41 protein-coding genes and 1 pseudogene are annotated in these 52,985 nt (G+C 63.1%); 18 read left to right on the forward strand and 24 right to left on the reverse strand.

Annotated elements, in window-relative coordinates; all coding sequences use genetic code 11:
* Together GXB81_RS14080 and GXB81_RS14085 are read left to right on the forward strand one after the other, a co-directional pair.
* Window positions 1-570: pseudogene (locus tag GXB81_RS14080) on the forward strand (glycosyl transferase); the annotation flags it as partial.
* Between the two features lie 11 nt (window positions 571-581).
* Entirely contained in the window at window positions 582-2,462 is a 1,881-nt protein-coding gene (locus GXB81_RS14085) for a nucleoside-diphosphate sugar epimerase/dehydratase (RefSeq protein WP_167036376.1), read from the forward strand.
* A 163-nt stretch (window positions 2,463-2,625) separates the two neighbouring features.
* Here GXB81_RS14085 and GXB81_RS14090 read toward each other — a convergent pair whose 3' ends face one another.
* Window positions 2,626-3,726 carry a glycosyltransferase gene (locus GXB81_RS14090; RefSeq protein WP_167036379.1) on the reverse strand — a complete coding sequence of 367 codons (1,101 nt, stop codon included), beginning with the start codon at window positions 3,724-3,726 and terminating at the stop codon, window positions 2,626-2,628.
* 344 nt (window positions 3,727-4,070) lie between these two features.
* Between GXB81_RS14090 and GXB81_RS14095 the strand changes: the two genes are divergently transcribed.
* The 6 genes from GXB81_RS14095 (at window position 4,071) to gmhB (ending at window position 10,901) form a co-directional block, all read left to right on the forward strand.
* Window positions 4,071-5,651, forward strand: coding sequence for a methyl-accepting chemotaxis protein (locus tag GXB81_RS14095; protein WP_205989458.1), 1,581 nt, complete (start codon window positions 4,071-4,073; stop codon window positions 5,649-5,651).
* A 798-nt stretch (window positions 5,652-6,449) separates the two neighbouring features.
* The gene (locus GXB81_RS14100) at window positions 6,450-7,586 is read left to right on the forward strand and encodes a DegT/DnrJ/EryC1/StrS family aminotransferase (protein ID WP_205299212.1); all 1,137 of its coding nucleotides are present in this window, start codon (window positions 6,450-6,452) and stop codon (window positions 7,584-7,586) included.
* A gap of 343 nt (window positions 7,587-7,929) precedes the next feature.
* Entirely contained in the window at window positions 7,930-8,964 is a 1,035-nt protein-coding gene (locus GXB81_RS14105; protein ID WP_167036936.1) for a dehydrogenase, read from the forward strand.
* Entirely contained in the window at window positions 8,961-9,548 is a 588-nt protein-coding gene (locus GXB81_RS14110; protein WP_167036385.1) for an SIS domain-containing protein, read from the forward strand. The genes GXB81_RS14105 and GXB81_RS14110 overlap by 4 nt, the downstream gene beginning before the upstream one ends.
* Entirely contained in the window at window positions 9,545-10,282 is a 738-nt protein-coding gene (locus tag GXB81_RS14115) for a nucleotidyltransferase family protein (protein WP_167036388.1), read from the forward strand. Before GXB81_RS14110 ends, GXB81_RS14115 begins: the two co-directional genes overlap by 4 nt.
* On the forward strand, window positions 10,272-10,901 hold the full coding sequence (gmhB, locus tag GXB81_RS14120) for a D-glycero-beta-D-manno-heptose 1,7-bisphosphate 7-phosphatase (protein WP_205989459.1): 630 nt from the start codon (window positions 10,272-10,274) through the stop codon (window positions 10,899-10,901). Before GXB81_RS14115 ends, gmhB begins: the two co-directional genes overlap by 11 nt.
* Here the strand turns inward: gmhB and GXB81_RS14125 are convergent.
* Window positions 10,879-12,183, reverse strand: coding sequence for a hypothetical protein (locus GXB81_RS14125; RefSeq protein WP_205989460.1), 1,305 nt, complete (start codon window positions 12,181-12,183; stop codon window positions 10,879-10,881). The genes gmhB and GXB81_RS14125 overlap by 23 nt on opposite strands.
* Before the next feature lie 176 nt (window positions 12,184-12,359).
* On the opposite strand from GXB81_RS14125, the gene GXB81_RS14130 reads away from it, so the two are divergent.
* The 5 genes from GXB81_RS14130 to GXB81_RS14150 all read left to right on the forward strand — a co-directional run bounded on the left by GXB81_RS14130 (window position 12,360) and on the right by GXB81_RS14150 (window position 20,124).
* Complete coding sequence (locus GXB81_RS14130; RefSeq protein ID WP_205989461.1) at window positions 12,360-14,567, forward strand: polysaccharide biosynthesis tyrosine autokinase; 2,208 nt, start codon at window positions 12,360-12,362, stop codon at window positions 14,565-14,567.
* A gap of 93 nt (window positions 14,568-14,660) precedes the next feature.
* Complete coding sequence (locus tag GXB81_RS14135) at window positions 14,661-16,097, forward strand: DUF6418 domain-containing protein (RefSeq protein WP_240158617.1); 1,437 nt, start codon at window positions 14,661-14,663, stop codon at window positions 16,095-16,097.
* Window positions 16,094-17,329: a hypothetical protein gene (locus GXB81_RS14140; RefSeq protein ID WP_167036401.1), complete on the forward strand. Its 1,236-nt coding sequence runs from the start codon at window positions 16,094-16,096 to the stop codon at window positions 17,327-17,329. Before GXB81_RS14135 ends, GXB81_RS14140 begins: the two co-directional genes overlap by 4 nt.
* A complete protein-coding gene (locus GXB81_RS14145) occupies window positions 17,326-18,567 on the forward strand; it encodes a glycosyltransferase (protein WP_167282111.1) in 1,242 nt (413 codons plus the stop codon). The genes GXB81_RS14140 and GXB81_RS14145 overlap by 4 nt, the downstream gene beginning before the upstream one ends.
* A 276-nt stretch (window positions 18,568-18,843) precedes the next feature.
* Window positions 18,844-20,124 carry a glycosyltransferase gene (locus GXB81_RS14150; protein WP_205989462.1) on the forward strand — a complete coding sequence of 427 codons (1,281 nt, stop codon included), beginning with the start codon at window positions 18,844-18,846 and terminating at the stop codon, window positions 20,122-20,124.
* Window positions 20,125-20,274: 150 nt separating this feature from the next.
* Here GXB81_RS14150 and GXB81_RS14155 read toward each other — a convergent pair whose 3' ends face one another.
* The 8 genes from GXB81_RS14155 to GXB81_RS14190 all read right to left on the reverse strand — a co-directional run bounded on the left by GXB81_RS14155 (window position 20,275) and on the right by GXB81_RS14190 (window position 33,121).
* Window positions 20,275-21,204: a phytanoyl-CoA dioxygenase family protein gene (locus GXB81_RS14155; RefSeq protein WP_205989463.1), complete on the reverse strand. Its 930-nt coding sequence runs from the start codon at window positions 21,202-21,204 to the stop codon at window positions 20,275-20,277.
* 616 nt (window positions 21,205-21,820) lie between these two features.
* Entirely contained in the window at window positions 21,821-23,029 is a 1,209-nt protein-coding gene (locus tag GXB81_RS14160; protein WP_205989464.1) for a glycosyltransferase, read from the reverse strand.
* Window positions 23,030-23,708: 679 nt separating this feature from the next.
* Complete coding sequence (locus GXB81_RS14165; RefSeq protein ID WP_167036416.1) at window positions 23,709-25,091, reverse strand: hypothetical protein; 1,383 nt, start codon at window positions 25,089-25,091, stop codon at window positions 23,709-23,711.
* A 634-nt stretch (window positions 25,092-25,725) separates the two neighbouring features.
* Window positions 25,726-26,916: a hypothetical protein gene (locus tag GXB81_RS14170; RefSeq protein ID WP_167036419.1), complete on the reverse strand. Its 1,191-nt coding sequence runs from the start codon at window positions 26,914-26,916 to the stop codon at window positions 25,726-25,728.
* Between the two features lie 1,844 nt (window positions 26,917-28,760).
* Window positions 28,761-29,783: a UDP-glucose 4-epimerase GalE gene (galE, locus tag GXB81_RS14175; RefSeq protein WP_205989465.1), complete on the reverse strand. Its 1,023-nt coding sequence runs from the start codon at window positions 29,781-29,783 to the stop codon at window positions 28,761-28,763.
* Window positions 29,784-29,795: 12 nt separating this feature from the next.
* Window positions 29,796-30,944, reverse strand: coding sequence for a glycosyltransferase family 4 protein (locus tag GXB81_RS14180; protein ID WP_205989467.1), 1,149 nt, complete (start codon window positions 30,942-30,944; stop codon window positions 29,796-29,798).
* An 87-nt stretch (window positions 30,945-31,031) separates the two neighbouring features.
* Window positions 31,032-31,862: a glycosyltransferase gene (locus GXB81_RS14185; protein ID WP_167036428.1), complete on the reverse strand. Its 831-nt coding sequence runs from the start codon at window positions 31,860-31,862 to the stop codon at window positions 31,032-31,034.
* Entirely contained in the window at window positions 31,859-33,121 is a 1,263-nt protein-coding gene (locus GXB81_RS14190) for a hypothetical protein (protein WP_205989469.1), read from the reverse strand. The genes GXB81_RS14185 and GXB81_RS14190 overlap by 4 nt, the downstream gene beginning before the upstream one ends.
* A gap of 293 nt (window positions 33,122-33,414) precedes the next feature.
* On the opposite strand from GXB81_RS14190, the gene GXB81_RS14195 reads away from it, so the two are divergent.
* The 5 genes from GXB81_RS14195 (at window position 33,415) to GXB81_RS14215 (ending at window position 38,964) form a co-directional block, all read left to right on the forward strand.
* A complete protein-coding gene (locus tag GXB81_RS14195) occupies window positions 33,415-34,809 on the forward strand; it encodes a phosphomannomutase/phosphoglucomutase (protein WP_167036434.1) in 1,395 nt (464 codons plus the stop codon).
* Window positions 34,810-35,075: 266 nt separating this feature from the next.
* Entirely contained in the window at window positions 35,076-36,077 is a 1,002-nt protein-coding gene (gene waaC, locus GXB81_RS14200; RefSeq protein ID WP_167036437.1) for a lipopolysaccharide heptosyltransferase I, read from the forward strand.
* A gap of 88 nt (window positions 36,078-36,165) precedes the next feature.
* A complete protein-coding gene (locus tag GXB81_RS14205) occupies window positions 36,166-37,050 on the forward strand; it encodes a Kdo hydroxylase family protein (protein WP_167036439.1) in 885 nt (294 codons plus the stop codon).
* 232 nt (window positions 37,051-37,282) lie between these two features.
* Window positions 37,283-38,596 (forward strand): lipid IV(A) 3-deoxy-D-manno-octulosonic acid transferase, encoded by a 1,314-nt coding sequence (waaA, locus tag GXB81_RS14210; RefSeq protein ID WP_205989471.1) that lies wholly within the window; start codon window positions 37,283-37,285, stop codon window positions 38,594-38,596.
* Window positions 38,593-38,964 (forward strand): hypothetical protein, encoded by a 372-nt coding sequence (locus GXB81_RS14215; protein ID WP_167036444.1) that lies wholly within the window; start codon window positions 38,593-38,595, stop codon window positions 38,962-38,964. Before waaA ends, GXB81_RS14215 begins: the two co-directional genes overlap by 4 nt.
* Window positions 38,965-38,966: 2 nt before the next feature.
* Here GXB81_RS14215 and ureG read toward each other — a convergent pair whose 3' ends face one another.
* From ureG to GXB81_RS14285, 14 genes are all read right to left on the reverse strand, one after another.
* A complete protein-coding gene (gene ureG, locus GXB81_RS14220) occupies window positions 38,967-39,623 on the reverse strand; it encodes an urease accessory protein UreG (protein ID WP_167036447.1) in 657 nt (218 codons plus the stop codon).
* Between the two features lie 19 nt (window positions 39,624-39,642).
* Complete coding sequence (locus tag GXB81_RS14225) at window positions 39,643-40,323, reverse strand: urease accessory UreF family protein (RefSeq protein ID WP_205989472.1); 681 nt, start codon at window positions 40,321-40,323, stop codon at window positions 39,643-39,645.
* Window positions 40,310-41,035, reverse strand: a complete 726-nt coding sequence (gene ureE, locus GXB81_RS14230; protein WP_205989474.1) for an urease accessory protein UreE — start codon at window positions 41,033-41,035, stop codon at window positions 40,310-40,312. The genes GXB81_RS14225 and ureE overlap by 14 nt, the downstream gene beginning before the upstream one ends.
* 2 nt (window positions 41,036-41,037) lie before the next feature.
* Window positions 41,038-42,744 carry an urease subunit alpha gene (gene ureC, locus GXB81_RS14235; RefSeq protein WP_167036455.1) on the reverse strand — a complete coding sequence of 569 codons (1,707 nt, stop codon included), beginning with the start codon at window positions 42,742-42,744 and terminating at the stop codon, window positions 41,038-41,040.
* Window positions 42,745-42,895: 151 nt separating this feature from the next.
* Complete coding sequence (locus GXB81_RS14240) at window positions 42,896-43,201, reverse strand: urease subunit beta (protein WP_167036942.1); 306 nt, start codon at window positions 43,199-43,201, stop codon at window positions 42,896-42,898.
* A gap of 37 nt (window positions 43,202-43,238) precedes the next feature.
* Window positions 43,239-43,541: an urease subunit gamma gene (locus GXB81_RS14245; RefSeq protein WP_205989476.1), complete on the reverse strand. Its 303-nt coding sequence runs from the start codon at window positions 43,539-43,541 to the stop codon at window positions 43,239-43,241.
* A 387-nt stretch (window positions 43,542-43,928) separates the two neighbouring features.
* The gene (locus GXB81_RS14250) at window positions 43,929-44,846 is read right to left on the reverse strand and encodes an urease accessory protein UreD (RefSeq protein WP_205989477.1); all 918 of its coding nucleotides are present in this window, start codon (window positions 44,844-44,846) and stop codon (window positions 43,929-43,931) included.
* A gap of 55 nt (window positions 44,847-44,901) precedes the next feature.
* Window positions 44,902-45,594: an urea ABC transporter ATP-binding subunit UrtE gene (gene urtE, locus GXB81_RS14255; protein ID WP_205989479.1), complete on the reverse strand. Its 693-nt coding sequence runs from the start codon at window positions 45,592-45,594 to the stop codon at window positions 44,902-44,904.
* 27 nt (window positions 45,595-45,621) lie between these two features.
* Window positions 45,622-46,485 (reverse strand): urea ABC transporter ATP-binding protein UrtD, encoded by an 864-nt coding sequence (urtD, locus tag GXB81_RS14260; RefSeq protein WP_167036946.1) that lies wholly within the window; start codon window positions 46,483-46,485, stop codon window positions 45,622-45,624.
* Window positions 46,485-47,765 carry an urea ABC transporter permease subunit UrtC gene (gene urtC, locus GXB81_RS14265; protein ID WP_167282098.1) on the reverse strand — a complete coding sequence of 427 codons (1,281 nt, stop codon included), beginning with the start codon at window positions 47,763-47,765 and terminating at the stop codon, window positions 46,485-46,487. The genes urtD and urtC overlap by 1 nt, the downstream gene beginning before the upstream one ends.
* Window position 47,766: 1 nt before the next feature.
* Window positions 47,767-49,446, reverse strand: a complete 1,680-nt coding sequence (gene urtB / locus GXB81_RS14270; RefSeq protein WP_205989482.1) for an urea ABC transporter permease subunit UrtB — start codon at window positions 49,444-49,446, stop codon at window positions 47,767-47,769.
* 147 nt (window positions 49,447-49,593) lie between these two features.
* Entirely contained in the window at window positions 49,594-50,892 is a 1,299-nt protein-coding gene (gene urtA, locus GXB81_RS14275) for an urea ABC transporter substrate-binding protein (RefSeq protein ID WP_205989480.1), read from the reverse strand.
* A 606-nt stretch (window positions 50,893-51,498) separates the two neighbouring features.
* A complete protein-coding gene (locus GXB81_RS14280; protein ID WP_205989484.1) occupies window positions 51,499-51,822 on the reverse strand; it encodes a rhodanese-like domain-containing protein in 324 nt (107 codons plus the stop codon).
* A 75-nt stretch (window positions 51,823-51,897) separates the two neighbouring features.
* Window positions 51,898-52,551: a protein-L-isoaspartate O-methyltransferase gene (locus GXB81_RS14285; protein ID WP_167036472.1), complete on the reverse strand. Its 654-nt coding sequence runs from the start codon at window positions 52,549-52,551 to the stop codon at window positions 51,898-51,900.
* Between the last annotated feature and the right edge of the window lie 434 nt (window positions 52,552-52,985).

Raw genomic sequence — 52,985 nt, forward strand, 5'->3', positions numbered from 1 at the left:
GGCCTCGCGGGCGGCATGGCGCTGTTCGGCTTCGGCGGCTATGCGGTGGCGGCGTCGCTGGCGGCGCATCCGGACGCCGCGCTCGCGGCGGCGAGCGTGATCGTGGCGGGCGCGGCGCTGGGCTTTCTGCTGTTCAACTTCCACCCGGCGCGCATCTTTCTCGGCGATGCCGGCTCGATCCCGCTCGGCTTTCTGGCCGGCGCATTCGGCTACTGGGGCTGGCGCGAGGGCGCGTGGCCTGTGTGGTTTCCGGCGCTGTGCTTCGCGCCGTTTATCGGCGATGCCTCGGTCACGCTCCTTAAGCGTTTGCTGCGTGGCGAAAAATTTTGGCAGGCGCACCGCGAACACTACTATCAAAGACTGGTGCAGTCGGGTTTAGGCCACGCGTCGACCGCCTGGATTTGGTATTTGTTTATGGCGGCGGGCATAATGCTTGCTGTTTGGACGCTACAGTTCGATCTGCTGCATCAATGGCTGGTTGTCGTCGCATGGGCTGCCGTGCTCGTCGTCGCGGGGCTGTGGATTGATTGCCGCTGGCGGCGCCATGTGTCCGGTTCCGGGCAAATCTGAGGTTCTGCGCAATGAAAACATTCAAAGCCCGATGGCTTTCGTTCAGTGCGTTTGCGTTCGACCTGTGCGCGGTGGCCATGGCCTGGCTGCTCGCTTATGTGATCCGCTTCAACGGTCCGGTGCCCGCGCCGTTCTGGTCGAGCGGGCTGCATGCGCTCGTGTGGGTGCTGCTGATCTACGCGGTGATGTTTCGCAGCTACGGGCTCTATCGCGGCATGTGGGTGTTCGCGAGCCTGCCCGATCTCGTGCGGATCGCCAAGGCGATCGGCGTCGGCGCGCTCGTCGTGATGATCGGCTCGGCGCTGCTGCAGCCGGTGCCGATCGTGCCGCGCTCGGTGCTGGTCGTCTCGCCGATGCTGCTGTTCCTGACGATGGGCGGCTCGCGCGCGCTCTATCGCGCGGCCAAGGAGTTCTACCGCTACGGCGGCCTCGTCGGCCAGGGCAAGCCGGTGCTCGTGCTCGGCGCCGGCAATGCCGGCGCGAACCTCGTGCGCGAGCTGAAGCGCTCGGGCGAATGGCGCCTCGTCGGCCTGCTCGACGACGATCCGGTCAAGCAGGGCCGTGAAATCTACGGCTACCGCGTGCTCGGCACGATGAGCGATCTGCAGAAAATCAGCGCCGACCTGAAGGTCGAGCACGTCATCATCGCGGTGCCGTCGGCCTCGGTGGAAGCGCACCGGCGCATCGCGACGCTGTGCGTGCGCGCCGGCGTGCGGGCCATGACGCTGCCCGCGCTGACCTCGCTCACGCAAGGCCAGGCCTTCCTCTCGCGGGTGCGCCAGATCGATCTCGAAGACCTGCTCGGCCGCGATCCGGTGATGATCGACACCGAGCACGTCGAAGCGCTGCTGAAGAACCGCGTCGTCATGGTGACGGGCGCGGGCGGCTCGATCGGCTCGGAACTGTGCCGGCAGATCCTGCGTTTCGGCCCGGTGCAGCTGGTCGCGTTCGACATCTCCGAGTTCTCGATCTATCGCCTGAACGAGGAGCTGCGCGACAAGTATCCGGAAGTCTCGGTGGTGCCGCTCATCGGCGACGTGAAGGACTCGCTGCTGCTCGACCAGGTGATGGGGCGCTACTGCCCGCACATCGTGTTCCATGCGGCCGCCTACAAACACGTGCCGCTGATGGAAGAGGTCAACACCTGGCAGGCCGTGCGCAACAACGTGCTCGGCACGTATCGCGTGGCGCGCGCGGCGATCCGCCACGACGTCGCGCATTTCGTGCTGATTTCGACCGACAAGGCCGTCAACCCGACCAATGTGATGGGCGCGAGCAAGCGGCTCGCCGAGATGGCGTGCTCGGCGCTGCAGCACCAGGGCGCGCGGCGCACGCAATTCGAAACCGTGCGCTTCGGCAACGTGCTCGGCAGCGCCGGCAGCGTGATTCCGAAGTTCCAGGAGCAGATCGCGCGCGGCGGGCCGGTCACGGTCACGCATCCGGAGATCACGCGTTTCTTCATGACGATTCCCGAGGCGTCGCAACTCGTGCTGCAGGCATCGAGCATGGGGCGCGGCGGCGAAATCTTTATTCTCGACATGGGCAAGCCGGTGCGTATCGCCGATCTCGCGCACGATCTGATCCGCCTGTACGGCTTTACCGAGGAGCAGATTCGCGTCGTGTTCACGGGCCTGCGGCCCGGCGAAAAGCTCTACGAGGAACTGCTCGCGGACGACGAAACGACCACGCGCACGCCGCATCCGAAGCTGCGCATCGCGCAGGCGCGCGAGGTGCCGGACAGCCTGATCGACAATCTGCTGCCGTGGCTCATGCAGCACCGCGTGCCGTCCGACGACGAGGTGCGGCGCGATCTGCGCCGCTGGGTGCCCGAGTATCAGCCGGCGACGGCGGCGACGCTGCGCAGCGTGGCGCCGGCGACGCGGGTGTCGTAGCGCGGGCGCGGGCATCGGCATTTCGCCGGTTGTTTCGCGCCGGACAAAGCCGCGGTCGTTCGTGCCGAATCGGCGAAGCCGGAATCAGCGAAGCCCGCAGAATCGAAGCCAAAAGAAAAGGCGCCCTCGGGCGCCTTTGTCGTTTCCGGTTGCAGCTTTCCGCTCAGTGCTTCGTCTTCCTCACCACCATCCACCTTGGCGACTTGAAACGCACGATGCTCACATAAAGCCACACATACGTCGCCGCGAACACCACGACGAAGCAGAACAGATGCAGCGTGTGCCGCCAGAACAGCGTCGCCGGCACGACCGCGATCAGGCACAGCAGCCACAGGTACGGCGAGGTCAGCGAGTTGCGCCGCGTCAGCTCGCGCGCGGTGCGCGCGCCGACGGCCCAGCGCATCAGGCGCTTGTAGACCAGCATGTGCAGATGCACGCCGTCGGGAATGCCCGGCGACATGCCGCGAATGAACTTCTTGCGGTAGATCGAGAAGCAGGTCTCGAAGATCGGGTACATGAAGAGCAGCACCGGATACCACGCGGACACGTCGCGATTGCGCATCACGAGCAGGATCGACAGTTCGGCGAGCATGAAGCCGATGAAGTAGGCGCCGCCGTCGCCGAGAAAGATCAGCCCCGCCGGGAAGTTCCAGATGAAGAAGCCGAGCACCGCGCCCATCATCATGAACGAGGCCGACAGCACGACCGGATCGGACACCTGGAACGCGACGTAGGCGAGCGAGGCGAACATCATGAATGCGACCATCGAGGCGAGGCCGTTGAAGCCGTCGATGATGTTGATTGCGTTGGCGAGCGCGGCGACCGCGAGTACCGTGACCGCGAACGAGATCGCCGCGTACGAGAGCAGGAAGTCGAGTGGCGGCACGCTGATGCGCGTGACCGCGATGTCGAGCAGCAGGAACGCGAGCGCGGCGGCCGCCATCGTGCAGACGAGACGCGCGAGCGGCGAGACGCGCTTGGTCAGGTCCTCGACGAGGCCCGAGCCGAACGCGGGCATGCCGCAGGCGACCAGGCCGAGGATGCCGCCCGAGACGGCCGGATACGCGTGATGCAATTGCACGGCCGAGACGATCAGCCCGATCAGGATGCCGGTCCCGCCGATGCGCGGCACCGGGCGCGCATGGAATTTCTGCACGCCGGCGAGATCGCTATCGGTCGAGAATTTTTCATGCAGATGCGCATAGCGCACGATCAACAGCGTGATCAGCAGAGAAACGAGAAAGCCGAGCGCAAAACTGAGCATGAAAGTGGGCCTGAGCGAAGACGCGGAATTATACAAACGAAACCACGGCCGACCCGCGTGCGACGCGGCCGCGAAGCTTTCAGCGGTGGCGCGAAAAAATCCCAGATAGTGAGGGGAAAACGCCCGAAAACGGGCCGCTGAGGCCCGTCAGTGCTCGCTTCTCATGGATTCCCCTAATGCGCCGCACGCGCCGCGCGACCGTAAACCTTGGATGCGGCGAAGTGTAAGTCGCGCGCAACAACCGGTGGCCGGCTGGCGTTCGACGCTCATCGACCGGTCGTGCGGCGGCGCGTGCGCTGGCCAACCTGGCTCGCCGCGATGAAGCAAGACGTTCCGGAGATTCCATGCTAAACAACATCACCATTCGTGGCGGCCTGACGCTCGTCATTAGCGTATTCGTCGCTTTTCTGCTGACGGTGATCGCCGTCGGCTACGGCGCGCTCAAGCTCGCCAACAACAGCCTCGACGACACCCAGCGCAGCGAGATCGCGCTCTCGCATCTGAAGGCGAGCTCGGAGAAGCTTCTGCAGGTACAGCTCGCATTGGGCACCTATCAGACGCTCTTTAGCGTCGGCAAGCAGACCGACGATCTGCTGCCCGCCGCGCACACGCTGCTGGTCGAGTCGAACAACGACTTCCGCAACTACATGGCGGGACCGTTCGAGAGCGACGCCGAGCGCAAGCTCGCGCAAAGCGTCGGCGAGACGCGCGCCGCGCTCGTCGACAAGGCGATCGAACCCGAGTTCAAGGCGCTCACCGACTTCGACTTCAACACGTTCCGCAACATTCAGGGCGATACCGCGAACAGCTACTACACGACCTACTCGAAGGCGATCGACGCGCTCGAAAACGCGCAGGTCGGCAATCAGCATCGGCAGGCCGCGACCGGCACGCAGCGTTTCCGGCTGGCGACGGCGCTGTTCGTCGCGATCGGCGCGCTCGCGTTGGTGATCGCCGTGGGCGCGCGCATCGCGCTGTCGGCGGCGCTGATCAAGCCGGTCAACGTGACGGTCAAGCACTTCGAGCGTATCGCGGCCGGCGATCTGAGCAGCACGATCAAGGTGCGTTCGCGCAACGAGATGGGCCAGTTGCTCGGCGCGTTGACGCGGATGCGCGACGGCCTCGTCGACACCGTCGCGAAGGTGCGCGGCAGCACGAGCGCGATCACCCAGGGCGCGAACGAGATCGCCTCGGGCAACGCGGACCTGTCCGCGCGCACCGAGCAGCAGGCGGCTGCATTGCAGCAGACCGCGGCGAGCATGGAGCAGCTTTCGGCGACCGTGAAGCAGAACGCCGACAACGCGAGGCAGGCGAGTCGTCTCGCGCACGGCGCGCTCGATACGGTGACGCGCGGCGGCAAGGTGGTGTCGCGCGTGACGGAGACGATGGACGGCATCAGCGCATCGTCGCGCAAGGTCACGGAGATCATCGGCATGATCGAGGGCATCGCGTTCCAGACCAACATCCTCGCGCTGAACGCGGCCGTGGAAGCCGCGCGCGCGGGCGAGCAGGGGCGCGGTTTCGCGGTGGTGGCCTCCGAGGTGCGCAGTCTCGCGCAGCGCTCGGGCGCGGCGGCCAAGGAGATCAAGGATCTGATCGGCGAATCGGCGGCCAAGGTCGGCGAGGGCGCGACGCTGGTATCGGATGCGCAGAAGACGATTCATGAGGCGATGAGCGCGGTCGAGCGCGTGACCGGCGTGATGAACGAGATCGAAGCGTCGGCGCTCGAACAGAGCGACGGCATCGAGCAGGTCAACAAGGCGGTCTCGCAGATCGACGAAGTCACGCAGCACAACGCGGCGCTCGTCGAGCAGGCGGCGGCCGCGGCGAAGTCGCTGGAAGAGCAGGCGATCATCCTGAAGGACGCGATCGCGGTGTTCCGCCTCGAGGCAGACGAAGCGACGAGCCATGACGCGACGCTCTAGCCGGTCCAGTCTCTGAGCGCGGGGCGGCAAAGCGGTCAAATATCCGACGATTCCACGGGACTGTGCTCGCCGGGTTCAGGCAGACCCGAGCGTGGGTTCAAGCGAGTTCAAGCGCGGGCTCCGCGAGACAGTCGCTGCTTTGCCGCACCATTTTTCTTTATTGCCGGGACCGGATGTTCGCAGTGTATAGCGCACCTATCGCGCACCTATAGCGCGGCCACGGTCCCGTTTGCATTAATTGCCTGAGCGGCATTAAGCCGATCGGCTTCCCGCCCGCCACTGTCGGCTTTTTCCCGAATGCATGCCGATTATGTTCGGTAATGCCGCATCGATTTCTTCTCCATAGCCGCATCGAAATACATGCCGATTTAATTCGCGGCGGTAATTCATATTGTGTTGTACAGCGCACGGATCGCGCGGAGATCGAACCTTAATCTAGCTGCTAACGGAAGCGCGGGCGCAAGCGGTCGGGAGCGACCCGACGCATGCATCAGGCTTGTCGTCATTCGACCCGGATTTCACGGGCACCGGGTGAAACGCAGGACCCATCTCTTCTGCCTGATGGCTGACCGATCGGTGCGGGCGCATGCCAGATTCGAGCATGTATTCGCGACCCATCTTCCAGCCGCCGCAGTGGAGATAACGACAATAACGTCAGTCCGTCAAGACGAACACGATGCTCGAAGTCCGGACAGACGGGGCGGCGGGCGTTGAGAGAGCGGTCATGATAGCGGGCTTCTGGCTGCTCGGGCATGTCTTCCTATCGTTGGTTTCAGCCGTTGATAATAGGAAACAACTATGAACATCCGATATCCCGTCTACGCTCCGTACCTCAATGGTCGGGAGAAGGCGCTGGTGATGGACTGTCTCGACTCGACGTGGATTTCGTCGAAGGGCAAATACGTCGGGCAGTTCGAGGAGACATTTGGCGCGTGGCTCGGTGCGCGGCACGCGATTACCGTCAGCAATGGCACCGTCGCGCTGCATGTTGCGCTGGCCGCCCTGGGTATCGGTCCGGGCGACGAGGTCCTGGTTCCGACCTTGACCTACATCGCGTCGGCGAATGCGGTGAAGTACACCGGTGCGGACGTGGTGTTCGTCGACAGCGAGCGCGCGTACTGGCAGATCGACATCGAAGATGCCGAGCGCAAGATCACCAGCCGCACCAGGGCGATCATGGTGGTGCATCTCTATGGCCAGGCGACCGACATGGATGCGGTCATGGCGCTCGCGAAAAAGCACTCGCTGTATGTGATCGAAGATTGCGCCGAAGCCATCGGCACGCGGTTCGACGGCAGGCACGTGGGCACCATCGGCGACATCGGCAGCTTCAGCTTTTTCGGCAACAAGACGATTACGACCGGCGAAGGCGGCATGGTGGTGACCAATAACGCCGAACTCGACCGGAAGATCCGCCATCTGCGCGGCCAGGGCGTGAGCAGCGAGCGCGAGTACTGGCACGACGCGATCGGCTTCAACTATCGGATGACGAATCTGGCTGCGGCGATCGGCTGCGCACAGATGGAATCCATCGACGACCTGATCGCGAAGAAGCGGCAAATCGCCGAATGGTATCGGCAGGGCCTTGCCGGCTTGCCGTTGCAGGTGCATGGCGTCCATCCGCGTACGCTGCACAGCTACTGGATGGTCTCCATCCTCCTCGACGACGCCGGCGACCGCGACCCGTTGCGCGATGCGCTTCGGGCCGACGGTATCGAAACCCGGCCGGTCTTCTATCCGGTCCATCAAATGCCGATGTATGCGGCGCCGGGCCAGCATTTCCCGATTGCCGACGAGATCGGGAGCCGCGGCATCAACTTGCCGAGCTATCCGGCGCTGATGCGCGACGACATCACGTTCATCTGCGAGCGCGTGCGTGACTTCCTCGTCAGGCAGGACTCGAAATTGGAGATTTCGATGGAAACAAAAGTCTGAAAACCCGCTCGCGGACGACGGTTCCGGTTGCGGCTCGGGTTATGACATTCACGTATCGAGGCAGCCAGGCCGCACGCCCGCGCGGATTCCGTATCGATCAGGCCATCGAAGTGGCGGTGCCACGAGTTCGATGTCATTCGTTTTACTAATGCATTTGATTGCGGTCTGGTTTCGAAGAAGTGGCTTCAAATCAGTATTGGACAGACAGATAAGCGGGTTGCGAGGCGGCGCATGCGAATCGATTGCCAAGCATTCCTTATCTATCGGCCGATTGCTGACTGAATGGCGCTGTCTTTTTGTAACTGGTTCACATGGCCGCTCTATTGCCGAGAAAGGACAAATCATGGCGCACTTTATCGCCCGCTCCCGTGCACCCCTGCGGCTTGGACTGGCGGGAGGCGGAACCGACGTCTCCCCTTACTCCGACCGGTTCGGCGGACTGACGCTCAACGTGACCATCGACCGGTTTGCCTACGCGTCGATCGTGCCGCGCGACGACGCGCGCATCGAGCTGACCGCCGCGGATACGCAGGTGCGCTGGATCGGAGAAATCTCTCCCGAACTGCCGCCCATCAAGGGCCTCGGTTTGCATGTCGGCGTGTACAACCGGATCGTCAAGCAATTCAATGGCGGGCATCCGCTGGCCGTATCGATCACTACGCATTCCGAAGCGCCCCCGGGGTCCGGCTTGGGTTCGTCGTCGACCGTGGTGGTGGCGCTCGTGGAAGCGTTCTGCGAGCTGCTTTCGCTGCCGCTCGGCGAATACGACGTCGCAAAACTCGCTCACGACATCGAGCGGGTCGATCTGGCGCTCGCGGGCGGCAAGCAGGACCAGTATGCGGCGACCTTCGGTGGCCTGAACTTCATGGAGTTTTACGGCGACAAGGTCATCGTGAATCCGCTGCGCATCAAGCAGGATACGAAGGCCGAACTGGAAGCGTCGCTCGTGCTGTTTTACACCGGCGTATCGCGCGAATCGGCCAATATCATCAAGGAGCAGAGCAACAACGTCACCGAAAATCTGACCGATCCGCTGGCCGCGCTTCACGAAGTCAAGGCGGAAGCGACACGGATGAAGGAGGCGGTGTTGCGCGCCGACTTCGCCGGCATCGCCGCCTCGATGAGCGACTCGTGGGAGGCGAAAAAGCGCATGGCCAAAGGCATTTCCAATCCGTCGATCGATGAGTTGTGGCGCGTCGCCACCAACGCGGGCGCCAAAGCCGGCAAGGTTTCGGGCGCGGGCGGCGGCGGCTTCATGATGTTCATCGTCGACCCGATCGACCGTCCGGCCGTGACGCGTGCGCTGGCCAGCCGCGAGGGTCAGGTCATGTCCTGCACGTTCACCGAAAGCGGTGCCCAATCCTGGAGAGTATCGTGAGCATTTCCGTCACCAACGAGATCGAAAAGACCGTCGCGGTTCTGAGCGCGCTTGCCAACAGTCCGCAGGTGATCGGGAACGTCGAAGCGCTCGCGCAGCAGGTCACGAAAGCGCTGCGCGCCGGCAACAAGGTCTTGCTCGCCGGCAACGGCGGCAGCGCGGCCGACGCGCAGCATATTGCCGGCGAATTCGTCAGCCGATTCAATTTCGACCGGCCGGGATTGGCGGCGTTCGCGCTGACCGTCGATACTTCCGTGATGACGGCGATCGGCAACGACTACGGCTACGAGAAGCTGTTTGCGCGGCAGATCGAAGCGGTGGCCCGCCCCGGCGACATCTTCTGGGCGTACTCGACCTCCGGCCGCTCGCCGAACATTCTGCATGCGCTCGATGTCGCGAAGGAGCGCGGCATGTTCCGCGTCGGCTTCACGGGCAGCCATCCCGAGGGCGCGGCCATGATGCGCGCCCGCACCGAGCTGTGCATCGAGATTCCGTCGACGTCCACGCCGAAGATTCAGGAAGGCCATCTGGTGTGCGGCCATATCGTGTGCGGCATCGTCGAAGAGAACATCTTCGCGTCATGAGCACGATGCTGCCGTGCATGATTCTGGCGGGCGGCCTGGGTACGCGATTGCGGCCGGTGCTCGGCGAAGGCCTGCCTAAAGCGATGGCCAGCGTGGACGGCCAGCCGTTTCTCGCGTGGCTGCTGCGCTGGCTCGAGCAGCAGCGGGTGACCGACGTCGTGCTGTCGCTCGGTTATGGATGCGGCGAGATCACCGGCTGGCTCGCGCGGCAGTCGCTGGGATTGTCCGTGACGGTCATCGAAGAGGACAAGCCGCTCGGCACGGGCGGCGCGATCATGCATGCACTGCGCCGCTGCGGCGCACCCCGGATGATCGTGCTGAACGGCGACACGATCACGGACCTGGACCTGTCCGGCTTCGCGGAATTTTTCAACGCGGCGGGTGCCGATCTCGCCATTGCCGCGACCCGCGTGTCCGATGCGTCGCGATATGGCGCGCTCGAATTCGACGCCGGCTCGAAGCGCCTGATCGCATTCGAAGAAAAGCGGCCTGTGCAGGCGCCGGGGTTCATCAATGCCGGCGTGTACGCGGTCGATGCCGCGCGCCTGCTCGGTTTCGAGCTGCCCGAACGGTTTTCATTCGAAGACGATTTCCTGCGCCGCCAGATCGACGCGCTCGACATCCGGGTCTTTCCCGAGATCACCGAGTTCATCGATATCGGCATTCCGTCGGACTATGCGCGAGCCCAGCGCGTGGTGCCGCTGATGTGCGAACAATCCGCCCATGACTCGTAAAGCGCTGTTTCTCGATCGGGACGGCGTCGTCAATATCGACGTCGGCTATCTGCACAAGGCGGACGAATGCGTGTTCCTCGCAGACATCTTCGAACTCGTGAGGATGGCGAATCACGCGGGCTATGTCGTGGTGCTCGTGACGAATCAGGCGGGCATCGGGCGCGGCTATTACTCAGTCGATCAGTTTCAGGCGTTCACCGACTGGATGCTCGGCGAATTCCAGAGCAGAGGAGCGCGCATCGACCGGGTCTATTACTGCCCGCACCATCCGGAGTTCGGCATCGGCGAGTACCGGCAGGCCTGCGCGTGCCGCAAGCCGCAACCCGGCATGTTCGACCAGGCGCGCGCGGACTTCGATCTGGACATGGCCGGATCGCTGATGATCGGCGATAAACCGTCGGATTTGCAGGCCGCGTCGCGCGCCGGCGTCGCGCATCGTTTCCTGCTGGCGCCGGCGGGCGAGTACGAGCACGAACTGACCGCCTCGCTTTGCTCACGCATCGACAGCTTGTCCGAACTGTTCGACCGGTTCGGGCAGAAGCGCTCAAGCGAGCCGCGGCGTCGGCCGGACGTCATTGCGGACGTTGTTGCGGACGTCACTCCGCCCGCCCGGGCGTGATCGGCGCGGAGACGACATTCTTGAAGAAAGGCTTGCCGACCGCTTTCAGATAGAGCGTGCCGGAAGTGCCCGCGGGCAGCGCGATCGTGGACGTTGCCGCTGCGTACCGGTTGATCAGACGAAAGTCGCCGTCCGCCAACGCCTGATAAAGCTCGAGATGATCGACGGTCGCGGCATGGGTCAGTTCGACGGCGAGCGTAGTGCCGGAAAGATGTGTCTGCAGCGTGACGCAGTTGTCGATCCCGGGCTCCAGCGCCGTGCCTTCCTCGTAGTCGTTCCAGGTGATCAGCTGAAGAAACGGCAACTGGTTCGTCGCGCTGTACTCCTCGTTGACGAGAGCGAAGGTTTCGAGCCAGGTATCGCCACAGGCTTGCGGCATGTAATGCTTTTCGTTGGGCTTCGCCCATGCGGCCAGCAGATCGTCGAAGCCCTTGAAAACGCCGCCGGTTGCGATCTTCGCGGGCTCCGTGCGCGCATATCGATAGAACTCCTTCAGTTGCGATAGATCCGCGCTGCCGGTTTTCCGCGACGCGAGGCCAGGGGCGACCCACACGAAGGCGCCCGCGCTGTCGTCCCGGTCGAAACCCTGCTTGTGGATGTGAACCCAGGCTATCTCGGGATGCGCGGCCTGAATACGCGACCAGTCGACTTTACCGGCCCAGTCGAGGCCGAATTCGTAGACCACCGGATGGCCGTCATACCTTAGATATTGTCGGGAGGAAAAGTAGGCGCGGGACAAATAATCAAGCTGGGAAAGAACGGTTTGAGTTACGTCGCAGCCCTTGCAATGATTGAAGTTGTAAGTCCCGGCGTCGACCATGATCGAGAACGACATGTCGGGGAATTTTTCCAGTTTCGGCATCGACTTGCGCCACGCGACGTCGATCGGTTCGGGTTGGCCGTTTGCATCGTGCTGACCGTACCAGTCGACGATCACGCCATCGACACCGCGCGCGTGCATGTCCTTGAAGGTGCGCAACGCCTGCGCTGGATCGTCCGAGCGATAGCCGACCGCGACACCGCGCGATTCGGGGTTGAACCACCACGGCAAATAGTGCGCAAGCACCTTGGTCGTGTGCCCCGGATAAAGCAGCGTATGAATATTGACGTCGGAAACCGAGGTCGAGCCGCCGAGATTGCCGTTGCGCGTCGCCTCGAAAGTACGGCTCGCCGACGTATTAGGCGGGGCCAGATTCGGCGGCGGCTCTTCGCAATGTGCTGTGAGGGCTACCGCACTGAAACAGAGGGTTAACGCGGGCAGTATCCGTTTAACTGTTCTCATAACCGATCGCGTGGACACGAAGTCTGTATTGATGAGTTATCCGCTGACGTTGGCATTCTAGTCCAGTAGGACCTCTTACTGTCAGTTCTATCTTCCGGACGCATCGGCACGCAAGCCCTGGTGTCCCGGGCACCACCAGGCGCCAGAACAGCGTCTTCAATCTTTGGAGTTTGCATATGCGTAACGATGTCGGTCGCGAACAAAGCCCCGCTATTGTTCAGGATGTGTCGGCACTCCCGGTGTTCGATCTGCTCGAAAACGTCCTGAATTATCGCCGTCTATTTTTCAGCGTCCTGTTATCGGGTTTGCTGCTGGGATGCCTCTACGTGCTGATTGCCACGCCGATGTACTCGGCCAACGCATTTATCCAGATCGAAGACAAAAAGAGCAGTGCGCTCGGTTCGTTGTCCACGGTGACGCGCGCGCTCGATGTCAATGGCTCTCCGATTCTCGGCGAGATCGACGTCGCGCGTTCGCGCACGGTCGTCGCCGAGGCGGTCGATGCGGCGGCCGCGCAGACGAGCGTCACGGTCAAGAACACCTTCCCGGTATTGGGCCGCTGGCTTGCCACGGTTCTGCCGCGGAACCCGGATGGACTCGCCGGCGCGCCGCTCGGCCTCACGCACTGGGCATGGGGCGGCGAGAACCTGACGGTCGGCTCGTTCGATGTGCCCGCGGCCCAGATGGGCAAGCGGCACGTGCTGGTGTACGAGGCCGACGGCAAATGGACGCTGCAGGATCGTAACGGCAACGAAGTGCTGAGCGGGAAGGTTGGCGAACTCGCCGTCTCGGGCGACTACCGGCTGCTGCTGAAAGCCGTGGCGGCGCGCCCGGGCACCGAGTTCGTCCTCGTCAGGCACGCGACGCAGGCGACCGTCGACCAGATTATCAAGAAGCTCAACGTGGCCGAAACCAAGCGGGACTCGGGCGTCTTCGAACTGGAATACAACGAAAGCAATCCGTTCTATGCCGCACGCCTCGTCAATGCGATTGCCGACGCGTATCTGACGAACAACGTCACGCGCCGCGCGCAGGAGTCGGAACGCAGTCTCAGCTTCCTGAATTCGCAGATCCCGACTGTGCGCGCGCGGCTGCAAAAAGCGGAAGAAGCGCTCAACACGTTTCGTCTGCGTGAAGGCAGCATCGATGTGAACGGCGAAATCAAGGTTTTGCTCGACCAGTCCGCCGCGATCGAGAAAGCCCGGCTGGAAACCAACCTGACTTACCAGGACATGCGCTCCAAGTTTCAGCTCGGTCAGCCGCCGCTGGATGCCGTGCTGGGAAAACTCAAGCAGCTCGACGTCGCATCGCATCAGCTGTCTGAGCGCATCGCGCAACTGCCCGGCTTGCAGCAGGAATACCTGCGGCTCTCGCGCGATGTCGATGTCGAGAACCAGCTGTATGTGGGCCTGATGAACAACGCACAGCAGTTGCAGATCGCGACTGCGAGCAATGGCGGCAACGCGTCGATCGTGGATTACGCGGAAGTGGCGGAAAAGCCGAGCCGTCCGAATGCGATGCTCGCCATCGTGCTGGGTGGCGTGGCGGGTGCGCTGTTCGGCTTTATCGCCACGCAGCTCAAGGCACTCGGTGCGGGCCGGATTCGCGACCCGAAGCGGCTGGAGGCGGTCGTCGGTATCGATACGCTCGGCATCCTGCCGATCTCGCCGGCCCAGCAAATTGCGGCGGGCAAGCCGGAACATACCTTCCTGATCAGCGCGGAGGAAACGGAAACGCCGATCATCGAAGCGATGGAAAGCCTTGCGCTAGCCGTGCAATGCTCGCTGGCCGAGAAGGGCGACGGCAAGGTCGTGCTGATTACCTCGGCGGTGCCCAACCAGGGCAAGTCGTTGATCTCGGCCAACCTCGCGTATCTGCTGGCCGAAAAGGGACTCAAGACCCTGCTGCTGGATGCCGATATGCGCAAGTCCAAGGTTCATCGCTATCTTTCCGGCGATACCAGCGACGGCTTGTCCGGCGTTCTCGAGGGCGCGTTCGAGCCGGCCGATGTGATCTCTCGCCCGACCGACAATTTCCACGCGCTGCCGGCCGGCAAGAAAACGAGCAAGGCGGCCAAGCTGCTGAGCGCCGACAACTTCGGACCGGTGATCGCGTCGCTGCGGGAAGAATACGACGTCGTGATCGTCGATTCGCCGCCAGTGCTGCCGGTACTCGATGCGGCCGCGCTGTCGAGATTCGCGGACATGACGCTGTTCGTCGCGCGCCACGGAGAAGTGAGTTACGCCGAGGTCGCCGAATCGATGTCGCGGCTCGGGAAGGTCGGCACGACGGTCGATGGCCTCGTATTCAATGGCTTCGTCCCCTCGCCGCTGCGTTACGGGTATTACTCGAATGCTTACCGGTACATGTCTGAGCAGAGCTGAATAGTTTCCACTGGCCGTGCCTGATCGCGAGGACCGCGCGTTCAGGCTGCGGACGGCCAGCACACATCTGCGGAATCAAACAACGGACAGGCCATGCAAATGCAACAGGCTAGCGAGCCGACCATTTCCCTGACCCACCTGATCGTTCCGGTCGTGGCCCTCGTCGCCTTGCTGTTCAATACGGCGCTGCCATCGCTCGGCTACGCACAGGCGAGCGCGACATGGACCTTCGTGCTGGCAGCGATCGCGGTTATTTATCTGGTGGCGACGCGACCGCTGTTTTCGGTGTCGATGCTCTATTTCATGATGATCGGCATGACCGCGTTCGTCGCCGGCATCGGCATCGAGGCGGGCGGTCTGATGATCGAAACGGCGGTCCGGGGCGAACCGAACGGCGCGTTTAGCCGGCTCCTGCTGTTCTATGTCGTATTCGTCAGCTGTGCGCTCTACGGCTTCGATCGTTTCCTGAACATTCGCGCGCCGAGCGTGCCGGTCGCACTGATTACCGCCGACTCGCGCAGCGTGATGCTCGGATTTTCATTGGCACTCGCGATCATCGGCGCCGGTGTGGCGGCGGGCCTGACGCAAGGTTTCGCGCTGATCAACGGCGTGAACCGGTACACGATCCGGAACGACAGTACCGGGACCGATAGCGTGCTGTTCAACACGTTCCTCAACAACCAGACCTTTCTCGCCCTGATTCTCGGCGCGCTTGCCACCAGCAGGAACCCGCTCGTCAGATGGTTTTCGGTCGCACTGATCGTCCTGACGACAGGTCTCTACATTCTTCACGGCGAGCAGTTCATGTCCGTGCTGCACTTCGGTCTCTCGGTGCTCGCTCCGGTGATCGCGGTGCTGCTGATGAGAGGCAAGCCGGTGCTGCGATATATGGCGATCGGGGGCGGCGTCGCGTTGATCATCGGAATTGCCTCGGTATTTTCCGCCTATCAGGGGCAGGGGCTCGACGTCAAAAACACGATAACGGACCGCTCGCTATTGCAAGGGCAGGTCTGGTACGTGGTCGACTACGACGCGCATCTGTTCAGCGCGCCCGCGTTGGGCGGCGCACCGGCTTTCCGGCGCTTCGCCGAATCGCTGCTGTCGCTGACCCAGCCGGGTTTCGACGACGCCATTGGCGTGAGCGGCCTGCGCGACGTCATGGTCGCCTACGGCGAGCCGCATCTGATTTCGACCTATATCAAAGACGACGTCACCTTCACGATGGGACAGATGGCGGTCCCCGTGTTCTGGTTCGGCCTCGTCGGCGGCGCGTTGTTCGTTGCCTTCACGGGCGTGATATACGGGGCGCTTTGCGCATTGCAGATCGTGTTCGCGCTGCGTGGCGGCGTCATCATGCTCTGGCTGATCGTCAAGCTGCTGAGCTATGCGAACTCCGGAATCCAGCAAGGCGACTATTGGTCTTTCTTCAGCGTCCGCACGTTGCTGTACGTGGCGATGACGTTCCTCTGGTGGAGGCTGGTTGATTCGCGGGCCGCGCCGATCAAACTGAAACGGCTGGTGGCACAGTGAAATCTTTTCGAACCCTGCTGTTTTCCTCGCTGTCCGGCGTCGTATGCGAAAAGGCGATCGGCGCGCTCGCGGCGGTCGCGAGCAACCACCTGTTCGCCACGCTGTACGGTGCGCGGTTTTTCGGCGAATTGCAGTTTGCCTTATCGCTCGCCTATGTCGTCAGTAGTGCTGCATTGATCTTCAGCGCCCAGGCCGTGTCGCCGATCTTCGGCCGACATCCGCGGCTGCGGCACCTCGTGTTCTATCGCGCGTTCCGTTTGCGTCTGGGCTCCACGCTCAGCGTGACGCTGCTGTTTCTGGTTGTCGTCGCCTTGCTGACGCAGTCCTCGAACAACGCGCTGATGCTGGTCGCCGGACTCGTGATGCTATGCGAGCCCATCGCGCTCGGCTCGCTGATGGCCTACGCGGAAACCAAGCCGTGGGTCATCACGCGGGCGAAAGCCTACGCGAGCGGCGTGCGGGTGCTGTGGCTGCTGGGCGCCGCTCACGCGTCGGTCGGCGCGGTTATCGCCTCGTTCGCCTGGCCGCTCGAAGCCTACGTGGCGGCGGCCGCGCCGTTCACCCGTTACCGGACGCTCGCGTTCAACCGGCCGCCGTCCCTGCACGGCTCGGAAACGGTCAAGCGAACGCTGATCGTTCGAGGACTCCGGATGTGGCCCGCGATTGCCGCGAGCGTGCTGGTGCTGCGCATGGACCGGCTGTTGCTCGGCACGCTGATGTCGAAGACGGACCTCGGTATCTATGCGGCCGCGGCGTCGCTCGTCGAGCAGTGGAATTCCGTGGGCACGACGCTCGCGCTGGCGCTTGCCCCGGCCATGGTGTTCGTCGCGCGCGGCGAAGACCAGCTGCGCAGCAAGGCGATCAAGCTCAGCGCGTATCTGGCGGTAATCGCCGCGGTGGCGCTCGTCGGAAGCCTGTTCGTCGGGCGCGCGGTGTTCCTCGTGATCTATGGCCCCGCGTTCGAAGCCGGCATTCCCGTGATGATCTTCGGCACGGCCTGCTCGATCGCGACGTTCGTGGACGCGGGGCTGACGACCTGGCTTATCGCCGCGCGCCGTTACCGGCTGATGACGATCAAGCTGCTCGTGACCATCGCCGCGATCGGCGTGGCGCCATTCGTCATGCCGACGGCGCTCATGATGTATGCGCCGGCGGTAGGGACGGCCTTGTCGATCGTCCTGTTCTGGGCTGCCGTCTTCGGACAGGGGCAACGTTTAAAGGTGGCGCAATGAAACTCTGCCTCTGCAATAACCGCTTTCCGCCGCATGTCGTCGGCGGCACCGAAGTGGTCGTCTACGATCTCGCGGTTCAGCTTCGCGACCGAGGGCATGACGTGTCGATCTTTACCCTGTCGGATTCCCGCTCGGCAGAAACCGTGGTTGTCGATGGTCTGCACGTGCACAGCATGCCGAATACGAACATCTACAACCAGTTTTCGCACGCTGAGCGCAGCGGGCTGAAAAAGGCCTTGTTCGGCGCATTGGATACGTTCAACCCGCTCGTATTCTTCTACGCGCTGCGCCATTTGCGGCGCCTCGGTATCGACGTGCTGTGCACGAACAACCTCAAGGGTATGGGGCCGGCCATCTGGCTCGCTGCTTGGTGTTTGCGGATTCCCGTCGTGCATGTGCTGCATGACTATTGGCTGATCTGTCCGACCTCGACGATGTTCCGCAACGGCCGCGCATGCGAACAGGCCTGCAAGGGGTGCCGGAGCGTTTCGGCGCCCAAGGCGTGGTTCTCGCGGCTGGTCGGGCATGTGGTGGGCGTCAGCGAATTCGTGCTGGAACGTCATCGACGGCAAAACTTCTTTGGTGCCGCGCAGCCCTGCGTCATTCATAACGCGCGGCAGCCGTTCAGTGCTGTTCCCGCAACACCCGTCGAACCGCGCAAGCCTTTTCGAATCGGCTTCATTGGACGCACCGACGCGACGAAAGGTATTCGCGAGTTCTTTGCGGGTGCGGCTGCGGCGCGAACAGGCAACCTCGAGTTGCATATTGCCGGCCGGGACAACGAACGGATTCTGGATCAACTGATCGCGGAGTACCCTGATTTGCGGGTCGTGCGTTATGGCTTTATGCCGGCTAAAGATTTTTATCCGCTTGTCGATCTGGTGGTCGTGACGTCGATGTGGAACGAACCGTTCGGCATGGTCGCGTTCGAGCCGTGGGAATTCTTCAAGCCATCCATTGCGTTTACGTCCGGCGGATTGCCCGAAGTATTCAGTGCTTTTCCCGAATTGACGGTCCCGCGAGGCGACGTCGCGGCGCTCGGTGCGCTGATTCGCCGCTTTATCGACGATCCGGCTTTCTATCGCGACATGGCTCGCCGTTGCCACGAACGGCGCAGTCACTTCTTGCCGCCGCGACAACTGCAGCAATTCGAAGCGGTCCTGCGAGCTGCCGCGAGACGGGATCGGCGCGCAGCGAGTGTGAGCGTAATCGAAGCCGACCGGGACGCTCGCAGCTAATCCGGTGTGCGGACGGGATGGACGCGCCAGCCGCCCCGGACGCATACGTATTGCAAATTCGGCGACGCAGCGGATTTGCGAAGCATGGAAGTTGGCGGAAGTTTAACGGCCAGCCTGGTGTTCTGATTAATTAGTATGGCGAATAGTATAAAGAGAAAGGTGGATTTCTGTGAATATCGGTAAAGAGATTCCATTGATATTGCGGCACTTCGGATCTGAACTTGCTTCCGTAGCCCAGCGGAACGATTCAGGAACTATTTCCGCTCGGGAGGCATCATGAGAAAACGCGTACTGATGGTAATGACCCGGGAGATTCCCCGGGCCGCGTCCAATGGACGCGAGCGCACGTTGTGTTTTATTCGCAAAGCGATCGGCATGGATGCGGATGTGCGCGAACTCAAGATTCACTCCGTATTCGAAACGGGTACGTTCGCCTCGAAGCTGCGCGCCGGGCTCAGGGTCGCCGAAGGTCTGGTGACGGGCCGGCCTTGCGCACTGCAAGTCGCCATGTTCGCCAGTGCCGACGGAAAGAAGCGGCTGGTCGAGGCGATCGAAGACTATCAGCCCGACGTCATCTATTTCGACGGCATCCGGATGGTCGACTATGCTGCCTTCGTGCGCCGGCGCTATCCGTCGAGCCATATCATCAGCGACCTGGACGATCTGATGTCGCGGCGCGCCCATATCCTGAGAACCGGCAATTTCGCGTTGTCCGTCGGCTACCTTGCCAAGTCGATTCCCCCTGCCATCGTTTCGCTGATCAATTCGCGATTCGCCCGCAATCTGCTGCTCAGATACGAGGAGTCTGCACTGAAAGGCCATGAGCGGCGGGCGACGACGGTGTCGAATGCCGTCACGCTGGTGTCGACGACGGATGCCGACGCGTTGACGCGCATCCTTCCCGGTGCGTTGAAAAGGCGGGTGTATGTGATCGCGCCGCCGGTCGACTCGGTCAAGCCGGTGGTGCGGCCCGCCGATCCGGTTCGGTTCGTATTCGTTGGTGCGGACAGCCAGTTGCAGAACCGGCTTGCAATCGAATATCTGGTGGCATCCTGGAAGAAACTCGAATTGAGCTTGCCACTCGTTATATACGGGCGCATGTCCCGTCAATACGAAGCGGTGCCGAACGTCGTGTTCGCCGGCTTTGCCAGGACGCTCGACGAAGTCTATACGCCTAACTCGATTGCCCTATGTCCGACATTTTTGCGCGGCGGCATCAAGTCGAAGGTACTCGAGGCTGTCTCGTTCGGTTGCGTTCCCGTTGGCAACGACGCTGCGTACGAGGGGCTGAATTTCGAAGATGCCGCGCTGGCGATGGATGAGGCGCGACTGCATCGTTTCCTCGGCGATCCTTCCGGCGATCTGGATGAAGTCATGGAGGCCGCGACGCGGTTTGCGGCTTTCTGCGAGCGCAATTTCAGCATGCCGGTGTTTGCACGGCGTTGGGGCGATCTGCTGCGGCCGGTGTACGTTCCGGAGACCGAGACGAGTGGTGTTGTCGGCGAAGGGAAAATGTCCACCATCGCGCAGCGTAGTAGTCCGGCAAAGCTGCCATGAGCGTGGCGCGGTGACTCACGCCTTGCCGTGAGTCACCGCGAGGCGTGTACAGCGCCAGATGGATTCGTTCCAGAAGGATTGCGTTGCCTGAGCAGGAGAGGGGCGCGCAATAGAAGTCCCTGGAAGTTCCGGCGCGCCCCGCTTGACGTGCTATATGCGCTTCCGCTTGTGCATCAACGTCCACCAGCGGCGCTTGAATCCATAATAAAGACGATACGGATCGATATTGTTCCGTCGCATCACGCGCCGATACAGAGCGGTAATTTTCCCCTTGCCCCGCAGCCAATTGACTTCGATCTCGTCTCGCGTCGTGGTCTGATTGAGCCAGTTGAACTCGCGGTATTCCGTCGAAACGGTAGCGGGAACATCGAAGACGACGACATAGGCAAAGCGCGCCGTTGCGGTGACATTCGGCCCGGCACCATGCAACGTGCGGCCCAGATGAACCGTACATCCGCCAACCGGCACAGGACAGAAGATTGCGTCGTCGGGATCGAATCCTTCATAGCATTCAATTCCGTGCGAACGTTCCTTGCCCGGGAGTTTTCTATGAGGCTGAACGCTCCACCGATGCGAACCCGGAATAAAACGAAGACAGCCGTTTTCGATAGTCGCCGGTTGCAGAGGTAGCCAGAAGCTCACTTCCTGGTAGTTGAACCGCGGGTCGTGAAATGCTTCGTCCTGATGCCAGGGGGTTTCAGGGCCGGCCACCGGCGGCTTGTAGAAGAGGTGATCTCCCGCGAAGCGCGCCTTGGGACCGAGAACCTGCCTCGCGAGGACTTCGAGCCGCTTGTGATAATTGGTTCGGCGCAGCCGCGGATTGAAGTTGCTCGGCATACTGAGCTGCGTCAATGCCGTCGAGGCGAGAGGATTGTCGCCAATGAAGTCGAACAAAGCCCCCTCCTGGGCACCCGCGCCGGCGAATATCAGTCGCTCACAGATGCCTTTCAGTTCGGCTATTTCTTCCAGCGAGGCAATGTTCTCAAACGAACCGAAGCCACGCTCTCGAAGCGTGGCAATCTGATCAGTGAGTAAACTGTTCTGCGTGAGACGATCGGGGAGCACAAAGTTTGTTTGCATGTCTTCTCCAATGCGTTCCGACCTTGATGGAATAATCTTAAAAGTTGTTAATTGTTAAATATGTTCGATACCGCCTATATCGGCACTTTCATGTTGTTGTCATATAGGGCTGTCATAGAATGTCTATTTCCCGATATAGGTACTCTTACTATTTCTTGTCAGGCTCTCTCGCATTTTGCGAGTTTTTCTATTGAGACCTATAGGTATTAGACGATTGAGCGATGAATGGATTGAATAGCACGGTGTCGTGTTGCGATCGACAAAGAGTTATCCGTGAATAATTTGTGACGACTCATGCAGTCATGCAAAGTGAGCGATAAGTCGATATGGAGTCGGCACGCGCGTGCCGACCGATCTCGACGGTTGCGCTGGTTACGCATTGCATCAATGCAATGGTGATGCAGGAGAGAGAAATAGCTGTGTCACGGCCCGATGCATGGCGAACACGAGCAGGGCGGCCGCTACGAACGTGCTACGTGGTGTTGCATGGCAAGCGACCGCGCCGAGTGTCGTAACCATCGGAGGCGCTGCAAATGCAGGGCGCTTCAAGCGAGGGAGTATCGGCGTTAAAGGTCCGGCACCGTGATTTGGAAAAGCGCAACGACCTGCCGTACGCCTAGCCGCGAAACGCCCGAAGCAGAATGCGATGCAACCCGGCGCACACGACGTGTGTCGAGTATTGCTGTGCATTGGTTGTACCGCGCTCCCGCAGTTCGTCCATCCGGGAAGGGGAGTCGATCAGGCTGCCGATTGCCGCCGCCCATTCGTTCGGATTCGTCGGGTTTGCAACGGCAAGGAACGAGTCCTTCATGGAGCCGCGAAAGACCGGGATGTCCGACGCGATCACGGGCGTTCCCGCCATCTGTGCTTCGATCACGGTGCGGCCGAAGCCTTCGTGCAATGTCGCCGAAACATAGATGTCCGCAGCTTGATAAAAGTATCCGAGATCTTCCTCGCTGACGGAGTCGGCGAAGTGAGCACGGAGCCCGGACGTTTCGGCGAGCGTTTTGCATTCCATGCGATTAGCGGCATTGAACGCTTTGCCTGCCCGAACGATCATCAGATCCTTGCGTGCCAGTTTGGCCAGCGCCTGGAACAGGGTGAGGTTGTTCTTACGCGTCTCATCGGAGCCGACATTGAGCAGCACCAGCGCGTCGCCCATGTCCAGACCAAGGCGTTGCTTCAGAATCGCCCGCGCCTGAGCGCGAGTCTCACTCCGTGTCGCCGCGGCGAGCGGCGAATATTTGTCTTCGAACGGGCAGGGCACGATCTGCACGAGCTCGGGCTTCACCGGGGCAGCGTGTATCAGATCCTTGGCCGCCGAGTCGGCTTCGACGAGCACGAGATCCGCTTTCGGCGCCAGCGGAAGAAGTGTCTTGACATAAAGTGACTTGAGCTTTTCCACGATGCCGCGAGCATGGCCTGGAATCTGGACGTGATGGAACATCAGACAGACCCGACCACCGGCGAGATGGATGATCGGGATCATGAAACTGAGGTCTTCCTGATAAAGGATGATCATGTCGCATGAACGTGCCACGCGAATTGCGTGCAGCGGGTACAGCACCAATTGCGTCCAGTAACGCTTGAGCGAGCGAGGCTGTGCATCGATATCGACTGTTTCGACGCGGAAGTTCGTGTACTTCCTCAAACCCGCAGCCAATGCAAGACTATGCTGACCTACTCCGGTCAGGCTGCTTGGCCGCGGCCCCATGAACCACACGATCCGTGCACCGTCGGCCGCATTCGGTACGGCACTTTCTTGCGAGACCGGTTTATGCAGTTCTGCTGCATCGCGTCCGGACAGCATGGAAAATAATTTCATGGATAGTTCTGGCGAAAACAAGGTTGACGGGCCGCTGAGCGAATATCGGCGTATAGCTGCCTGAATCTTCGTTCGGCCGGCGTTTATCTGGAGGCGTTCGAGCGGCGTCCTGAATGGAGAAACGCGAGCCGGTCCGTTGAACGGGATGCTGTCGAACTTCTCGTATTTTCCTGAAACACGAGGCCGTCCGTTCGAGGCCATTCGGTCCGCTTGCGACGGCACTCGACGGATTCCTCGCATGCAGGCTTCGTGTTGCTCGATGGAGCCATCATGTGAACCCTCAGACATATACTGAGCGCCGTTGCGGTCATTCTCAGTGCGCTAGACCACAATGATTTGCGCGAAGCATGAATCCGGAACGTGTTGCTGGCGGGGGGGCTCGAGGCCGATTGAGGCCGAAACAGGGATACGCCGTTGGGTTCGTGGAGCCGTTGCGGTTTCAGGTTTGCCGCAACGCGAGAGGCGGCCTGTTGGCGCGATGTCGGGCGAATTGAACAGGAATGTAATGACGCTGAGGAGCGGAGGAGAGTCGCGTTATCCGGTTAAACAATGCGTCGTCGAATGCGAATGTGCCACGGACCCTTGCCATCTGTTTGGCAACAAGGGCGGCGTGGCACATTCATCGATCAACAACAGAGGCAACTCCCCGCTTTACGACGACATGACGGGATCGGTTCCGTCACAGGCTGCTGGCGGATGACGTATCCGGAATCACCTCGTTCTCGTCCAGCGCAATGTCCGTATCGCGTTCGAACGGCACGGTCGATAGCGCTTCGAGGACGCCATTCATGACCCGTCCGCCGAAGTCATGGTGAAACGCCCACACGCCGTAAATGCGTCCACGGAACGCGGCTTCGAATCCGGTCTCGCGGCGGATCTGTTCGTCGGGACGGAACCCCGAGCCGAGTCCGAACGAGAACAGCCCTTGCACCAGATTGCCGTTGACATCGAAGGGGCATCCATACCTGTCGGAGACCACTCCGCCCTGGCCGAGTTGCAGCGAAATCGGCAGGTCCCAACGATCGACGAGTATCGACATGTTGGGCCCGTATCCGGCGCCGTGAACGACCGCGATCGACTCTTCCAGACACTCGCGCGCGCGCGACCGGGCCGCGTCGCTCGAATCCGCCTCGATCAGCTCGATGCGTGGTTTTGCGCCGGGTATATAGCCGCTTGCCATGATCGAGCGCGCAATGTCGAAAGCCCGATAACGCAGACCGCCCGCCCGGTTGACCCGCTTGGTGACGGGGCAGACGTCGTTCTCTTCGTCGACCTCGTAACTATTGGCGTGCGCTTCGTCGACCGTTTCGAAGAACAGGCGAACCTGGGATCGGTGAATCACGGCAATTTCATCGAGGCCTTCGCTGCCCAGTTCCATGGCAAGTCGATCGACAACGGTGAATGCACTATGCGATCCGCCGATAACCGTAATCCGTTTCGGGTGGCGCGTTTCTCGTTGCGAGAGGTCGCGCGCGAACTCGTCGATCAATTGCGGAGTCGTCAGGCTGAGCAGATCATCGGACACATAGCTGCGCAGATTCTCGTCCGGCGGCGGCAACCGCAACCCGCGACACAGCTCGTCGATTTCGCTCACGTGCTGCTGTCCGCCGAGATTCATCACAACGGTGTCGCTCGATACCGTGCAGACCTCGGTCGGATCGCTGACATCGTGATAATCGATTTCGAAACCACCGCTGTCGAGGTATCGGATCTTGTCGATCTCGCGGCCACGCAATACCGTCACGTCGTAGCGCGCGGTCAGGTAAGCGAGCAGCTGCTCGGTTGCCAGCGCGAGCAACGCGCCTGCGTCGGTGAGGCTCGGCGGCCCATCGGCCACCTCGACCATCCGTTTGTGCAGCGGCGAGTTTTCCCTAAGGTCGGCAAACACCTCTTCGAAGTTGGCGTGTTCGAGGCAGGCGAGAAACGTGTTTCCCACGGTATTCCCGGTGACATTCACGTACTCGCCCAGCCTGCCAGCACCGAGTTCGGTGCGTTTGTCGATAATCAACAGACCATTTCTCGCGATCTCCGGCAGATTGCCCGTTTTGAAAGCATGGAACAAAAATCCCATCCCCGACGGACCAGCTCCGCAAATGGCGCAAGAGAATTTTGTCCGTGCAATCCGCCCGACGGATGGCACGTGTAATGTGTGATTCACGTTTGTTTTCTCCTTAGCGCGGGCATTACGACGCTAATGTCGTATGAAAGGAGATTTCCGCTCTGTTCGCTGCCGCACCGAACTGCGATGTAGGCGACCGAGATGTATTCAACCAGCTAGATCACCGCGGCTGGTTTGACAATCTCGCCCGGTGGATCGGGTGCTGCGGAGGGGATGCGGCCGAATCGGACAAAGAGGAGCGGATTTGGCGATTTTTTTCTGTGAGTACTGACTGAGGCAATTTCCTGCGGCGCGCGTGATCGGGTTCGATCTGCTATGGGCGGGGACGAGGCGCGATCAAACAGGTGGCGAGGAACACGTGCTGAGTGTGTTGGCGAGTTGAATGGCCGCGCCGTGAGTCAGGGATCGCTATGAAGTGATGAGCGCGCGCATTGGCTGGGGTACGAATGCTTTGCCGCTCATTGAATGATCGAAGAGGAGAACAAGGAAGTACGCCGTATCGCACAGCGTACTTCCTGCTCTGAACGCGAGGCGCCACGTGACATCATTCGATGTCACGCGACGCGGACGCGACCGCTTAATTGACCGTGATGGCCGAAGAAAGCGTGTTCTTGATAAACGGCTTGCCCACCGCCTTGACGTAGTAAGTACCCGCGGCGGTTACCGGGATCGTGGTCGTGTTGGCCGGGTAGCTCACCTGGCTCCACGCGGAATTGTTAAAGCTCCACAACTCCAGATGGTCGAGGGTACTCGTATTCGACGGGGAAACCGTAATCGTGCGGCCGCTCGCCGACGTATTCAGCGTCAGACAGTTATCGACACCCGTTTCCAGCGGCGTGCCTTCGTAGTAGTCATCCCATGTCACCAGTTGCAGGAAAGGAAGCTGCTTCGCCGAGTTGTAGTACTGGTTGATCTTGGTGAAGCTGTTGAGCCACGTCTGACCGCACTGCTGATCGACGTACTGCTGACCATCCCACGACGCATATTGCGAGTTGAAGCCCTTGTAGGCGCCTCCCATCGTGATTTCCGTCGGGTGCAGATTGGCGCGGGTGTAGAAGTCGTCCATGCTCGACAGATCGGGCGGCACCACGTCTTGAGAGGTCGGGTTGACCCAGAGGAACGAGCCGCCGCTCTTGGGGATGTTGAATCCATCCGGCGACGTCGCGTTGTCCAGGTGCACGAACTGGACATTCGGATACGCGTTCTGAATCGCTGTCCAGTCGATACCGCTTGCTGCCGTCAGGCCGAAATCGCCGACAACGGGCTTGCCGTTATAGGTCAGATACGACGGGTCTTTGAGGTACTGCGCATTGATGTAGTTCATCGCCGCCAGCACCTTGGCCTGGTTGGTGCCGCTCGCGTTGTTCAGCAGGTTCGCGTCGAGCATGATTGCAAACGTCAGCTTGTCGCCCGACAGCGTCGTGTAATTGTGAATGAGCGGCTGCGAAACGAGCCAGTCCTTGTCGCTGATATCGGTCTGACCTTGCCAGTCCACCATCACGCCGTCGACACCGCGACTGACGATATCGGCGAAGAATGAGTTGATATAAGTCGGATTGGCGTTCGAGTAGTTGACGTTGATACCCGTGTCCATGCCGCCGTCGAACCACGGCAGATAGTGCACCAGCACCTTCGTGGTGTTACCCGGGTAGAGCAGCGAGTGAACGTTGATCTTCGAGACGTCGGTCGCGCCCGACAGCGTGCCGTTCGACAGACCTGCAAAGGACACGCTTGCCGAGGTGTCGGCCGGCATCAGTGTCGATTGCACGGCTGCCGATGCGGTCGATGCGGCCGAACTGGTCGAGCCGGTCGAAGCCGCTGGAGTTGCCGGAGTTGCGGGTGACGATGCACTCGATGTCGACGGTTGGGTGCTTTGCGAGTGCGAATAATGTCCGTGTGCTTGCGCCGAACACGCGACAAAAGAAGTCGTACAAGCCGCGAGCATGGCGCGGGAAAGAACGTTTTTTAATTTCGATGACACTAGCAGGATCCTCTCGAATTTTATTTGAAGACTCAAAGCCCCTGTACCTCGGACTTCACGAAAAAAAGGGCTGCCTGCGCCGAAGGCGCCTCGGCTGTGCCCCAGGGCGTCGACAAAAGATGACGAGGCCATGACGCCGATCGCAGCGGCAGTGCCCTGCGATCAGGCTGGAGAAAGCGGATTCGTTCTTACCAGGTCACTTCATAGGAGTGACATATTGATAAGCATGACTGATTAACTCAGGCTGTTCGATATCGAGTATTGCGATTCCTCCTCTTATCGGTTGGTCACCTCGCGGCAACATCATCTCGACGCGACTCGCCATCCACACGCCATCCGACGGTGGGTGAATCAGGACTGGAGAAGGGAACGAACTTTCGTCCAGAAAGACAACTAGAGCGAAGTCTGTGTCGATTGAAGTGTTTTCGAGAAAGTGGCGCTATAACATAAAATGACCAGAATAGTTAATTTGCAATGCGAATTAAAATGTATAAAAATGTAACTGCCTTACATCTCACGCACGACCGCTTTCGTGGCACGCACACTGGCAAATTCGCTCGATCGTGGCGGACTCATACCCACGCTCTGATCGGGAAAAATAAGGACCGTTACGTACTGACAGGGTCATAACATCAGAACAGAGCCGCTCGATATGAATGGCACGGCCCTTCCTGATCGAGGATGTATGCGTCGATTCCGTTGATTGCAGCGGTGCGAGCGTCTTGATCGCGATAGCCACTTGCAGTCCACCACCCGCGAAGCGAAATCTTTCGAATTCGCCGGGCGCGAAGTATTGCTGCTGGCAGATGCAAATGGAGCGAGAGAGAATTGCGCGATAGGGTTTTCCCGCGCAACTCAAGTGCACGAATTATCCCCCAAAAAACGTTTCAGTTTTGTAACGCAGGCAAAGTTCAGGCAAAAAAAGCGATAGCTCCCCGCTCCCGTTTTCGAGGAGTTGGTTTTTCCTTGAATTTCGCATCATATGCAACAACTCTTCTTCCGGAATCGAAAAGGAACAATGAAATACTTGGCCTCCTTACTTCATTCATACCAAAGAGAGCGCGTCGGTATTTTGAAATTCTTCATATAAATAGTATTCCGAATAAAATACCTGGAGAGGGAATCTAGATATTTTCCGCCAATGTGGTTTTGGACTGGAAAATAGCAGCGAAATGCGAAGTGTCCCTTACTGTGGTTTACGGTATTCGTTAGTCGAATACATGCCGGGAATTATTCTCGTATCGTGAATTCAATGAAAGAAAAGTGCTGCTGAAGTGGTCTTATCCGATGGTGTTTTTTTGAATTATTTATTGAATTCGCGAGTGCATGAAACGCGAATTATCGGGGAATAAAGGGGCGCGAGAAAACTGAAAGTACTCTTGTGGGAATGTGGGGGTGCGAGAAAGCAAGCGTACTCGTCGCCATGCTTTCCATGGGGAACCGAAGGGAAGTACTCGCTTACAAAGAGGGAAGGACGTTGCCGTGCGGCTACGTCGACTGTCGTAATCGAGGTATCTGCCTCACAAAGACCAACCGCGGCGGAGCCCGTGCGTCGCGACTCACCGGGTCCGCGGCCGATCTTCAGCGGCCCTCAGGCCGCTTCTGCCGTTATTGAACCGGCCTCGGCCGCTTCAGGCAAACCCTCGCGGATTCATCGACTGCCAGCGCCAATGATCGGCGCACATGCGCTCGATGCCGAACTGCGCGCGCCAGCCGAGAATCCGCTCGGCCGCCGCCGGATCTGCGAAACATTGCGCAACATCGCCGGGCCGGCGCGCGACGATCTCATACGGCACCGGCTTGCCGGCCGCCTTCTCGAACGCGCGCACGACGTCGAGCACGCTATAGCCCTGACCCGTGCCGAGATTGACGACGAAGCTCGCATCGCGTTTGACGAGCGCATCGAGCGCCGCGAGATGCCCGCGCGCCAGATCGACCACGTGGATGTAGTCGCGCACGCCGGTACCGTCGGGCGTTTCATAATCGCCGCCGAACACGCGCAGTTTCTCGAGCTTGCCGACCGCGACCTGTGCGACGTACGGCATCAGGTTGTTCGGAATGCCGGCCGGGTCTTCGCCGATCAGGCCGCTCTCGTGCGCGCCGACCGGGTTGAAATAGCGCAGCGTCGCGATGCGCCACGACGGGTCAGACACTTCGAGATCGCGCAGCACCTGCTCGGCGATCAGCTTCGATTGACCATACGGGTTGGTTGCGCAGAGCGGGAACGATTCGTCGATCGGCGAGCTTTTCGGCACGCCGTACACGGTCGCCGACGAGCTGAACACGAACTGCTTCACGTTGCGATCGCGCATCACGCCGAGTAGCGCGAGCAGGCTGCCGACGTTATTGCCGTAGTACTCGATCGGCTTCGCGACCGATTCGCCGACCGCTTTCAGCGCTGCGAAGTGGATCGCGCCGGTGATCGGGTGCGCGTCGAAAATCCGCCGCAGTGCCGTTTCGTCGCAGGCGTCGTCGTCGTAGAAGGTCACGGCGCGGCCGGTGATCTGCTCCACGCGCCGCAGCGATTCGCGCCTGCTGTTCACGAGATTGTCGATCACCACGACGTCGTAGCCGCCGTTCAGCAGTTCGACGCAGGTGTGCGAGCCGATGAAGCCCGCACCGCCCGTTACCAGAATCGTGCCCTTCGTGGTCATGCTGTTGCTCCCTTAAAGTAAAACGCCCGTGATTTTCTGCACCAGGTCTTTATAGGTTTCGACGACCATGCGTTCGTCGAATTCGGTTGCGACTTTCTGCCGGCCGCGTTCGGCCATCGCGCGACGCCCGGCGGCGCTCATATCGAGCATGCGCGCGAGGCTCGCGGCGAGGCTCGCGGCATTGCGCACTTCGCACAGCAAGCCGTTGACACCGTCGGCCACCACTTCGCGGCAGCCGGGCACGTCGGTCGTGACGATCGGCCGGCCCATCGCCGACGCTTCCATCAGCGTGCGCGGCACGCCTTCGCGATACGACGGCAGCACGACGCAATCGGCCGCAGCGATAAACGGCCGCACGTCGTGCGCTTCGCCCAGATACTCGATCACGCCTTCCTGTTCCCACGCGGCGACCTCGGCGCGCGTGATCGCACTCGGATTGTCGACGCCGACCGGCCCGAGCAACTGGAAGCGCGCATGCGGGTAGCGTTCGCGCAACTGCCGCGCGGCCTCGACGAATTCGCCGACACCCTTGTCCCACAGCAGCCGTCCGATCAGCACGAAGCGAAACTCCGCGCCTTCGGGCAGCGGGCTCAGCGCGAACTGTTCGAGATCGACGCCTTCGCCATGCAGCAGCCGCGCGCGTTCGGGATGCACGAGCAGCTTGCCGTCGATGAACGCGGCTTGATCGTCGCGATTGAGGAACCACACTTCGCGCGGGAAACGGAACGCAAAACGATACAGCTTTTTGGCGATTTGCGCGGCACGGCTCTGCTGGATGAACACGTAGCCGAGCCCCGTCGTGACCGCGATCGACTGCACGCCGGCGAGCTTCGCCGCGATCGAGCCGTAGATGTTTGGCTTGATCGTGTAGTGAAACACGACGTGCGGACGAATTGTCCGGTATTGCCGGTACAGCGCCAGCAGCATGCGCAGATCCTCGCGCGGACTCGTGCCTTTCGAGGCGACCGGCAGCTCGATGCAGCGGCAGCCCATCGCCGTGAGCAATTCGAACGTGCGGTCGCGCGGCGCGAGCACCGTGACGTCGACGCCGCGTCCGATCAGCATGCGGATCAGCCCTTGCCGATACGTATAGATTGCCCAGGCCGTGTTGCAGACGAGTGTAATGCGCAGCGCGGGCGTCGACTTGAAAGAGGGCTTCATGCGTGTAAGGCGGGGCGTGGGGTTATCTGATGAGCGAGGTAGCGAATAAAATCGCAAACAAAACCGCGACCCTCGCGCGCAACATGTTCAACGACTCACGCGCGGCGCGAGCAGCGCGCGCTTGACCCGCTGCAGCGTGCGATAAGGCAGCGCGAGATGCAGCAGATTCTTCGCGAGACCGAGCCAGTCGTACGGATTGCCCGCGTTGAAATAGCGTAACTGCAAACGCAGCGTCGAGCCGATCTGGCGGCGCCGCTTCGTCGCGCTGATGCCGCCTTCGTTCAGTTCGTAGTAGAGACCGAGTTCGGGCAGGTTCGCGCAGTCGTAGCGATCCATCAGACGTACGAACAGATCGAGGTCTTCCGCCGAACGATACTCGGCGCGATAGTTGCCGGCCGTGCGCACGGCATCGATGCGCAGCATCATCGACGGATGCGCGAGGCACGAGCGGAAAAAGCGCTGACGCCGGATCGCGTCCGGCTCGGTGGGCGGCGTCAGCATGAAGAGTGGTTCGCCCGCGCGCGTGACGACCTGGGTCCACATGCCGAGGCCCGCGACGTTCGGATGCCGTTCCATGAACGCGCGCTGCTTCGCGAGCCGTTGCGGCACCGCGCGGTCGCCCGTGTCGATACGCGCGGCGTAGCGAAAGCCGCGCTGCGCGAGCGCGTCGATGCCGGTTTGCAACGCGCGTTCGATGCCGCCGTTCTGCGCCATGCGCAGCACTTCGATATGCAGGTTCGGCAGTGTCGGCGCGACGATCGGCGGCGTGCTGCCGTCGTCGACGATCAGCACGTGCACCGGCGCATTTTCCTCGAACGAGGCGAGCGTGGCATCGAGGTCCGCCTGGCCGTTGTACGCGGGGATCAGCACCGCGACGTCGTCGAGCGGGATTTGCGCGGTGGCGGATGAGTTCGTCATGGGCGCAGTTTGAAACGGATGTAATAAAGATTGACCGACGCGGCCGCGAGATAACCGGCCGCGAGACCCACGAGCGCGCCATACGCGCCGAGCCGCGCAATCGCGAGCAGATTGACCGCGAACGCCACCGCGAGCGCAAGCAGCCATTTCGCGAGCAGTACGAACTTGGCCTGATACTTGAGCACGACCAGATTGCCGATCGCCTCGATACCGGCCGGCACGGACAACCACACGGCCCAGCGGAAGATCCCGATTGCGCCTTCGAAGTCCGGCCCGAACACGCGGCGGATGATAAAGCCCGCGAGCAGGTCGAGCACGAGCGCGCCGGCCACCATCAGCACGGCGGTCAAGGCGGTCAGGCGCAGCATGTTGCGGCGCAGTTGCGCGATGCCCTGCACGCGATAGACAAAGGCCGGCGCGATGGTCTGCGCGAGCATCAGCGCGAGCGTGATCCAGTTTTCGTTCAACTGCTGCGCGGCCGAATAGCGTCCGAGGTCGGCGAACGAAATCGCGCGCTCGAGCATGAGCCGGTCCAGTTTCAGGAACAGATACATACAGATGAGCCCGAGCCAGAACACCGTGCCCGCGCTCGCGAAGTGTTTGAACAGCGTCCGGTCGACCTGCCAGCCGAGCTTGCCGCCATGCCGGCGCATGAAGTAGAGCACCAGCACCGCGCCGATCGCCGCCGATTCGATCGCCCACAGCCAGCCGAAGCGCGCGGGCGCGGCCATCGCGCGCACCAGCAGATAGACGAGGCCGGCCTTGAGCACCGCCGTGCTCATGCTGGTCAGCAACTGCGGCTTGCTGTAGGTCATGCTTTGCAGCCACGCGTTGATGATGCCGACGAACGGTTCGCGAAACAGCATGGTCACCGCGAGGCCCGCGAGCATCGCGCCGACGAGCGGCTCGAACAGATGCAGCGCGATGCCGAGCCACGTGAGCAGCAGCGCGATGGCCGACACGGAAAAGCGCAACGCAAAGGCGCTGCCGAGCACGGTGCCGAGTTGTGCGGGCGCGCGATTGACGATGGTCGGCACGAGGATTTCCGCGCCGCACACCCAGGTGATCGGCGAGAGCACGAGCAGCAGCGTGTTCGCGTATTGCCACTTGCCGAACGTGTCGGGCCCGAAGTAACGCGCGAGCATGCCGCTGATCGCGATCGCGACGCCGATCTGCGTGAGCCGTTCGAGGCCGAGCCAGATGATGTTCGTGAACGCGCGCGTGACGTCGGGATTGGCGAAACGTTTGAGCGTCAGCATCCGTTGGCCGCCCGCCGTTGCGCGCCGGCGCGGCCGCATTGCGCGGCGCCCTGCATGTTCGCCCGCCCGGCCGGCAGCCGCGGCAACTTTACAAAAGGAGGGCGTCTAAGCATTAGAATGGCGTTATTCAGGCTGGTCAGAAGAACGCAATTATAAGTTGGAACCGGATCGCTTCCGGCAAGGGCGCGTCGCGGCGAGGCAAGGCCCGGTTTTAGCGTGGTTTTTACCGCGATTTTTACCGGTCACCGACGGTGCGCAGGTCAAAATTTTCCATTGCACGCAAGTGAGCCAACATGATCTCCAAATCCATTTTCAAGGCGTATGACATTCGTGGCGTCGTCGGCAAGACGCTCGATGCCGAGACCGCGCGTTCCATCGGCCGCGCGTTCGGCAGCGAAGTGCGTGCGCAGGGCGGCGACGCGGTCGTGGTCGCGCGCGACGGACGCCTGTCGGGTCCCGAACTGATCCAGGCGTTGTCCGACGGTTTGCGCGCGGCAGGTGTCGACGTCGTCAACGTCGGCATGGTGCCCACGCCGGTCGGCTACTTCGCGGCAAGCGTGCCGCTCAAGCTCGCGGGCGGCGAGCGCCGCGTCGATTCGTGCATCGTCGTGACCGGCAGCCACAATCCGCCCGACTACAACGGCTTCAAGATGGTCCTGCGCGGCGCGGCCATTTACGGCGAGCAGATTCTCGCGCTGCATCAGCGCATCGTCGACGAAAACTTCGCGCAAGGCAGTGGCTCGTACGCCGAGTACGACATCGCCGACGAGTATCTCGAGCGCATCGCGAGCGACGTGAAGCTCGCGCGCCCGATCAAGATCGTCGTCGATACCGGCAACGGCGTGGCCGGCGGCCTCGCGCCGAAGCTGTTCAAAAAGCTCGGCTGCGAACTCGTCGAACTCTTCACCGAAGTCGACGGCAACTTCCCGAACCATCACCCGGACCCGGCGCACCCCGAAAATCTCGAAGACGTGATTCGCGCGCTGAAGGAAACCGATGCCGAAATCGGCTTCGCGTTCGACGGCGACGGCGACCGCCTGGGCGTCGTCACGAAAGACGGCCAGATCATCTATCCGGACCGTCAGCTGATGCTGTTCGCCGAAGAAGTCCTGTCGCGCAACAAGGGCGCGCAGATCATCTACGACGTGAAGTGCACGCGCAATCTCGCGAAGTGGGTCAAGGACAAGGGCGGCGAGCCGCTGATGTGGAAGACCGGCCACTCGCTCGTGAAGGCGAAGCTGCGCGAAACCGGCGCGCCGCTCGCGGGCGAAATGAGCGGCCACGTGTTCTTCAAGGACCGCTGGTACGGTTTCGACGACGGCCTGTACACGGGCGCGCGTCTGCTCGAAATCCTCACGCGCGTCGCCGATCCGAGCCAGCTGCTGAACTCGCTGCCGAACTCGCACGCCACGCCCGAGCTGCAACTGAAGCTCGAAGAGGGCGAGAACTTCGAACTGATCGCGCGCTTGCAGAAGAACGCGCAGTTCACCGGCGCGGACGACGTCGTGAAGATCGACGGTCTGCGCGTCGAGTATCCGGACGGCTTCGGTCTCGCGCGTTCGTCGAACACGACGCCGGTCGTCGTGATGCGTTTCGAGGCCGACAACGACGCGGCGTTGAAGCGTATCCAGGACGATTTCCGCCGCGTGATTCTCGCGGAGAAGGCCGACGCGAAACTGCCGTTCTGACGGCGGTGCGGCGGTGCCGCGGTCCTGGTCGCAACAGGTCGAAGCACCGCCGCCATCGAACGCGGCGCGGGCGGTATTGCCCGCGCCGCGTTTTTCATGTCGCGCCAAGGCGAGGCCTCTTTCGCATTCTTATGTGACGTTTTGATGCGCGGCCCACGCGGCGCGCTAGAATTGCCGTCCTCTGCCCTGTCGGGGGCCTGGCGCGCGGCGCCGGGTTCGGGGCTTTATCAACGCATCTTCGAGCCGGACAGCCGGTTTTCCCACTCTTGAGCGCGCAAAAGATACTGATCGTGAGGGTGTCGTCGCTGGGCGACGTCGTTCACAACATGCCGGTGATCGCCGACATCCGGCGCCGCCATCCCGATGCGCAGATCGACTGGCTCGTCGAAGAGAGCTTCGTCGGGCTCGTGGAACTCGTCGGCGGCGTGCGGCGCGCGATTCCGGTGTCGCTGCGGCGCTGGCGCAAGCGCATCCTGTCGGTCGGCAACTGGCGCGAGATCGGCGCGTTTCGCCGCGCGCTCGCGGCCGAGCACTACGACCTCGTGATCGACTGCCAGGGGCTCATCAAGACCGCCTGGGTGTCGAGCATGGCGCGCGGACCGGTGACCGGTCTCGCGAACCGCACCGAGGGCGCGGGCTTCGAATGGCCGGTGCGCTTCTTCTACGACCGGCGCGTGCCGATCGAGCCGCGCACGCACGTAGTCGAGCGCACGCGGCAACTGGTGGCGGCGGCGCTCGGCGACCCCGCGCCGCAACCGACCGACGAGATCGACTTCGGCCTCGATACGCGCCGTGCGGCGCTCGCGCTGTCGCAGGCGAATCTGAACCTGCCGGTGCCGTACGTCGTGTTCGTGCACGCGACCTCGCGCGCCGACAAGCAGTGGCCCGATACCGCGTGGATCGAACTCGGGCAGTCGCTCGTGCGGCGCGGCGCGTCGCTCGTGCTGCCGTGGGGCAGCGAGGCCGAGCGCGCGACCAGCGAGCGGCTCGCGAAGGAATTCGGCGCGGCCGCGATCGTGCCGCCGAAGCTGTCGCTGCCGGCCGTGGTCGGTCTGATCGAGGGCGCGGCTGCGACGGTCGGGGTCGACACGGGGCTAGTGCACATCGCCGCGGCGCTGAAGCGGCCCACGGTCGAGTTGTACAATTTCTCCACTGCGTGGCGCACCGGCGGCTACTGGTCGCCGAACGTCGTCAATCTCGGCGCGGCCGGGCAGCCGCCGACGCTGCAACAGGTCAAGTCGGCGCTGGCGGGCTTCGGTCTTCTATAGCCGGGGCCGCCATCCCCCGCGTCCGCTGCAATCCGCCGGTGCGCTGCGCCTTGAGCACCTTCCGCACCTTCCGTTCCCAAGGGCGACCATGAACGAAACCCAGATCATCGAAGTAGCGAGCGCCGATTGGCACGGCCGCAACCTGTCCGTGCCGCGCGAGACGCTGCTCGCCGGCGTCGAGCGCGGCAAGGTGCTGTACTTCCCGAACCTGCGCTTCGCGATCGAAGGCGGCGAGCAGGCGCTGCTCGACCCGGCGCTCGCCGATCCGAACCGCAAGAACATCAGCCTCGAACCGAACGGCGGCGCGCTGCACGGCGTGGCCGGCGACGCGGTCACGCAGTCGGCCGTGCGTGCGCTGGTGGCGCGCTATCAGGCCAATGCGCGCACGCTCGTCGACGGGCTGTTCCCCGAATACGACGGCAAGCTGCGCGTCGCGCCCACGAGCCTGCGGCTGCATCAGGTCGCTACGCGCCAAAGCTCGTGGCGCAAGGACGATAGCCGTCTGCACATCGACGCGTTTCCGTCGCGGCCCAATTACGGCGAGCGTATCCTGCGCGTGTTTACGAACGTCAATCCGCATGGCGAGCCGCGCGTGTGGCGCGTCGGCGAACCGTTCGAGGACATCGCGCAACGCTTCCTGCCGCGCATCAAGCCGCAGATGCCGGGCTCGGCATGGCTGCTGAATCTGCTGCACGTCACCAAGTCGCCGCGCAGCGAGTACGACCATCTGATGCTCAATCTGCACGACGGCATGAAGGCCGACCTCGACTATCAGAAGACGAGCCCGCAGGAGACCATGCGGTTTCCGCCGGGCTGCGTGTGGGTGTGCTTCTCCGATCAGGCCTCGCATGCGGTGATGTCCGGCCAGTTCATGCTCGAACAGACGTTCTTCCTGCCGGTGAAGGCGATGGCGCAGCCCGAGTGCGCGCCGCTCGGCATTCTCGAGCGCCTGAAGGGCAGGGCGCTGGTTTGAGCGCCGCGGTTGGCCTGATGGCCTGGCGGGGCGCGCCGGCCGCTTGTTTGTCGTGGGGTGAGATCGATGCGAGTCGCGCGAGTTGCGTGGGCGGTGTGATTCGCGCGGGCGCGGCGATCGGCGCGATTCACCTAAAGCGTCCGAACCACACGAACTACGTGCATCCCGTGCACCCCACGCGCCGCGCGGATCATTCGAGCCGCCCGAGCCATGCGAACGATGCGGAGCGCCGATGCTAAGAGCGATTTATCGCGCGCTCTGGTGGCTCGTCGCGCCGCTGGCCGTGCTGCGTCTGTTGATCCGTTCGCGCAAGGAGCGCGGATATCGCGAGCATATCGGCGAGCGCTTCGGCTATGCGCGCGGCCGCCTGCCCGAGGACAGCGCGCCGTTGATCTGGGTGCATGCGGTGTCGGTCGGCGAAACGCGCGCTGCGCAGCCGCTCATCGATGCATTGATGAAGGCGCGTCCCGACGCACGCATTCTGCTCACGCACATGACGCCGAGCGGCCGCGCGACCGGCACCGGGATTTTCGGCGACCGCGTGCTGCGCTGTTATCTGCCCTACGACATGCCGCACGCGGTGCGGCGTTTTCTGCGCGCGTGGCGGCCGTCGCTCGGTCTCGTGATGGAGACCGAAGTGTGGCCGACGCTGATCGACGAATGCCGCCGCGCCGACGTGCCGCTCATATTGACCAATGCGCGGATGTCGGCGCGTTCGTACAAGCGCGCGGCGAAGTTCGGCAGCGCGACGAAGGACGTGTTCGGTGGTTTCGCGCGCGTGCTCGCGCAGAGCCCGTCCGACGCCGAACGGCTGACCGCGCTCGGCGCGCGCAACGTCGCGGTGCTCGGCAATCTGAAGTTCGATATGAGCACGCCGCCCGAACTCGTGGCGCGCGGTCATGCGTGGCGCGCCGCGATCGGCACGCGGCCCGTGTGGGTCGCGGCCAGCACGCGCGAGGGCGAAGAGGCGCTCGTGCTCGAAGCGTTTGCGGCGCTTGGCGTCGACGATGCGCTGCTGATTCTGGTGCCGCGCCATCCGCAGCGCTTCAACGAGGTCGCGGGGCTCGTCGGGAAGGCGGGCTTGCGGCTCGAACGCCGCTCGAACTGGGCGCCCGATGCGAAGCTCGCGTCGGCGGCGCGAAGCGTGGACGACGGCGTGCCGCCGTTGCCCGCGGACGTGAAAGTGCTGCTCGGCGATTCGATGGGCGAGCTGGGCGCTTACTATGCGGCGTCGGACCTTGCGTTTATCGGCGGCAGTCTGTTGCCGCTCGGCGGACAGAATCTGATCGAAGCGTGCGCGGTCGGCGTGCCGGTGCTGATCGGCCCGCACGTGTTCAACTTCACCCAGGCCACTGCCGATGCGGTCGCGGCCGGCGCTGCCGTGCAGGTGCAGGACCCGGCCGATCTGGCACGCGCGTTGCGCGAGCTGTTTGGCGACAGGGCGCGGCGGCTGGCGATGGGTGGCGCGGCGGCGGCGTTCGCCGCACGGCACAGCGGAGCGACGGCGCGAACGGTGGATGTGTTGACGGCGGTGTTGCCGGGATGAGGAAAAAAGCCGATGGGCGGTTAATTCTTCTTCGGACTTTAATCAATCGATGGGGGCCGCCGTTGATCGTGATGGGGACCGTCTTGGGTATGTATCACGCAGTGGTGGACCATTTTTACGGTGGCCGGATTTCTCTGCTTCAGGAGCAAGTTGCATTGCTCAAGCAGCAAAATGAAAGTCTGATGCAGAGCAATACGGAATTGCATCACACGCAATGTGATGTTCAGTATTCGCAGATCGATTCCGCCAGAAAACTGGCCGATATGCGAATGGCTCAGCTCACGTCGTCTATCCAGCTGGTTGGTGGGGGAGCCGTTAATCCAGATGACGTTGCTTATCGCTACATGTGTCTTCGCTTGAAGCGGTAGTCTCACACCCTCAACAACCCCTTCTTTTCAATAAACGCGACCACCTCGTCCAGGCCCGCGAGCGCCTTCAGATTGCACATCACAAATGGCCGCTCGCCGCGCATCCTGGTCGCATCGGACGCCATCACGTCGAGGTTCGCGCCGACCAGCGGCGCGAGGTCCGTCTTGTTGATGACGAGCAGATCCGACTTGGTGATACCGGGGCCGCCCTTGCGCGGAATCTTCTCGCCGCCCGCGACGTCGATTACGTAGATCGTCAGGTCCGACAGTTCCGGGCTGAAGGTCGCCGCGAGATTGTCGCCGCCCGATTCGATGAACACGATGTCCGCGTCGGGAAAACGCGTGAGCATGCGCTCGACCGCTTCGAGGTTGATCGACGCATCCTCGCGGATCGCCGTGTGCGGGCAGCCGCCCGTCTCGACGCCCATGATTCGCTCGGCCGGCAACGCGCCCGCCACCGTCAGCAGACGCTGGTCCTCTTTCGTGTAGATGTCGTTCGTGATCGCGACGAGGTCGTACCGGTCGCGCATCGCCTTGCACAGCATTTCGAGCAACGTGGTCTTGCCCGAGCCGACCGGACCGCCGACGCCCACGCGCAGCGGCGGCAGTTTCTTCGTGCGGGGTCGGGCGGGGAAAGCGGAATGATGAGGTGCGTTCATGATGGATCGTGTGAGCGTGTTACGAGCGGAAGAGCCGCGAATACTGCGACTCGTGGCGCGCCGAGAGAATGCCGAGCTGCGGCGCGAACGTGTTGAGGTCCTCGCGCGAGGTCGCGAGCGCCCGCGCGACGGCCGCATCGATCGGCCCGCGCAGCGCGACGATGATGCGCTGGCCCGCGAGCTGTCCGAGCGGCACCGCCTTCAGGGCGGCGGCGGCCTGGTTCTCGACCCAGCTGAACGCGTAGGCGGCCAGCGCGGCATAGGCGGCGGCGTCGTGCGCATAGGCGGCGAAGGCGAACGCGGTCGGCTGCGCGAGCGGCGTGAGCGTGGCGAGCGTCGCGCGTCGTGACGCATCGCCCCATTCGAGCGACACGCACAATTGCCGCAGCGACCAGCCCATCTGCTCCGTTTCGCGCCGCAGTTCGGCCGATTCGCGGCTCGCGAGAAATTCGCCGTTGGCATCGGCGAGGCCGGCCGCGTCGTGCGTGCGCCAGCGCTCCATTTGCTGCGCGAGAAACGGCAGCTCGCAGCGTGCGAGCACGTCGGTCAGGCCGCTTGCGATCCAGTCGCGCGCGGAATCTGCGTCGGTGATCAATTGCGCTTCGATGGCTGCTTCGAGGCTCTGCGAATAGCTGAACGCGCCGATCGGCAGCGCCGGCGACGCGAGATGCAGCAGTGCGGTGAGTTCAGCGATGCGCATGCGGGTGCGAGTGATGCGAGTGGCCGCATGTGTCGTCGTACGCATGGTCATGGTCACATGCCTGGCCATGCTGATGATCGTGATCGTGGCCACGCTCATGGCCGTGCTCGTGCTCGTGCTCACGCGCTTGCGAGTGCGTATGTGGGTGCCCATGCGAATGCGCGCAACCCTCATGAGCATGCGCATGCCCCGGCCCATGATGCTCACCGAACACCTGCTGCGCGAGCGCATAGTCTTCGGCGAAGGTCTCGTCGTGACCATGCTTGTGTCCGCCGCCATACGCGCCCGCTTCGGGCTGGAACGGCAGCGATACCTGCTCGACCGTCGCGCCGATGCGCACGAGCATATCGGCAAGCACCGGATCGTATTCGAGCTTCAGATAATCGGCGCCGACTTCCACCGGCGTATGACGATTGCCGAGGTGATACGCGGCGCGCGTGAGCGTCAGCGCATCCGAAGCGCGTACGTAAAGCACAGCTTCATGCGCGGCAACGACACGCACGAGACCGCCATCGTCGGCGATGAGCACGTCGCCGTCGTGCAGCACGGTGCCGCGCGGTAACAGCAAGGCGACTTCCTCGCCGTTGTCGAGCGTCGCCGCCAGACGGCTCTTGCGGCGCTCGTCGAAGGCGAGCGTCAATGTCGGGGCGCGCCGGATCAAGACGGGCGCGAGTTTCAGATGCGGTGCGAGAAGTTTGTCGAGAGTACGCATGTCTAGAACAGGAAATAACGTTGCGCCATCGGCAGCACGGCGGCCGGCTCGCAGGTGAGCAACTGGCCGTCGGCGATCACCTGATACGTTTCGGGATCGACGCTGATGTTCGGGCGCCACGCGTTGTGAATCATGTCGGCCTTCGTGATGTTGCGGCAGTTCTTCACTGCGACGATGCGCTTTTGCAAACCATAGCGTTCGGCGACGTTCGCCTCGGCGGCCATCCGCGAGACGAAGGTCAGCGACGTTCGGCCGAGCGCGCCGCCGCGCGTCGCGAACATCTCGCGATAGTGCACGGGCTGCGGTGTCGGAATCGATGCGTTGGGGTCGCCCATCTGCGCCATCGCGATCATGCCGCCCTTGAGGATCAGCGACGGCTTGATGCCGAAAAACGCCGGCTCCCAGAACACGAGGTCGGCCCACTTGCCCGGTTCGATCGAACCGACTTCATGCGCGATGCCGTGCGTGATCGCCGGGTTGATCGTGTACTTCGCGACGTAGCGCTTCGCACGGAAATTGTCGTGACGCGCGTTGTCCTCGGGCAGCGCGCCGCGTTGCACCTTCATCTTGTGCGCGGTCTGCCACGTGCGAATGATGACCTCGCCGACACGCCCCATCGCCTGCGAATCGGAAGACAGCATCGACAGCGCGCCGAGGTCGTGCAGGATGTCCTCGGCCGCGATCGTCTCGCGGCGAATCCGCGATTCGGCAAAGGCGATGTCTTCGGCAATCGACGGGTCGAGGTGATGACACACCATCAGCATGTCGAGATGTTCTTCGAGCGTGTTGACCGTATAGGGGCGTGTCGGATTCGTCGACGAGGGCAGCACGTTCGCCTCGCCGCATACCTTGATGATGTCGGGCGCGTGGCCGCCGCCCGCGCCTTCGGTGTGATACGTGTGGATCGTGCGGCCCCTGAACGCGGCCACGGTCGCTTCGACGAAGCCCGCTTCGTTGAGCGTGTCGGTGTGGATCGCGACCTGCGTGTCGGTGTCGTCGGCGACGGCAAGGCAGTTGTCGATCGCGGCCGGCGTCGTGCCCCAGTCCTCGTGCAGCTTCAGGCCGATCGCGCCGGCGGCGATCTGCTCGACGAGCGGCTGCGGCCGGCTCGCGTTGCCCTTGCCGAGAAAGCCGAGGTTCATCGGATACCCGTCGGCCGCCTGCAGCATGCGTTCGAGATGCCACGGCCCCGGCGTGCAGGTCGTCGCATTGGTGCCGGTCGCGGGGCCGGTGCCGCCGCCGAGCATCGTCGTCACGCCGCTCGCGAGCGCTTCTTCGATCTGCTGCGGGCTGATGAAGTGGATATGCGTATCGATGCCGCCCGCCGTCACGATCAGCCCTTCGCCCGCGATCACTTCGGTGGACGCACCGATTGCGATCGTCACGTTGGGCTGGATGTCGGGGTTGCCGGCCTTGCCGATCGCCGCGATGCGCCCGTCCTTGATGCCGATGTCGGCCTTCACGATGCCCCAGTGATCGAGAATCACCGCGTTCGTCACGACCGTATCGACGACCTCGGCATGCACGCGCTGCGACTGGCCCATGCCGTCGCGAATCACCTTGCCGCCGCCGAACTTGACCTCTTCGCCGTAGGTCGTGAAGTCGCGTTCGATCTCGATCAGCAGGTCGGTGTCGGCGAGGCGCACGCGGTCGCCGGTGGTGGGGCCGAACATCTCCGCGTATGCGCGGCGGCCAATGCGTAGTGTCATGGTGTGGGTCCGGAATGGGCGGCTAAGCGAAGCGAGGCTGCGGAGCGTGGTTGCGAAGGGAAGCTATAAAGCAAGGCCGTGAAGCAAGGTTATGAAGCGAGGCCAGAAGCGGCACAGCGCGGCCGAAGCGAACGGGCGCGGCTCGCGTACCTCACAGCTTGCCCATCACCTTGCCGTTGAAGCCGTAGACGACCCGCTCGCCCGCCAGTTCGACGAGCTCGACCGTGCGCTCCTGGCCGGGCTCGAAGCGCACGGCGGTGCCGGCCGCGATGTTCAGGCGAAAGCCGCGCGCCGCGTCGCGATCGAACGACAGCGCTTCGTTCACCTCGTAGAAGTGGTAGTGCGAGCCGATCTGCACCGGCCGATCGCCGGTATTCGACACGACCACCGTGAGCGTCGCGCGGCCTGCGTTCAGTTCGTGCTCGCCGTCGTCGATGAGGAGTTCGCCGGGAATCATGGAACCTGCCATGGAGCCTGCCTTGACGGTAAGAAGTTCAGGGAATCGGATGATGCACCGTGACGAGCTTGGTGCCGTCGGGGAACGTCGCCTCGACCTGGATGTCGGGGATCATCTCGGGTACGCCTTCCATCACGTCGGCGCGCGTGAGCAGCGTGGTGCCGTAGTGCATGACCTCGGCGACGCTCCTGCCGTCGCGCGCCGCTTCCATCAGCGCCGCGCTGATGAGGGCGACCGCTTCCGGATAGTTCAGTTTGAGGCCGCGCGCGCGGCGCCGTTCGGCGAGCAGCGCGGCGGTGAAGATCAGCAGCTTGTCCTTCTCGCGAGGTGTCAGCTTCATCGGATATGGGCTTGCAAATAGGGCTTGCGGTGAGGTCGGTCGTGGTGGCGTGGCCTGTCGCGTTGCGGACAATGCGGCCATGCCGGATCAACTGGTCACAGTATCAAGTCCTGCTAACGGTGGGCTTACAGACAGGGGGCGGCCGTCGGGTCGTGGTGCCACGCGGCAGCACAGTGCGGCGGCGCAATGCAATGCAAGCCGTATGCCATCGCGTCGCGGCCTCGGTGCACAGCGCGCGCGACGCGCTTGCGCACGGGTTTGGGGCATGCGTGCGCGCCACGTTGGTGCGCGTTCGGCGTTATGAAGGTGAAAACCGAGGCGGGCGGCTTGCCGGGTCGGCCAGGTGCAAGCGTGCGGGTCTTCCGCGCTGCTCAGGTGCTTAGGTGCTCAGGTCGACCAGATTCGCAACGGCACCGCCGCGACGCCATGCACGACCGGCCGCAATTGCAGCCAGCAGCGCGTGAGCGCCTGTTGCAGCGTCTCCATCGAGCGCGACATCGCGCGCACGATCAGCACGCGGTTCGTCACGCACGAGGCGGCGGCGCGCAGCGTATCGTCGAACGGCAGTTGCGCCGAGAGCGACTCGGCGAGCGCGTCGTCGCACGCGGCGCCGACGGCCCATAGCGCGCCGTAGGCAGGAAAGCCGGCCAGCCCTTGCGGTGCATCGCGCAGCGAATCGTTCGCGGCGAGGCTCGCGCGCTCGAACCACAGCAATTCGCCGCGCGCGCCGACGATGCGCGACACCGCACTCAGGCTGCCCGCCGACCAGCGTTCGCCGGCGGCCTGGCGTCCGAGCTGCGTCGCGTCCCAGCCGATCGCGCTCGCGCCGTCGGCAAGCGTCAGCGAAAAATCGAGTTGCGCATGCGCATGATCGAACACGATGTTGTTCTGCGGCAGCCAGTCGAGCTTCGCGTGTTCGCCGACGCGCACCGCAATGCGCTGCCGCGCCGCGCGGCCGTTCGACTTGTACCACTTGGTCGCGCCCGGCGTCGTCAGCACGGCATGGCTGTGCGCGCCGAGCAAGACGTCGATGTCGAGCCGGTCGCCGCCCGCGATGCCGCCGGGCGGATGCACGATCACCGCATGGCAGATCGCCTGGCCTTCGGGGTAGAGCGGACGTTGCACGCGCAATGGCCCAGCGTGCCGCCGGTGCGCGAGCGTCGTGCGTGCGTCGCCGTGGGTGAAGCCGAGTTCGAGGCGCGCGTGCCACGGCGCATGGGTGGCGTCATGAGCGGCCTCAGGGGTAGCGTCATGAGCAGCCGGTTGCGCGGTGACGAGCGTGGCGCGGTTTTCGTGAAGCGACATGCGAGTGGATGGGTGGGCGACGGCGTGGAACGGAGCGGGTCAAACGAGTGCCATGTTAAACCGCAATCAACCCGCGCACGCCATCCGCTTCCATATTCGCGCCTGCGCCGCCCGCGACGATCTCCCCTCGGCTCATCACCCAGTAATGATCGGCGATCGCCTTGGCGAAGTCGTAATACTGCTCGACGAGCAGCACCGTCAGGCCCATGTCCTCGACCAGTTGCCGCAGCGTGCGGCCGATGTCCTGAATGATCGACGGCTGGATGCCCTCGGTCGGCTCGTCGAGAATCAGCAGTTGCGGCTCGCTCATCAGCGCGCGGCCGATCGCGAGCTGTTGCTGCTGACCGCCCGAGAGATCGCCGCCGCGCCGTCCGCGCATGTCCTTAAGCACGGGAAACAGTTCGTAGATGCGCTCGGGGATCTGCTTCGGCGCCTTGCGGCTCGCCGCGCCCACCAGCAGATTTTCCTCGACGGTCAAACGCGGAAAGATATCGCGGCCCTGCGGCACGTAAGCGAGACCCTGCGCGACGCGCGCATGGGTCGGCAGCTTCGTGAGCGGCGCGCCGCGCCATGCGATCGCGCCGCTCTTCGCGGGCACGACGCCCATCAGGCAGCGCAGCAGCGTGGTCTTGCCGACGCCGTTGCGGCCGAGCAGCACCGTGAGCTTGCCGTCGGGCACGCTGAGCTGCACGTCGCGCAGAATGTGGCTGCCGCCGTAGTACTGGTTCAGTCGGTCTACTTCGAGCATGTTCCTGATGTCCTGTCGAATCGTCGTTCAGCGGCCCAGATAAGACTCGATGACGGTCTCGTTCTGCTGCACCTCGTCGAGCGTGCCGTGCGCGAGCACGCGCCCCTCGGCCATGACCGTCACCTTGCCGGTTTCTCCCGCGAGCGCGGCGACGAACTCCATGTCGTGCTCGACGACCATCATCGAGCAGGTGCCGCGCAGCCGGTCGAGCAGTTCGGCAAGCTGCATGGTTTCGTCGTCGGTCATGCCGGCCGCGGGTTCGTCGAGCAGCAGCAGTGCCGGGCGTTGCATCAGCAGCATGCCGATTTCGAGGCGCTGTTTCTGTCCATGCGAAAGCTCGCCCGCGAGCCGCCGCGCTTCGCTTTCGAGCCCGATCAGCGCGAGCGTTTGCTCGATGCGCGCCTGCGCCTCGCGATCGAGCCGTGCGCGCAGCGAGGCCCACCAGCCCTTGTCGGCCTGCATCGCGAGTTCGAGGTTTTCCCATACGGGATGCTGTTCGAACACGGTCGGCTTCTGGAACTTGCGGCCGATGCCCGCGCGCGCGATCGCGGGCTCGTTCATGCGCGTGAGGTCGATCGACTGGCCGAGAAACACCTTGCCGTCGTCGGGCGCGGTCTTGCCGGTGATGACGTCCATCATCGTGGTCTTGCCCGCGCCGTTCGGGCCGATGACGCAGCGCAGTTCGCCCGCGTCGATCGCGAGCGACAATGCGTTGAGTGCGCGAAAGCCGTCGAAGCTCACGGTCACGTCTTCGAGGTAGAGGATCGTGCCGTGCGAGACGTCGATCTCGCCCGGTACGACCGCGTGCCCCATGTTCGCGACGCCGCTCAGCGACGTTTCGGCGGGTGCTTCAGGCAAGGCCAGATCGGCCACCAGCGGGTTTTCGTTCATCATGCGCGGTTCCTTTTGCGCGTCAGCAGCTCGGCGAGCCCCATGATGCCGTTCGGCAACAACAGCGGCACCAGCACGAAAATCAGGCCGAGAAAGAACAGCCAGTACTCCGGAAAGTTCGCCGTGAAAAAGCTCTTCGCGCCGTTCACCGCGAACGCGCCGATGATCGGTCCGATCAGCGTGCCGCGTCCGCCGACCGCGACCCAGATCGCCATTTCGATCGAATTGCCCGGCGACATCTCGCCCGGATTGATGATGCCGACCTGCGGCACGTAGAGCGCGCCCGCGATGCCGCACAGCACGGCCGACACGGTCCACACGAACAGCTTGTAGGCAAGCGGGCTATAGCCGAGAAACATCAGCCGCGTTTCGCCGTCGCGCACCGCGGTGACGACGCGGCCGAGCTTCGAGGTGACGATCGCGCGCGCGCCGAGGAACGCCGCGACCAGCACCGCGAACGTGATCAGCAGCAAGGCGGCGCGCGTGCCCGGATGCGTGATCGGAAAACCGCCGATGCGCTTGAAATCGGTGAAGCCGTTGTTGCCGCCGAAGCCCGTTTCGTTGCGATAGAACAGCAGCATCGCGGCGAAGGTCATGGCCTGCGTGATGATCGACAGGTACACGCCTTTCACGCGCGAGCGGAATGTGAAGAAGCCGAACACCCACGCGACCACGGCCGGCACCAGCACGACGAGCAGCAGCGCATAGCCGAGATGCTGCGTGCCCTGCCAGTACCACGGCAACCGGTGCCAGTCGAGAAACACCATGAAGTCGGGCAGATCGCTGCCGTACTTGCCGTCGTGGCCGATCGCGCGCATCAGGTACATGCCGATCGCGTAGCCGCCGAGCGCGAAGAACAGCGCATGGCCGAGGCTCAGGATGCCGCAGTAGCCCCAGACGAGATCGAGCGCGAGCGCCGCGATCGCGTAGCACATGAACTTGCCGGTCAGCGTCATCGCGTAGGCGGACAGATGCAGCGCGCTCGTTTCGGGAATCACGAGCGCGGCGAACGGCACGCCGAGGCCGAACACGATGACGAGCGCGATCAGCGCGAGCCACGCGCGGCGCGACAGCAAGGCGGGACGCGGCGGCAGGCCGAGCGCGAAGCCGGCGTTGGCATCGCGTGCGTTGCCCGCGCCGCTGCCTGCCGTGGCGCCAGGCGCATGACCGTCGCGACCGACGCGCGACGGTGCGACGGAAGATGGACTTGCCGGCGAATGCGTCGCTGAGGTCGCCTCCGAGGCGGCCGACGACGTAGTAGAGGAAATTGCCGATGTCATCTCAAGCCTCCGCGCTGCGGCCCTTCAAGGCGAACATGCCTTGCGGACGCTTCTGGATGAACAGCACGATCAGCACGAGCACCGCGATCTTCGCGAGCACCGCGCCCCAGAACGGCTCGATCGCCTTGCTGACGAGCCCGAGGCCGAAGCCGCCGAGCACGGTGCCCGCAAGCTGGCCGACGCCGCCGAGCACGACCGCCATGAACGAATCGATGATATAGCTCTGGCCGAGGTCGGGCCCGACATTGCCGATCTGCGACAGCGCGCAGCCGCCGAGCCCCGCGATGCCCGCGCCGAACGCGAACGCATACGAATCGACGCGCGCGGTTTTCACGCCGACGCAGGCGGCCATGCGGCGGTTCTGCGTGACCGCGCGCACGAACAGGCCGAGCCGCGTGCGCGTGAGCACGGCCCACGCGATTGCGACGACGATCAGCGAGAACGCGAGAATCGCGAGCCGGTTGTACGGCAGGATCAGGTTCGGCAGCACGGTCACGCCGCCGCTCATCCACGACGGATTGACGACCTGCACGTTTTGCGCGCCGAACAGCATGCGGGTTGCCTGAATCAGGATCAGGCTCACGCCGAAGGTGGTCAGCAGCGTTTCGAGCGGCCGCCCATACAAATGTCTGAGCACGAGCCGTTCGAGCACGATGCCGACGAGCCCCGCCGCGACGAATGCGGCCGGTATCGCGAAGAGCGGATACCAGTCGAACGCGCCGGGCGCGAAGCGCTGAAACAGGTTCTGCACGACATAGCTCGCATACGCGCCGATCATCAGGAATTCGCCATGCGCCATGTTGATGACGCCGATCAGCCCGTACGTGATCGCGAGGCCGAGTGCCGCGAGCAGCAGCACGCTGCCGAGCGACAGCCCCGCGAACAGCGTGCCCGCGATCTGGCTGCGGCTCTGGATCGCCTCGAGTTCGTCGATGCCGCTTTGCGCGGCCGCGCGCACGCGTTCGTCGCTTTCCGCGAACGAGCCGTCCGCTTTCTTCGCGACGAGCGGGCGCAGCAGTTCGTTCATGTCGAGGTCGTGACGCGCGGCAACCAGCCGCACCGCTTCAAGGCGCCTGGCGGGATCGGCGTCGTGCAGCGCGCTCATCGCCCATAGCGTGTCGAGGCGTTGCTTCAGCACCGGGTCGGTCTCCTTTGCGCGGGCTGCGTCGACGAGCGGCTTGAGCGACGGGTCGGGGTTTTGCAGCAGCGCGTCGATGGCCGCCGCGCGCGTGGCCTGGTCGGGCGAGGCGAGTTGCAGGCCCGAGAGCGCGCCCGACACTTTCGCGCGCAGCAGATTGTTCAGCGTGACCGGCTGCGCGTCGTTCGCGGCGACGGCCTGGCCCGTCAGCGCGTCGCGTGCGGTGTCGCTGTCCTGCAGCAGCAGGGCGCCCGCGTCGGTGGCGAGCGTGCTGTCGTCGGCGAGTGCCTTGAGCACCGCGAGCGAGGCGGCATCGTGCGTTGCGATCAGTTTGTCGATGGCCGCGGACTTCGCTTCGAAGTCGTCGCCGGCAAGCGGCGCGAGGTCGGCTTGCGTCAACGCGAATGCGGCGGACGGTGCGCCGGTGAGGCACAGCACGAGCAGCAATGCGAGCGAGGCATTGCCGATCGTACGGAATGCGACGCAACGTACGATGCGTGGCGTGAAGCGTCGTCGTGGGAAAGTCGGAAAGGAAAACGCCATGATGGCCTTTTGCACGAGGGGGATTCGATAAGCCGATAAAGCCGGCGAGGGCGGCGCGGTAGCCGCCGCGCTTTTAGACGCAAGGCGTTGCGGCACATCGGCGTGCGCCGCAACGTCACACACTCGCTTTCGCGGATACGTCACGCGTCACGCAACCCGCGAACGCCGCAAAAACGCCGGGATCGAGCTGACCACATCCGGCTTGCCTGCATTGCCGGCGATGAACGGGCTCCACGGCTGCGCGCGAACCGGTCCCTTGGTGTGCCAGACGACGTTGAACTGGCCGTCCGCGCGTACCTCGCCGATCATCACCGGCTTGTGCAGATGGTGGTTGCCGTCCATCTCGAGCGTGAAGCCCGAGGGCGCGGCGAAGGTCTGCCCGACCATCGCGACGCGCACCTTGTCGACCTCGGTGCTCTTCGCTTTCTCGACCGCCTGCTTCCACATATGAATGCCGACGAAGGTCGCTTCCATCGGATCGTTGGTCACGCGCTTCGCGCCGCCCGGCAGGTTGTTGTCCTTGACCCACGCGGCCCATTGCTTCTTGAACTTCTCGTTGGCCGGATTGCGCAGCGACATGAAGTAGTTCCACGCCGCCAGATTGCCGACGAGCGGCTTCGTATCGATGCCGCGCAACTCTTCCTCGCCGACCGAGAACGCGACGACCGGCACGTCCGAGGCCTTGAGCCCCTGGTTGCCGAGTTCCTTGTAGAACGGCACGTTCGAATCGCCGTTGACGGTCGAGATCACCGCGGTCTTGCCGCCTTGCGAGAAGGTCTTGATGTTCGCGACGATGGTCTGATAGTCGCTATGGCCGAACGGCGTATAGACCTCCTGAATATCGGCTTCCTGCACGCCTTTCGACTTGAGGAACGCGCGCAGGATCTTGTTGGTCGTGCGCGGATAGACGTAGTCGGTGCCGAGCAGGAAGAAGCGCTTCGCGCCGCCGCCTTCGGCGCTCATCAGATATTCGGTCGCGGGAATCGCCTGCTGATTCGGCGCCGCGCCCGTATAGAACACGTTGCGCGACATCTCCTCGCCTTCGTACTGCACGGGATAGAACAGCAGGCCGTTCAATTCCTCGAACACCGGCAGCACCGATTTGCGCGACACCGAGGTCCAGCAGCCAAACACGGCCGCGCACTTCTCCTGCGTCAGAAGCTGGCGCGCCTTCTCGGCGAAGAGCGGCCAGTTCGATGCCGGGTCCACCACCACGGGCTGGATCTGCCGGCCCATTACACCGCCGTTCCGGTTGATGTCCGCGATCGTCATCAGCGCGGTGTCCTTCAGCGAGGTTTCGGAGATCGCCATCGTGCCCGACAGCGAATGCAGGATGCCGACCTTGATCGGACCGCCATCGGACTGCGCGTGTGCGAACGGCACGCGGCCCGCAAGCGCGAGCGCGCCGGCCATGGAGCCATACTTCAACAGACTGCGACGTTTCATGTGCTTTCCCCTTGCCATTGATGGTCACTGTTTATAAGCGTCGGTTTCAGCCAGCGGGACCTGGACCGTACGACTAGCCGCTCGTCTACTGCAAGGCATATGCCATGTGACGCATCGGGTGCGGGGCGCGCGCGATGCTTGTGGTGGCGCGGCCGGCGGCGGCGCGGGTATCGCGCATTCGCGGGCGGATAGCGGCGCGAATCTGGTGCAGGCGCACGCGCTGTGCCTCGTTCGAGTGCGCGCCGCGCTGTAACGAAGCGTGGATAAGCGTCAGTGGCCGGGAGCGGGCGCAAGCGGCGCGTGGCGGGTGCGTGCGCAGCCGGCGTGTGTGGGGGATGTGTGTTCGGTGAGGGGCGACGATCGCATCGTGCGAGCGCGATGCGCTATTCGCAAGCAGCTATTCAAGCGAGCTGCGCGCATGGCGCCGCTGTTCGAGCGCGCGCTTCACAAGCTGCGCGACGTGATGTGAGGCGAGGTGACGGACGGGCAGAGGCGGAAGAGTAACGACAACAGCAAAGGTACAAAAAACAAACGGCGCAAGGACTGCCCGCCCTTGCGCCGTCGCAACGCGCTGGTTACCGCGTGTTCAAACTCAATAGCTCCGCCTCAATACGTGGGAACCGACGGATCGACCTGGCGCGACCACGCATCGATGCCGCCTTGCAGATTGAACACGTTCGTATGGCCGCGCGATTCGAGGAACATCGCGACCTGGGCACTGCGCGCGCCGTGATGGCAGATGCAGACGATCTGCGCGTCGTCGTCGAGTTCTTCGCTGCGCGCGGGAATCTCGCGCATCGGAATCGACACGATGCCGGCCATCGACGCCGTTTGCAGTTCCCACGGCTCGCGCACGTCGAGCAGCACGGGCGCGGGACGCGAGGGGTCGGCGAGCCATTCGGCGAGTGCCGGAGCGGTCAGGTTTTGCATCAGCGGGACATCCAGTTCAGGGGACGGCGGCATGTGCGCCGTCCGTCCGGTAAAAAAATGCAGCTAAAACCCGCTTCAGAACTTGAAGCGCGGCGGTTGCACCGCGTTGGCGAGCGGCTCGATGTAGGTTTCGAACACGTCGGCGATGCGGTACTGCTTCTCGTCGATGCGCGTGATGATTTGCGCCTTCATGACGGGGGCGGTGCCGACGAACGCGGCGAGACGGCCGCCCACCTTCAACTGTTCGAGGATTTCCTGCGGCAGCACCGGCAGGCCGCCCGACACGCAGATCACGTCGTACGGCGCCGCGCCGGCCCAGCCGCGCGCGGCGTCGCCGGTTGCGACTTCGGCGTTCAGCACGCCGTTGGCGATCAGGTTGCTCTTCGCGAGTTCGGCCAGTTCCGGCTCGATCTCGACGCTCAGCACGTGCTGCGCGCGATGCGCGAGCAGCGCCGCCATGTAACCCGAGCCCGCGCCGATTTCGAGCACGCTTTCGTGCTTCTTCACCGCCAGTTCCTGCAGCACGCGCGCCTCGACGCGCGGCGCCAGCATGTGCTGACCGGCCGGCAGCGGCACTTCGAGGTCGGCGAAAGCGAGGTCGCGGTAGGCGGCGGGGACGAAATTCTCACGTTTGACGATCGAGAGCAGATTCAGCACGTCCTGGTCGAGCACTTCCCAGGGGCGGATCTGCTGTTCGATCATGTTGAAACGCGCTTGCTCGATGTTCATGGTGGATTCGGCGGTTTTGGTTTGGCGAGCGGGCGGGGAGCCGCGGACTGTTGACCTGACTGTGCCGCGGCTTGGTTGCCGGCGGGCGCGGCTTCGCGGGAAAGCCTTCGGAGTTGCGGGCCGCGTCAGGGTAGCGGCGCGATTGTACCAAATGGCGGCAGTTCGCCGGACTTCGGCGGCTAATCGGCAGCCAATCGGCAGCCAATCGGCGAGCAGGCGGCACGCGGGCGGCCGGCAAGCGGTCAGTCGTCCGCCCGCCCGGGGCCGGCCGTGCGCGGCGCCCCCCGTGTTAATCCCTAGCGATCGGTTCTTGCGATTCGCCGCGTCATCGCGCAAAAATGTAATCGATTACATTTTTGCGCGAGCCCCTGTGTCCAGAACTTCGTCGAAGTCGTCTCCGGCCGCGCCGGCCACCGCGAGCGGGGCGGAGACGA

This window comes from Paraburkholderia sp. Ac-20336 (genome assembly GCF_017105025.1).
Classification (GTDB): domain Bacteria; phylum Pseudomonadota; class Gammaproteobacteria; order Burkholderiales; family Burkholderiaceae; genus Paraburkholderia.

Excerpts from the sequence above, each read along its gene's own strand:
- GXB81_RS14085 (WP_167036376.1), top strand. The coding sequence starts at position 582 with ATGAAAACATTCAAAGCCCGATGGCTTTCGTTCAGTGCGTTTGCGTTC.
- GXB81_RS14090 (WP_167036379.1), bottom strand. The coding sequence starts at position 3,726 with ATGCTCAGTTTTGCGCTCGGCTTTCTCGTTTCTCTGCTGATCACGCTG.
- GXB81_RS14095 (WP_205989458.1), top strand. The coding sequence starts at position 4,071 with ATGCTAAACAACATCACCATTCGTGGCGGCCTGACGCTCGTCATTAGC.
- GXB81_RS14100 (WP_205299212.1), top strand. The coding sequence starts at position 6,450 with ATGAACATCCGATATCCCGTCTACGCTCCGTACCTCAATGGTCGGGAG.
- GXB81_RS14105 (WP_167036936.1), top strand. The coding sequence starts at position 7,930 with ATGGCGCACTTTATCGCCCGCTCCCGTGCACCCCTGCGGCTTGGACTG.
- GXB81_RS14115 (WP_167036388.1), top strand. The coding sequence starts at position 9,545 with ATGAGCACGATGCTGCCGTGCATGATTCTGGCGGGCGGCCTGGGTACG.
- gmhB (WP_205989459.1), top strand. The coding sequence starts at position 10,272 with ATGACTCGTAAAGCGCTGTTTCTCGATCGGGACGGCGTCGTCAATATC.
- GXB81_RS14125 (WP_205989460.1), bottom strand. The coding sequence starts at position 12,183 with ATGAGAACAGTTAAACGGATACTGCCCGCGTTAACCCTCTGTTTCAGT.
- GXB81_RS14130 (WP_205989461.1), top strand. The coding sequence starts at position 12,360 with ATGCGTAACGATGTCGGTCGCGAACAAAGCCCCGCTATTGTTCAGGAT.
- GXB81_RS14135 (WP_240158617.1), top strand. The coding sequence starts at position 14,661 with ATGCAAATGCAACAGGCTAGCGAGCCGACCATTTCCCTGACCCACCTG.
- GXB81_RS14145 (WP_167282111.1), top strand. The coding sequence starts at position 17,326 with ATGAAACTCTGCCTCTGCAATAACCGCTTTCCGCCGCATGTCGTCGGC.
- GXB81_RS14150 (WP_205989462.1), top strand. The coding sequence starts at position 18,844 with ATGAGAAAACGCGTACTGATGGTAATGACCCGGGAGATTCCCCGGGCC.
- GXB81_RS14155 (WP_205989463.1), bottom strand. The coding sequence starts at position 21,204 with ATGCAAACAAACTTTGTGCTCCCCGATCGTCTCACGCAGAACAGTTTA.
- GXB81_RS14160 (WP_205989464.1), bottom strand. The coding sequence starts at position 23,029 with ATGAAATTATTTTCCATGCTGTCCGGACGCGATGCAGCAGAACTGCAT.
- galE (WP_205989465.1), bottom strand. The coding sequence starts at position 29,783 with ATGACCACGAAGGGCACGATTCTGGTAACGGGCGGTGCGGGCTTCATC.
- GXB81_RS14180 (WP_205989467.1), bottom strand. The coding sequence starts at position 30,944 with ATGAAGCCCTCTTTCAAGTCGACGCCCGCGCTGCGCATTACACTCGTC.
- GXB81_RS14185 (WP_167036428.1), bottom strand. The coding sequence starts at position 31,862 with ATGACGAACTCATCCGCCACCGCGCAAATCCCGCTCGACGACGTCGCG.
- GXB81_RS14190 (WP_205989469.1), bottom strand. The coding sequence starts at position 33,121 with ATGCTGACGCTCAAACGTTTCGCCAATCCCGACGTCACGCGCGCGTTC.
- GXB81_RS14195 (WP_167036434.1), top strand. The coding sequence starts at position 33,415 with ATGATCTCCAAATCCATTTTCAAGGCGTATGACATTCGTGGCGTCGTC.
- GXB81_RS14205 (WP_167036439.1), top strand. The coding sequence starts at position 36,166 with ATGAACGAAACCCAGATCATCGAAGTAGCGAGCGCCGATTGGCACGGC.
- waaA (WP_205989471.1), top strand. The coding sequence starts at position 37,283 with ATGCTAAGAGCGATTTATCGCGCGCTCTGGTGGCTCGTCGCGCCGCTG.
- GXB81_RS14215 (WP_167036444.1), top strand. The coding sequence starts at position 38,593 with ATGAGGAAAAAAGCCGATGGGCGGTTAATTCTTCTTCGGACTTTAATC.
- ureG (WP_167036447.1), bottom strand. The coding sequence starts at position 39,623 with ATGAACGCACCTCATCATTCCGCTTTCCCCGCCCGACCCCGCACGAAG.
- GXB81_RS14225 (WP_205989472.1), bottom strand. The coding sequence starts at position 40,323 with ATGCGCATCGCTGAACTCACCGCACTGCTGCATCTCGCGTCGCCGGCG.
- ureE (WP_205989474.1), bottom strand. The coding sequence starts at position 41,035 with ATGCGTACTCTCGACAAACTTCTCGCACCGCATCTGAAACTCGCGCCC.
- ureC (WP_167036455.1), bottom strand. The coding sequence starts at position 42,744 with ATGACACTACGCATTGGCCGCCGCGCATACGCGGAGATGTTCGGCCCC.
- GXB81_RS14240 (WP_167036942.1), bottom strand. The coding sequence starts at position 43,201 with ATGATTCCCGGCGAACTCCTCATCGACGACGGCGAGCACGAACTGAAC.
- GXB81_RS14245 (WP_205989476.1), bottom strand. The coding sequence starts at position 43,541 with ATGAAGCTGACACCTCGCGAGAAGGACAAGCTGCTGATCTTCACCGCC.
- GXB81_RS14250 (WP_205989477.1), bottom strand. The coding sequence starts at position 44,846 with ATGTCGCTTCACGAAAACCGCGCCACGCTCGTCACCGCGCAACCGGCT.
- urtE (WP_205989479.1), bottom strand. The coding sequence starts at position 45,594 with ATGCTCGAAGTAGACCGACTGAACCAGTACTACGGCGGCAGCCACATT.
- urtD (WP_167036946.1), bottom strand. The coding sequence starts at position 46,485 with ATGAACGAAAACCCGCTGGTGGCCGATCTGGCCTTGCCTGAAGCACCC.
- urtC (WP_167282098.1), bottom strand. The coding sequence starts at position 47,765 with ATGACATCGGCAATTTCCTCTACTACGTCGTCGGCCGCCTCGGAGGCG.
- urtB (WP_205989482.1), bottom strand. The coding sequence starts at position 49,446 with ATGGCGTTTTCCTTTCCGACTTTCCCACGACGACGCTTCACGCCACGC.
- urtA (WP_205989480.1), bottom strand. The coding sequence starts at position 50,892 with ATGAAACGTCGCAGTCTGTTGAAGTATGGCTCCATGGCCGGCGCGCTC.
- GXB81_RS14280 (WP_205989484.1), bottom strand. The coding sequence starts at position 51,822 with ATGCAAAACCTGACCGCTCCGGCACTCGCCGAATGGCTCGCCGACCCC.
- GXB81_RS14285 (WP_167036472.1), bottom strand. The coding sequence starts at position 52,551 with ATGAACATCGAGCAAGCGCGTTTCAACATGATCGAACAGCAGATCCGC.